Origin of the sequence: Methylobacterium symbioticum (assembly GCF_902141845.1) — a bacterium.
GTDB lineage: Bacteria > Pseudomonadota > Alphaproteobacteria > Rhizobiales > Beijerinckiaceae > Methylobacterium > Methylobacterium symbioticum.
Window position 1 is genome coordinate 1 of the sequence record NZ_CABFPH010000029.1, and the last position, 51,814, is coordinate 51,814.

Here is a 51,814-nt window from a genome sequence, read left to right on the forward strand (position 1 = left end):
TCCGGCGACCCTGATGCGTCTCCAGGCGATCGACCACACCGACCTCGCAGCAGCGTGGCGGATCGCGGAGCCGTGGCTCGCGCGGGCCTGCGCGCGGCCGGGCTGCGATCTCTCGGCACCCGAACTGCTCGACCTCTGCGCGACAGGCCGCGCCCTCCTCGTCGGCATCTTCGACGGTCCGGATTTGGTCGCTGCCGGCGTCTCGCAGGTCCGCCAGCACGGCGACGGTTCGCGCACCTGCTGGGTGCTCGCCGTCGGCGGGGCCGGCGCCCGCGCTTGGCGCCACACCCTTCGTCAGATCGAGGCCGGTGCCGCCGCGCGCGGGGCGCGCAGGGTCGAGTTCGTCGGCCGCCCCGGCTGGCGCCGCCTCCTGCCCGACTATGCGGCCGCGCCCTGCGAGGCCGGCATCCACTTCACCAAGGACCTGCTGAGATGAGCGGCGGCGCCACCAAGACGCAGACCACCAACTCGACCCAGACCTCGACGCCGTGGGATCCGGCGCAGCCCGCGCTCCAGCAGATCCTCGCTGGTGCCGGCGCGGCCTACACCGCGAACAACCTCGCCCCGGTCTATTCAGGCCAGCGCGTCGCCGGGCTCGGCTCCGACACGCTCGCCGGCCTCGGCCAGATGAAGAGCGGCGCGGCGGCCGGCGCCGGCACGGCCGCATCCGGCAACGATTGGCTGAACGGCCTCCTCCAGAGCGGCGGGGCCACCGCGGCGACGCAGGGCGCGACCGCGGGCCTCGCCGGCATCAACCCGAACGTCGATACGTCGGGCGTCGCGACCTCGGCCGCGCGCCTGTCCGACCCGAACAGCCTCGCGCGCTCGACCGGCTCCGCCCTGGCGGGAGGCGCCTACAACACCGACACGTCCGGCCTCGCCGGTCTCGCGGGCGATCTCGCCTCGGGCGGCACCCAGACCCAGCGCTCGCTCCAGGATGTCGCCGACGGGAAGTATCTCGGCGGGGCGAACCCCTACCTCGACGACATCATCGGCCGCTCCGCCAACGACGCGGCCTCAAAGGTCTCGCAGCAGTTCGCGGCCTCGGGCCGGTACGGCTCCGGCCGGTTCTCCGGCGCGGTCGCGGACGCCGTCGCGGGCGTCGGCACGCAGGCGCGCTACACCGATTACGAGAACGAGCGCGGGCGCCAGGCCAGCGCGGCCGCGGCGATCGACGCGGCGCGGAACGCGAATGCCTCGACCACGGCCGGCCTCTTCTCGACTCTGTCGGGGATAAACCAGGGCAACGCGGGTCTCGCCACCACGGGCGCGAACCTGTCGCTCACGGCGGATCAGGCCGGCCTCGCGGGCGAGAGCGCGCTGGCGGCCCTGCGCGGCAACAACACCGATCGTGCGCTCGGGCAGGCCGGCGCGCTGCTCTCGGCGGCGCAGGGCGACCGCGCTGCCGGCCTTGCTGGAATCGCGGCTCTGCCGACGACACAGGCGGCCCTCCAGCAGCCCGGCCAGACCCTCGCCCAGGTCGGCGCCATCCAGGATGCGGCGCGGCAGGACGAGATCAACGCCGACATGCAGACGTATGACGAGCGCGCGAACGCGGCCTGGAAGCAACTCGGGAACTATGCCGGCCTCGCCACCGCGATCGGCGGCATGGGCGGCACCACCACGGGCACGCAGGTCCAGAAGGTCCCGCAGGCCGGTCTCCTGCAGCAGATCCTCGGCACGGCGCTGGTCGGCTCGAACATCGCGAGCCAAGCGGCGGGCTCGGGTGGGTGGGCCGCCCTTCTCTCCGATGAGCGCGCGAAGGAGAACATCGAGGAGGTTGGCGCGCTCCATGATGGCCAGCCGATCTATCGCTACAATTACAAGGGCGATCCCCGCACGCAGATTGGCCTCATTGCGCAGGAGGTGGCGGGGGTCGATCCGGATGCCGTCGCTGTCATGCCCGGTCTCGGCATGCTCGGCGTCGATTACGGCCGCGCGACGGATCGCGCCGCAGGACTGGCTCGCTTCCCGGAGATGACACGATGAGCGTCGGTTCCCCGTTCGGCTTCGGGCCGCTCCCGCAGGTCTCGCCTGAGGATCTCGCCGCCCTGCTGCGTCGGGCGCCACTTGGGCCGGCCCAGTCTTTCACCGGCACGTCCGGTGCCGGCCCCGCGGTTGCGATGGACGAGGCCCAGACGCAGCAGCTTGAGCGCGGGATGGGCATGGTCCCCGACGTCACGAGCGCGCCAGCGCCTCAGACCGTACCCATGCCCCCGCGCCGCCCCTTCGGTTTCGGCGCGCTCCCCTTGCCGGGCCAGGGCGACGCGGCCGCCGATGTGCCGGCGACAGGCGCCGTGCCGGCGGCGGGGCAGATGCCGTCGGCGGCTGCCCCAGCTTCGGCCCCGCAATCCGCCCCGGCCTTGGCCGAGCCCTCGCTCGGCGACCGCATCGGCTCTGGCCTGGACAAGTTCCAGAAGAACGGCGGCTTCGACATGCTCGGCTCCATCGGCATGGGCCTGCTGTCCTCGCCGACCTGGGGCGGCGGTCTGGCCGCAGGCATGAAGAACTACCAGGATTCGAGCGACAAGCGGGCGGCTTCGAACCTCGCGCAAGCCGAGTATGGACTGAAGGTCAGGAAGCTTGCTCAGGAGGAGCAGGGCCAGAACGCAACGGCCGCCTTCATCAAGAGCAAGATCCCGGGCATCCCGGATGCTCAGGCGCTTGCCCTGGCCGGCAACGGTTCGTTCGTGACCGAACTCTCGAAGGGCATCTTGCCGCCGCAGGAATTGTATCGGCAGTACACCGATACGGATGGCAACCGCTGGAACCGTAACGAGCGCACCGGGCAGGAGACGATCGCGCTGAAGGCGGACGAGGACAAGACGGTCGCTCCGGTTTCGGAGGAGGATCGGGTCCGCCTCGGCTTGCCAGCCGGCTCCTACCAGAAGGATGCGAACGGCAAGATCAGCCCCATCAACCCGACCGGGACCACCATCAACATGGGGGGCGAGAAGGCCTACGACGCCGAGGTCGGGAAGACCTATGCGAAACAGTTCACGGACATCCAGACGGCCGGCCGGAACGCGACCAACAAGATGAATTCGCTCGCGCTGATCGAGCAGCAGATGACCGCGCCCGGCTTCTACTCCGGCTATGGCGGCGAGCAGGTGAAGCGCTTCAATCAGCTCCTCGGCGCCATCGGCATCAAGGACGCGAAGACCGCCTCGCCGGCCGAGGTGGTGGACGCCCTCTCAAACCAGGTCGTGCTCGACCAGCTCAGCGGCTCGCTCGGGGCCGGCATCTCGGACAGCGACCGGAAATCAATCGCGCTCATCGGTCCAGGGATCGCCAAGACGCCTGAGGGCAACCGGCAGCTTATCGGCATCTACCGGTCAATCGCGCAGCGTGAGCAGCAGATCGCTCAGATGGCTCGCGATTATGCCAAGGCGAACGGCGGTCGCATCGACGCCGGGTTCGACGATCAGGTGGCGCGGTTCGCAAACGAGAACCCGCTGTTCCCGGCTGCGCAGGGCGGCGCAACCGCGAAATCCGATGGCGTGGCGGGGCCGACCGGTGCGGGGAATGTCGCCGCCCCGCGCACCCAGGCCGATTTCGATGCCCTGCCGAAGGGCGCCATGTACATCGACCCGGCCGACGGCCGCCGCTACCGGAAGAACTGAGCCATGGCTGGTCCCCGTTTCAGCGGCACCCTTGTCGAGGACGAGCCGGCAGCCCCGCGCGCCGGCCCGCGCTTCTCCGGCACGCTCGTCGAGGATGATCTGCCCGCCGCCGGGCTGCCCGGAGACGGCTCGGCCGCGATCGGGCGCGGGATTATCAACGGCATCCCCGTAGCCGGCCCCTACCTGCTCGGCGGCCTGAACCGGGTTGCCGCGGGTATCCGCTCGCTGAAAAACGACACGAAGTTCTCCGACGAGTTGCGCACCGTCGAGCGCTTCGGTGAGGCGACCGAGAAGGCCAACCCGATCGCCTCTACGGTGGGCGAGGTCGGCGGCGGCATCGCCGGCACCGTGCCCCTGGTAGCCGCGGCGCCGGTGGCGTTCGGCGCGGGCGCGGGTAGTCTTGCGGCGCGCTCTCTTGCCTCAGGCCTTTCCGGATCGGCGCTCGGTGGTGCCGATTCGGCGGCTCGGAACGGCGGTGACGCGAACTCCATCGCCACTGGCGCGGCCATCGGCGGTGTGCTCGGTGGAGCCGGTCCGGGCGTCGGCCGCCTCGTCGGCAAGGGCGTTGCCGCGCTTCGCGGTGGCGAGCCCGGCGCGCCGCTCGTGCGCGAGGCCCTGGCCGGGCTGAGCGATTCCGAACTCGCCTCGGCCCAGTTCATCCGGGATCAGGCCCGTGCGCTGCCGGGCGGCGGCGTCGATCTCCCGCTCGACGAAGTCGTGAACGCTGCGACGGGCGGCAAGGGCGCTCGCCTCTCGCAGCTCGCCCGCGTGGCGGCCAATTCCGGCGGCGAGGGCGGTCAGCGCGCGGCCGAGGTCTATGCCGGCCGGCCGGCCTCGGTCGACAACGTGGCACGCGCCGCCTTCGAGCAGGTCGCGCCGCAGAACCCGAACCCGTCGCGGATCGGCCCCGCCATCCAGGAAGCCGCTCAGGCCGGTGTAACGCAGACGCCGGAAGGGATCGCGTTGTCCCGGGCGCGCACCGCGACCGGCCCGCGCATCACGCCGGAGCAGGCCGGGCAGGCCATCCAGACGGATCTCCGCGGCGTCCGCGATCTCCGCGAGGCCGCTCGCTCCTCGCGCGCCAACGTCGATTATCGGCTTGCCCGTGAGGCCCCGGAGAACGTCGGCATCGAGCGGATGGTGACCGTCGAGCGTCCCGGCGAACCGATCATCACCTATCCGGAGGGCCGGCCCCAATTCCTGCCCGATGCTCCGCGTCCGCTGGAGAAGCCGGCCTTCGATCCGATCCAAGGCGACGCCGGCGGCGAGAGCCTCGCCCGCTTCGTCGCCCGGAACGGCGGCATCGACCTCAGCGGCGATGCGCGCGCGGCCGACCTCCAGCGCTTCAATATCCCCGGGCTGGGCACCGTGGCGCGCCCCGGCGGCAAGTCCATCGACAATTTCTGGCGCGAGTTCCTCGTCGACCATGGCTATCTGAAGCCCGATGCCGACGGCGGCGCCGCGCGCGACGTCACGAACGAGCTGCTGCGCCTGCTCCAGAACGAGCAGCGCGCCGGCCAGGCGGGTGCGCGCTTCCCGATCTATTCCGAGCGCACCGCCGGGCGCACGGCCTCCTCGCAGGCCGACGAGTTCCAGAACGCCCTCCAGACCTGGAGCGGTCGTTTCGACGAGGACCTGACCCGGGCCGGAATCGACCCGGCCTCGGTGCATCCGGAGATCCGGTCGCGCGTCATGGGCGCGCTGATGCGCGGCGAGGAGGGCGACCCCCTGGCCGCCTTCGAGCGCACCGTGGGCGCGATGCGCGAGCCGCCGGCGCCCTACGTGAAGAGCACGGTGATCGAGGAGCAGATCCCCGACGTGCGGTTCGGGCAGGTAGACCCTCGTCCGGCTCTTGCAGCGATCGACCGGCAGGCGAGCACGGCGAAGGGCGATGTCGCCTCGACGCTCGGCTCGATCCGCAGGATGCTGTTCCGCGGCGGCGACACGGATATGAGCGTCGAGGGCATGTTGCATGCCCGTGAGCGCATCGACCGGCACATCGCCGAGGCGGTGGAGATCGGTGACGCCACGAAGGTTCGGGATCTCGAGACCGTGCGCACTGCCCTCGACGGGCAGCTTAAGCGGGTCCCCGAGGTCGCGGTGGCGGACGCGAATTTCGCCCGTAACTCGGTGCCCCTGGAGCCCTTCGCGGGTAACAATCCACTTGGCCGCATCGTGCGTCGCGACGAGCTCACCGGCCGCATGGCGATGCCCGCCGAGCAGGTCCCGGGCACCCTGTCGGGCCCGACCGCGCTCCGCGAAGCCCTGGCGAATGGCGGTCCCGCGACCCGCGAGTCCGTCGAGCGGCATCTCACCACGCAGCTTGTCGAGCGTGCCACCGGGGCCGACGGCAACCTGTCGGCCGACGCGCTGCGCATGGCGATGCGGGAGCATGCCGACGTGCTCGACCAGATCCCGGCTGTGCGGGATCGCCTCTCGAACCTGGTGGTCGCCCGCGAGGGGATGAGCCGGGTCGAGGCCTCGCCGCTCGGGCGGCTTGCCGAGAGCCCGGATGTGTCGAAGGCGATCCGCACCGTCTTCGCCGCGAACCCGGCCCCGGGCAGCCAGGCGGAGGTCGCGGGCGCGATGGCCGCGCTCGCGAGGAATCGCCCGAGCGCCGCTCGCGATCTCGCGCGGATCTATCTGGAATCCGTCTTCAACGAAGCAACCCAGCAGGTGAAGGGTATCGCGTCGCAGTATGGTGGCGCCGGTTTCGCCTCCGCGGTGCGCGGCAACCCCCAGCAGCGCCACAACCTTGAGGCGGTGGTGCGCGCCCTGCCCGACGGCGACACGCTGTGGGGCGGCCTCGACCGGCTCCTGACGACGCTGGAGGCGACCGGCTATCGGCCACAGAAGGGCTCGGACACGGCGTTCAACACGGCGATCCGTGAGCAGCTCAAGAGCGGCACTCCCGTGCGGCAGGCCGTGGCGGATGTCGCTTCCGGCACCGCGGCGGGAGCGAGCGTCGGCGGCGTCACGGGCGCGGCCGGCGGCGCGCTGGTCGGCCTGCGACGTGGGGTCAGCGACGCGCTGGTTCAGGCCCGCGTGATGGGCAACACCGATGCGTTGGCCCGGCTGATCTTCGATCCGAAGGCTGTGCCGGATCTGCGCGCGCTCGCGCGCTCGCCAGCCGGGAGCCCGAACGCCGAGCTCTTCACCTCGCGGCTGCTATCGCTGGCGTATCCGGCCACGCCAGCGCGCGAAGGCAGCCGCAATTGAACCGCGATAGACAAACACCGCGAGCGGGATCCACAAGCCCACCATCACACCGAGCACAAACTGGGGGCTGAGTGTGGCACTCAGCCAGCCGATTATGGGCGGGACCACCCGGTGCAGCACCCAGCCCAATCCCGCCATGGCGAGGGTGAAGAGGACCCAGCATAGGAAGCGCTCGAAGCGGGTTGGCATGGCGGCAACGTAGCACGACCACCGCCATGCGCCATCGGCCTACCAGCGTGGGTTGCGCGTGCCGGTCTGGCCGGAATACGGGTTGTAGTTCCCGCGCGTGCCGTAATTATCGTACTGAGTATTGTTCGGATTGGTCGAATAGTGCGGTTGAACGTAGGTGCCGTGGCTGTTCGTATAGCCGGAGTTGTAGTGACTGCTTGAGTTCGAACCGTACCCGTAGCCACCGTACTGCGCTGAAGCACCAGCGACCGATCCGAGCAGCAGCGCGATTGATAAAGCCGTCCGCATGACGTTCCCCCTGCGCTTGAATGCGCGGCAAGGACAGTCATTCAAGCCCACGGTTGAGTCGAGGCGGCAATCTCGCTGATCGCGCAATAACCTTAAGTGTTGCGATCTCGCCTCACCGTGCCGTTACGACGTGCCCTTCTCGACTCGCCGCCCGGCGGGGCGGTCACGCCTCCGCGGACGCGCGCAACCGCTCCTTCGCTGCCGCCGCCAGGAAGCCAGACCGGGTCTCGCCAGCGGCGCGCGCCGCGCGATCAATACGCTTGAGGATGCCCTCCTCCAGGGTGATGTTGACCCGGACCGACTTGCCGGGAAGGTCGACCTCGAGGAGCCAGAGCATCGCGCCGGGTCGGGCGACCTCCTCGCGGAACTCGGGATCCTCATGCAGGCGCCCGGGCGTGCGAACCGCGGGGATGGGCTCGCCGTCCTCGACCATGCCGCTGACGTGGAAGGCCAGCATCTCGGCGGCCTTCGGGATCAAGGCGTCGAGGCTGTCGGCCACCGTCGTCGCGCCTGGAAAATCGGGGAAGGACGCGCCGAACGCGCCGTTCTCCTCATGGATCAGCATGACCACCTGCGCCATCGGGCCCTCCTTGGCTTGCGCGTTCGGCGATCCGGCGGGGCTCACCAAGCCCAGCCGGCCTGCCGGTAGATGCTCCGGAGCGTCCCGGTCGGGATCTCGCGGGCGCCCGTGTCGATCGTGACGCGTCCCGGCTTCGTCGGGTGCCGGTACTGGACGTGATCGCCGGGGCCCTTTCGAGCGACCGTCCAACCATCGGCCGCGAGTGCCTTGAGGACATCGCGGGTCCGAGTGCTGTGGTCGATCCGAGACATGGGCCACTCCGTTGATGTGTATTGATACACACGACTGAGGGCTTCGTCAAGCTCAAATGTGTATCGATACACACCGGTGGCGGCACCCTTGACCCGACGGGCGAAACCGTCGAAACCACCACCGTCCCGAGGCGTGCGCGCCGGGATCAGCAAGGCCGTCCTCCGGGGCGGCCTTTCGCGTTTCAGGATCCCCGCACATGGCCGAGAAGACCGTCTTCCAGCGACTGGAGGACCTGGAGCAGCGCGTGGCCGAACTCCAGCGCCGGCTCGGCGTCCCTGTTCATCCGCAGTTCGTGGATCACGGCGGGATTGGATGCTGGCCGATGGGCCCGCACACGCACGGCCCCCGTGATGAGCACGGGCTCCCATCTTGCGGCACGACCGGCTGCTGCTCTGGCAACTGCCGCTTCCGCTGAGGACGGACCATGGCCGATGATCCCCGCGTCGCCGCGCTGATCGCCTCGGCGCAGCGGATCGGCGCCGACCCGCTCGATTACGCGACCGTCATGTCCTACGAGACCGGCGGCACGCTCGATCCGAGCACCCGGGGCGGCGCCGGCAACCGGCATATCGGCCTGATCCAGTTCGGCCCGGCCGAGCAGCGGGCCTATGGCGCAAGCCAGGATCAGACCTTCGAGCAGCAGCTCGGCGCCGTCGAGCGCTACCTTGTCGACCGCGGCTTCAAGCCCGGGATGGGGCGGCTCGACCTCTACTCGACCATCAACGCGGGCAGTCCCGGGCGTTATGGCGCCAGCGATGCCGGCAACGGCGGGGCGCCGGGCTCGGTCGCCGACAAGGTTCGCGACCAGATGGGCGCGCACGAGCAGAAGGCCTCGGCCTTCCTCGGCGGCTCATTCACCCCGCGGATGCCGGCCGAGGCCGGCGGCACGGCGGGTGCGGGCGCCTTCGGGCTGTCCGGACCGGTCTCGGCCGGGGCCGCCTCCTCCGTCACCCCGGCCGCGGGCGCCACGATGCAGGCGCCGGCCGAGGCGGAGCGCGGGCCCGATGTCGCGGCGATCCTGAAGGCGCTGACCTCGACCGGTGCGGCCACGGCCGCGGCGGCTCCCCAGGCGGCCGCACCCGCCCCGATGCCGCTGCAGCCGGTCCAGCGCCGCGCGCAGCCCTTCGACGCCGCGGCCTATCTCGCCTCGCTTCAGCGCACCGCGCGCACCTGACTTTCTCGAACCTGTCGGCCGGTCCGTCCCGGCGCCTCCCGAGGCGCGCGGGCGCTTCCGGCTGCCCGTGAGGTCCCATGACCGGCCTGATCGACTTCAGTCCCGACGCGAGTTCGAACGACGTCGCGGCGGCTCCGATCTTCTTCGGAGAGGGCCAGCCCGCAGCGACGATCAACAACTCGGCGCGCGAGCTGATGGCGGCGCTTGCCCGGTGGCGCGACGACAATGTCGGCACGCTCACCGCCATCCGCGGTTCAGGTGACGTCTACGCGATCGCCACCAGCCAAGTGTTCAAGGTGGCGTCTGGCGATGTCGCTGGGACCAACACGACAGGGCACACGCTCAGCTTCGTGGTCAACGTGACGAACCAGGGGCCCGTGCGGCTCGCGCCAGACGGTTGCCCCGCCAAGTCGCTGCGGCGCCATCTCGCGCGGGAACTCGGGCCCGGAGACCTCATCCCGAACGTCGTCTACCGCGTCGCCTACATCCCATACCTCGACTTCTATGTGGTCGTTTCCCCGACCATCGAGCGACCCGGTCGCATCGCCATCCAGGCCGACATCAACGCGGATTCGGGCTGGGTGCCCTGCGATGGGCGGCAGGTCTCGCGGGTGAGCTATGCCGCCCTGTTCGCCGCGATCGGCTCCGCCTACGGGAACGGTGACGGCTCGACCACCTTCAACGTGCCGAACTTCAACGGTGGTCGTGCGCCCATGGGGCCGGGGCTGTCCGGCGCAGGTGGAATCAGCGGGACGCTCGGCTCGAGCGGCGGAAGCGAGACCGTCACTCTGACTGAAGCGCAGATCCCCCCGCACGGCCATGGCGGCAGCATCTCGGGCGCCGGCGGCCACGACCACGGCGGGACGGTGACAGCGGCGGGCCAGCACAGCCACGGCGGCGGCACCGGGGCTGCCGGCGGGCACGGCCACACTGGCTCGACGGCTGCGGCTGGCGGTCATGCCCATTCCGGCACGACCGCGAGCGGCGGCGGTCACATCCATCCGATCAAATTTGACCGCGCAGGGATCTATACGACCGGCGGCGGCGGTATTGCGGTCAGCAACATCTTCCCGAACGGTAGTAATTCCGGTGGTGTGACCGACGACAACGGGACCAATTCCGGCGCTCACCAGCACGCTCTGCAGATTGATGGCGTCGGCGATCACGCGCACGCCTTCACGACGGATGGCGTCGGCGATCATGCTCATAGCATCGTGGCGGATGGCTCCCATCAGCACAGCATCCCGGGCGTCGGCGACCACAGCCACGCCCTGACCATCAACCCGACCGGCGGCGGCGGCGCGCATTCGAACATGCCGCCGGGTCTCGTCGTGGCCTTCGTCATCAAGGCCTGACGGCCGCCTTCCCCCCTACAATCCGGAGAGCTGCCCGTGGGCGTCCTATCCTGGGCCCTCGACCGCTTCGCCAACGCGACGGCCGACCCGACCATCCCCGCTCAGGACGGCGCCTCCGCGCGCTCGTTCATGGACCTGCTGCGCGGCGTGATGGCCGGCAGTCGGGCTCTGGCCGACGATCAGGGCGGCGCGATCGTCACGGCCGGTACGGGCAATGCCTACGCGGTGTCGACCGCCTCCGGCGTCACGCAACTGCGGGCCGGGCTGAGCCTGCTCATCCAGATCGACCGGACCAACACCGATGCCGCGACCCTGAACGTCGATGGCACCGGACCGAAGCCCTGGCGCGACGGTGACGGGGTCGACTTCGCGAACGGCGCGCTCCCGCCGAAGCGGTTCGTCCGCGTCACCTGGGACGCGAGCCGCAACACCTGGATCAGCGACGTCCTCTCGCTGCTCGCCTTCGATTTCGCCTTCCGCGCCTGGATGGCGAGCCTGCCGACGGCGCCCGACGGCCTTGGACCCGGCAAGCCCTGGAAGCAGGGCGATGCGGTCAGCGGCTACGCCCTCAACATCACCGGGACGAACACCTGATGCGCGCCCTCGCTCGCCTCCTCGCGCTGGTCGCGATCCTCACGCCGGCCGCGGCCCTTGCGCTCGACCCGGCCAAGACGCCGCCGATCACCTCTCGCGAGGTGACCACGAACCGCGTCATCCTCCAGGGCTCGGGCTCGACCGGCGACGTGTCGGGTATGAGCGTGAGCCTTCGCGGCATTCAGCGCTCGCTGGCGGTGAAGCTCGGCGAACTGCCGACCATCCAGGACTTCGTCCAGGCCACCGATAACGGGGACTACGCGCCCGCCATCGAGCGCGCCGCTGCGGCCGGCGTGAAGGACATCCGTTTCCCCGGCACGCAATCGGAGTACCCGCTCAAGCGGACGTTCAATCTGCCGAACGGCGGCATCTACCTCCACTGCGATTCCAAGCGAAACGTCGTCCTGAAGCTCTACGGCAGCGACGTCTATCACGGCATCGTCGGTAACACCTCGACCATGTCCTACGGGTTCGGGGTCGAGAATTGCGGCTTTGCCCGCGACGCGGTCGCATCGTCGGGCGCGGTCCTGAAGCTCCAGAACCTGTTCTACTGGGACTTCAACGATGTCCGGATCTTCTCCGAGAACAAGATCTGGCGCGGCCTGGAGCTGTTCTCGGTCGGGCGCGGGATGGCGCGCGACGTCACGGTCGACGATGTCCGCGAGCGGGCGGTCTACGCGAGCGGCGGGACGGCCGGAGGCGGCGCGGTCGGCGGCCCGGTGGTCGATAACATCTTCGATTACTGGTACACGACCAACGTCAATACCGTTTCGCCCGATCCCGCCAACGACGGGGTGTTCTACTTCGAAGACAACTTCTCGGCGCAATGGATCTACAACGTCAAGGCGGCAATCTACAAAGGATACCTGATCTATTTCAAGGGCACGCTGGCGAACCGCAGCAACAATGGCCTGAACCTCGTCGTCAACCCGAACGCTGAGAGCACCTTCAGCCCGTCCGGCTTCCTGCGGATGGACAACGTCGTGTCGAGCCAGGTCGGCGGCGCCGGCGCCTGGATCTCGGCCTACGGCCTGCCGGCGATCCGCATCGGCCAGAACGCGCTCAACTCCATCGCCAAGGGCCTGCAGATCGGCATCTCGGGCCCCGTCGATGCGGTGCTCGACGGCGGCCAGTACACCACGACGCAAGACCTTGAGATCGCCGATTACCCGGTCGGCGGCGTCGCGCAGTCCATCGCGGCGGTTGCCCTGCAATCGACGGCGGTCGGCGCGAAGGTCGAGCGCATCTCGGCCAACGCCACCCTCAACGCGGTTCGCAACGAGGAGACGACGAACAACAAGGGCTTCGTCCTCCGCAACATCGATTACTACAACCTGCGCGGCGATGTGGTCCCGGGCTTCTACGGCGACGGGACGAACAGCATCCGGGATGTCGTCGCGCGCGGAGGACAGGGGCCGTCGAACTACTTTGTTGCGGCGGCAACGGTCACCTTGCCCTACGGCAAGCCGATGTACTTCTGCTATCAGAGCGGAACCATCGATAAGATGCTCGCCCCCGGCTACCTTGGCGAGGTCCGCACGATCCAGTTCCAGTCGGGCGGCACTGTGCGGGACATCAACCAGTCCGGTGTTGCTGGCGGCGCGGGCGGCTTCATCACGAAGTCGCGCGGCGCGACCACCTATGCGACCTCGGCCACGGCCAGCTTCAAGTGGTTCGCCGGGTACTGGAACGAGATGTAGAGCCGGCCCGGCCGCGCCTGATGCTGCCGTGCCGCCTCCGGGCGGCTCTTTCATGCCCGGAGGTGCCCGCGATGAAGCGCTCCGGCCTCGAGGCGCGGGTCACCCCGCTCCCCTGACGTGTCTCCCGTCCTGGCCGCCCTGTGCGGCCTTTTCCTTTTGTGCGGACCCTCCGACATGGCGCTCGACCTCGACCGCGCGAAGTTCTTCGACGCGGTGCGCCGGCAGCCGTTTGCCGGCCATCTGACCCAGCCGCAGGTCGCGGGCATGGAGGCGATCCTCGCCGCCTGCCCGCCCGACCTCGGCGTCGAGAAGACGGCCTATTGCCTGGCGACCACCTTCCACGAGACGGCCCGCACCATGCAGCCGATCGAGGAGTTCGGCCGCGGCAAGGGCAAGAAGTACGGACCGACCGGCTTCTGGGGACGCGGCTACGTGCAGCTCACCTGGGAGGCGAACTACGCCAAGGCGACGAAGCGCCTGCGCGCGCTCGGCATCCTCAAGGCGAGCGAGGACCTGGTGAAGACGCCAGCCCTCGCGATGCGGCCGGACGTGGCCGCCACGATCCTGTTCTACGGCATGGTCGAGGGCTGGTTCACGGGTAAGGCGCTCGCGGACTACTTCGGTCCCGGCCGTGCCGACCCGGTCGGGGCGCGGCGCATCATCAACGGGACGGACGCCGACAAGCTGATCGCGGGCTACCACGCGCAGTTCCGGGTGGCGCTCCTCGCCTCGGTGCGCATCCCCGATCCGGCGCCGCCGCCCAAGGCACCTGACCCGCTCGCGCCGATGACGGGCGCGAATCCCATCGGTGAAAAGCAACCGACGTTGCCTCTCACGAAGGCCCCTCCCGTGGAAACCAAGCCCGCCCCCTCCGGCGGGCTTTCTTCTGCGCCGAGCCCCGCTGCGGCCGCGCCCGGCTTCTGGGCCCGCGTGCACGCCCTCTTCTCCCGCCCGAAGGCCGCCTGATCATGCTCCCGCGCAACGCTCGCCGCCTGCACGCGTTCTGGCGCCGTCTCCAGGGCTGGCGCACCTTCATCTTCTTCACGCCGGCCTTCCTGCTGACGCTGCTCGACATGCTGCACGCGGTCGACTTCCGGCAGTTGCTCCTCGACATGGGCGCGCCCGAGGGCACCGCGAAGGCCATCGTCGCGCTCTGCTTCCTGATGGGCATCGTGCTCCGCGCCTACAGCACCACGCCGCCGATGCGGCGCCTCGAGCCGCCGGCCGAGGCGCCGCGCTGATGTGGGCCGTCCTCGCCAAGCTCGTGCTCGGCCTGCCGGGCGTGCTCGACGGCCTGTTCGGCTACCTGCAGAAGCGCTCCGACAACGGGGTGCTGACGAACGGGCAGAACGTCGCCGGGGACGTGACGGTCGCGCAGGCGCAGCTCGCCGCCTACGTCGAGGAGCGCAAGGCGCTCGCGGCCGAGCGCGCGGCGCAGCGGCTCTCGCCCTGGACGGCCTGGATGATCCCGACGGCCTTCGCGCTGTGCATGCTGCACTTCGGCGCGATCGTCTTGGACTCGACCTTCCTGTTCAACTGGCGCGTGGCGAAGCTGCCGGCGCCGTATGACCAGATGGAGTGGTGCATCGTCATGGCCGTGATCGGCGTGGCCGGCATCGCCCCAACCGTGCGCCGGATCTTCGGCAAGTAACCCCTCTCCCTCCCCCGGAGAGGGGGGAGGGTCGCGAAAGCTCGCCCCATGGACACCTCGTTCCTGTCGCCCGGCCCGATCACCTGGGCGCAGGTGATTGCGCTCGCCGTCTTCCTGTTCGGCCTCGGCAAGGGGGTCGACTGGCTGATCGGGAAGCTGCGCACCGGCACGCGCGAGGCGGTGTCCCCGCTGACGATCGACATGGCGGCGGCCAAGATCGAGATTGCGAACCTCAATGAGAAGCTGAACGCCTTCAAGATCGAGGTCGCGCGCACCTACGTGACGGGCGACGTGATCCATCGCCTTGAGCGCCGAATCGACGACATGGTCACATCGGTGCGCGACGAGATGAAGGAGACCCGGGACACGATGCTCAGGGCCTTCACGGGGCGCGGTCCCGGCTGACCCCGCGGCTTCACATCGCGACCTCGCCCGCGGGCGCCCCTGGCTCAGGCCGGGGGCGCCTTTCGTCGTTTCAGGCCTCGCCCCGCCGCGCCCCTGTCCAGTCCGGCCATGTCGTGATCCGGTTGCCGCGCGCGCCGCAGGCCGAGCATTGCAGCTTCAGCGCGACGTCCGGCACATAGGCATCGTCGGGGAGCCCTGCGAACGGGATCCGCGCTTCGTGCCCGCACTCGCATTCGGCGATGAGGCCGATGGCGCCGTTCGCCCGCGCGTTCGCGATCGTCGCCGGCTCGATCTCCCGGCCCTCGGTGTCATAGGCGCGCTTGGGGTTGCGGCGGTGGCGCGGGACGGGCTCGCCCTGGCCCTTGCCCCAATCGCCGGGTGGTCGGCTCACCCCTTCACCGGCCGCGCGAGCAGGATGGCTGTGCGCGCCATGGTGCGCCTGAACTTCTCGGGCCGGTCGGGATCGGCCAGGGCGGCGGCCGAGGGCTGGTGCGCCTTCACCGCGGCGGCGAGGTCGAGCAGGTAGCCGCCGCCGACCGGGTAGGGCCCGGTGTCCGGCTTGGCGAGGAGGGCGTCGACCGCGGCCTCCACCTCGTCGGTGGTGATCGCCTTCGCCTTCACGAGGTCGCCGGTGGTGGGGATCTGTTCAGGCATCGCAGGCCGCGAAAACGAGGGTTTTTGGAGAGTTTCCGGAGAGCCGCGCTCTCCAAAAACGCCAAGTCATTCGTAAGTGATTGAAAGCATTGGTGGGCGGTGAGGGACTCGAACCCCCGACCCTCTCCGTGTAAAGGAATGGTCCTCCCCTGCCCTCCTCTGCATCTCCCTGCGGGATCGACCCTTTCTTGCCCTTCCGTGCCCGTTCGTATCCGGAGTTTCCGGAGAATAACCGGAGGGATGTTCCCTCGGCGTTCACCGCCGCCGGCTGACGCTCTCGACCACGCTCATCAGGTGCTCGGGCGCATGGTGTCCGTAGACCTGCTCCACGACCTTCTCCGTGGTGCCCAGCGCCATCGCGACCTTGCTGAACGGGACGCCGTCCATCACGGCCCATGTCGCGAAGGTGTGCCGGAGGATGTGCGGCGTCACCTCCGGGCCGAGCCCGGCCGCCTTTCGCGCCGTCGTCCAGGCGCGCCGGAGACGGTCGATCGGCCGCCCCTCGAACTCGACGACGTGCGCGACGCTCTGCGGGCGCCACCGACGCATGTGCGCGCGCAGCCGCTTCGATAGCGGGACCGGCGTGCGCCGCTTAGCGCTTTCCCCTTCGCCTATGCCGCGCCGGTAGAGGATCCCGGAGCGGAGGTCGACGAAGCCGCCCTGCGTGGTCGCGAGCCACTTCAGCCGCAGGATCGCCTCGTGCCGGGTGCCGGTGTAGAGCCCGATCAGAATGAAGCGGGCGACGTGGCGCGACTTGTCGAATTCGGCGCGCATCTCTCCGTCCGGTCCCTTCACGCGTGGGCGGCGCCAGATCGGCCTACCCTTCGGGTCGTTGGCGACGTTGCGGAAGCCGAGCGAGACCCAGATCAGGTGCGCCGCCTCGGTGCGCGTCAGCCAGCGGTCGCGGCCCGGTGTCTTGTCCGGCAGGGTGACGACGACGGGATACAGGAGCTTGTGCTCCTTGTGTGCGTAGCCGAACGCGGCCGAGAGGACGCCAAGCTCGCGCCGGACGGTCTGCGAGCCGACGCGCGGCACGTCGTCAATGTTCTGGAATCGGTAGCCGGGTCCGACCTTGAAGCGGGCCTGTGGCTGCGACATCCGCCATTTCGCGTAGGCGCGACAGACCTGGGGCGTCGCGTGGGCGACCATCTTGCCGTCGAAGAACTCGGCGAGGTGTGGCAACGCGCTCCACACCACGTCCGGGCGCTCGGTCTGCTCGGCGCGCTCGTCGCCGTAGAGCGTCAGGACGTCCGTGATCGAGACGCGAGCGGGATCACCTTTGCCGAAGTCCGGACGGTGCTTTTGCGCGAGGTATTCTTGGAGCGCTCTTTCAGCCGCTTCACGGTCTCCAGCACCGCAGCCCGTCCCGAACTCAACCCCGCCGGTGTCGCGGATGACCCATCTTTGGTCGCGCGCTTTCCAGTAGAGGCGGGCACCTTTTGTTGGACGCGGCATTCCCTGAGCATCCGCTTGATGTCGCCGAGAGTCGTGTGATCCCGGCCGGCAAATCGATAGAGGGCCAACCGATCATGGCCCCCTGCCCTCCGCAAGGCCTTCACGGTCAGGCCGACCGCCACGCCATGAGCGGCAGCGGCCTCGACCGCCACGCCGAGGGGGAGCATGGTCTCGTCCGTGATTTCGGATCGGTCGGGGATCCGGGCGCTACGCATCGAGTCCTCCGCTGGCCGTGCCGGCCTTCCAGAGCACCGGCCGCGCGTCGTCTGGGATGCGCGAGCGGCCTCGCGCCATTGGGTGGATCGGGTGCCCGTCCTTCGACAGGCCGAAGCAGTGGATGTCGGGCCAGGGCGCCTCGCCCTCTTGGATCTGCTCAAGCACGTGGTCGACCCACATCGGGTCCCACGCGCCGGCTCCCCAGCACGCGACGACGAGCGCCGCAGCCTTGGCCTCGCGGACGAGCACGGATTCGGCACGCCAGAGCATGTCCCGCGCGTGGTAGTCCGGGCCGTTCTCCTCCCAGCGCGACCAGTCCCGGCACGGGCCCGGCGTCGAGGACCGGAACGGGTAGAGGTTCACCGCCGTGAACCCGCCGTAGCCCCACGCCCGGGCGAAATGCGTCCAGCGGCAGACGGTTGGATCGTCCTTCCGGTGGTCGGCCGTGCTCGGGTTGAGGCCGATGAAGCAGACGTGCCCGCCCTCGCTCGACCACGTCCGGGTCAGCGTCCAGCGGAAGGTCCCGCAGCGCGACAGGTCGGCGCCGCGCTGGATGGTGTCGGCGAAGGGCGTACCGAACAGGTCGGTCGCGGCGAGGTCAGAGATCGCCATCCTGCGCCCCCGTGGTTCTGGAAAGGGCAGAGCGGGCAGGCGGCTTGCCCGTCAGGACCAGTTCGACCCATTCGGACATGCCGATCTCGACGCCCAGCGCATCGGCTGCGGCTTCGGCAGCCTTGATCGCGCACGTGGTCGCACCATCAGGGCGGGTGAGGGTCATGTCCTGGCCAGCGATGTGGTCGAGCAGAGGCACAGCCGCAGCCAGCGCCTCCCGCAGCCTGGCGCACTCCTCCCGCTCGGCGGCGAGCTTATCGAGCATGACGCCGCGCTCTTCCTGCCACTGCTGCTCGCAGAAACGGTGCGTCTCCCTCCAGCCGGCGGCATCTTCCCGCGCGATGTCGCGCTCTTGCTCTGCGGCGGTGGCGCGGGTCTGCTCGGCCTTTATCCGATCTCGCAGGTACGGCAGCGTGCTGGCCTGCTCGCACCAGAGCTTCACAAGGTCGATGTCCTGCGGGCTGCCGCGGACCGAGCGGACCCCGCAGCCTGAGAAGCCTGACATCTCATCGGCCTCGCGCGCACGGACCTCAGCTTTGGCCAGTTGCTCGCGAAGGGCTGCGGCGTCGGCTTCGGCAGCCTCCCGTGCCTCGAGCCTGGCCCAGTCAGCCTTCATATCGGCTGGCAGGCTGTTCCATGCCGAACGAGCCGAGTGTACGAGATCCTTGGAGCTTTCGGCATGCGCTCGCTCTCCAGGCTCATAGGATCGTGGCGCCTCCTTCAGCGGGCGCACGACGGGAGCAGTGATGGCCTTCATGCTGCCCCCGCGACGTCGAGCGGCTCGGCGCGCAGCGCGTCGATGTTCGCCCGGTGGACGGTGAAGCTGATGGCGGCGACCCACGGGTTCGCGTCGGTCGATTCCGGGCTATGCAGCCGATCCCAGAGGGCCAGGAAGCCGGCCCGGTAGGACCCCTTCAAGTCGGGGTCCCATTCGCGCAGGACCTTGGTGGAGCTTGCGTATTGCGCTGCCCCCTCCGCGACCGCGTCCTCCTCGCTGATGTCCTGCAGCCGCTGGACGCGCACGTCGGTGACGATGAGCGTCAGGCGCGAGGCCCAGCGGGGCATGAAGCGGGGGCTGATCGTTCCGAGCTCGGTCCACGCCTCGGGCGTACCCGCGCAGTGCGTGTAGCGCTTCCGCTCGGCCGTGCGCGGCGCCTCATAGGAGGTCGGGACAATGTAGTCCTGATCGCGCATGCCGGGTGGATGGTAGAGGACGAAGCGGTCAGGGTTCAGGTACGGATCGAGGGCATCGTCCGCGTCGGCATCAATCCCGATGCGGAAGGCTTCCTTGACCCAAAGCCGGTCGCCGACCGCGTAGGGAACCTCCTGCAAGGTCACGACTCGCCCAAGCGTCACGCGAGGACGCCGGTCCCCTTCGACGTGCAGACAACCGACCTCGCAAAGCGTGCCAGCCTCATCGACGGCGAACGGGATCGGCTGCAGCTTCAGGATGCGCCGCGTCTGCGTCTTCCGGCCGGCGAGCAGGGCCTGGACCATGGGCGCGCTGAAGATGATCGGACGGTCGGCCATCAGAGCAGGGCTCCCTGTTCGGCCGCGACGACGATCAGCGGCGGGGTCGGCGGCGCCCAGGTCGCCTTCTCGGCGGCGATCTCGGCGTAGTTTCGGGGATGCTGGCGCTTAAGGTTCGGCATGCCCGGGCCGGCGATCCAGCCGTTGCCGCGTCGGCGCAGCCAGCCGTCCGGAGCCGTCCAGCGCGATGGGGACAGGCCGAGATGCTTGAAGTCCGAGCGCCCGACGGGCCGCTCCTCGAGGAGGATGGCGAGCTTGATCGCCTTCACCTTCCAGGCGGTCAGGGTGATCGGCGACGATGCGCCTGCTACGCAATCGGGTACGTAGTCCGGAAGGCGGCAGCGTTCCGCCGGCGCCCATTCGTGCCAGCTGCCCGCGCGATCGCCATATCGGTTCTCGACGGGCAGCTCCGGGCCGAAACTCCGCCGACCGATGTAATCCGGCTCGGCGAGCCAGAGGATCGTGATGCCGAGGGTATGGCAGATCGTGCTCATGCCCGCCGCGCCGGCCCCGGAGAAGGGGACCAGCACGGCGCGATAGTCCGGGCCGGTGTGGGCGCCGTAGTAGCCTTGCCACTCCGGGAGCGCTTGGGCGACGACGTGCGGGTTCAGCTTCAGCTTCGCCTCGATGCCGATCTGGGCACCGTCGGCGACGCGCACGAGCAGGATGTCGAAGCCCGCCGTCTCCGGGTACGCGGTCCAGGCGCCGTCCTTCGTGGCGAGCGCGATGAAGGCCTTGCAGAGGTCGGCCTCGGAAATGGAGGGCGGCTTAGGCACGAGCGCCTCCGTCCGGTGTGGTCGACGGGGCGTCGGGCGCGCGTCGGATCCAGGGCTCCGCTCGCGGCGCGGCCGGCCGGAGCTCGTTCTGGATGAAGCCTTTGTGGCGCAGCGTCAGGATCGTGGTGGCGACGTCCTCGCGCCCTAGCTTCTCGCCGAGGTCGTGGCGGAAGGGGACGAGCTTCGTCCACTCCTCCGGCACGAAGGCGAGGATCTCGGCCTCCTCCTCGGCGAGGACCGCGGGCACGTTGAGCGCCGCGATCGCGTCCTCGAGGCTGCCGGCTCGGCCGCCATCGACGCTCCATTCCCGAAGGCGCGAGACGCCGAGCCGCTTCGTCTCCTCGTCGCTGAGCGTCGGCCGGTCGATGGCCTGGAGGCGCGGGATCGTGGTGTGCTGCCAGATCGTGCCGCCGCCGCGCTTGCCGTAGTTCAGATGTCCGGCGTCGCGCAGGCCGCCAGCCATGATGGTTTCGCGGGTGATGGTGCTGGTCTCGGCCATGTCAGATCCCTCCCGCCATCTCGATCGCCTCGGCCTTGCAGCGCTCCCAGGTTCGCGCGCACAGCCGGTTCGCCGTGTTCCAGATCGTCAGGGGGCCGGGCTTGGTGATGACCCGCGAGTCGCCGAGGCGGCGCCAGATGCGCCGCCGCCGATGCTTGACCTGCCACCATCGTGCCTTCGTCGCGCGGGGGACGAGCCGCCAATGCCTCTGGCAGATCCATTCCGTGCTGGGATGGATGCGGGCGGTTGCCGCCGTGCAGCCGCAGAAGGGGACGATGCACCGGGTGCGCGCGCTCATAGGCCCAGCGCCTTCCGGAAATCGAGCTGCGCCTGCGCGTAGCCCTGCTGGAGCGCGTCGCGGACCAAGTCGGCCATCCGGTGGCCGATGATCTTCAGGATGTCGTCGTGCAGCGGCTCGGCCGGCCTGTAGAGGTGGCTCTTCCAGTGCAGCCGCGTGATCTCGGCCCCGACGATCGGCTCTCGGTTGACGTCGAGGGCGCCGTACGGCCGCCCGCGGATGACGATCACGCCATCCTCGATGGCGCTGTAGATCTCCCAGTCCCTGCGGACGAAGCAGAGGTTCCTGACGTCGAAGCTCACGGGCGAACCTCCGGCATGCCATTGTGCTCGACGCCGTCGAGGAGGCGGCCGGCGGCCTTCTTGCCGACGCGGGTGACTGCCACCTCGCCGGCAGCCTCGTCCGGCGCGCGATCGTCCGGGATGTCGAGGTCGCCGTCCGCGTCGAGGATCGCCCAGTCACGGCCGCGGGCCTCAGGGATCCATGCGCCGTGCTGCTTGAACAGGAACGGCACCCCGGCGACCGCGCAGGCGTCGCGGATCTGGCGGGCCCAGGCCGGATGCATGGGCCGGGCATTCGGGCCGCTCTCCCCGCCGACGATGATCCAGTCGAGGCGGGATCTGATCGGCTTCGTCAGGCGGACGGTGAAGTCTGGGTGCCCGTCCTCACCGGTGGCATGCATGATTGCCTGCCCGGTCAGCGCGCTCCACCTGTGCCGAGGGTCGCCTTCGCTGAAGGGCATCGCCTCGAAGTCGATCGGCCCGAGCAGCGGCTCGGCGCTGACGAAGCGCACCGCGGCCGGCGTCGCGAGCAGGTCCGGCACGCGCTCGTCGGCGCGGCGCTGGTCCTCGGCCGAGACGCCGAGCCAGACATTCGGGAGAACCGAGCGGTGCCACAGCTTCGGGTGCCAGATCGAATGATCCTTGGGCCCAGCCATGATCTGGCACATCCGTGCCGAACGCTTGGTGAGGACCTGGAAGGTGTGCTGCGGCGCGAGGGCCATGATCGCGAACACCTGCGCGATCCACTCCTCGGGCACCTTCTCGTGGAAGAGGTCGGACATGCTGTTCACGAACCACGTCGTCGGCTTCCGGCGGCGCAGCGGCGCGTCGAGGGCGCTCTCCACGAACGCCAGCCTGCCGGTCCAGCGCGGCTTCCCTCCCCGCATCTCGGCGATGCCCTCGTAGGGCTGGCCGGGCCCCGAGAACCGGGCGGCGATGCCCTCGGCGTAGCAGCCCCCGTGCGGACCTGGGCCGCCACATCCAGGCGAGACCCGCGTGCAACCGCGGATCGGGTTCCACGTCAGGCCCTGCGAGCCATCCGCGTTCTTCACCCACTCGATGCTGGTCTCGGCCATGGCTCTACTCGGCTGCTGCTGGGGTGAGCGGGAGGTCGAGCGAGGCCGCGATCGCGATGGGCTGAACCCAGATCGGTTCGCTCGACAGCATGAAGGTCTCGCCGGCCTGGGCGAGCAGCAGCGTCCGGGCGATCACGCCCATGACGGCCTCGGCGGCGGCGGGCGGGACCATGTTGCCGATCCGCTCGCGCCAGGCGCTGTCGGACTGGCCATCCATGACGAAGCCGGCGTCCTCGGGCCCGACGTAGCTCTGGAGCGCCGCAAGCTCGAAGGTGGTGAAGGGCCGGTGCCAGGTCCCGTCGAGGGCCTGGATCACGGCGACGAGGCGATCGTCCGGTGCCGGCAGGGCCTCGGCCTCGTCCCACATGACCGCCCGCGGGTCGGCGACTGACCAGGGGCCGTTGTTGTTCTTCGCGAAGCCCGGGATCGCGCCGGCCGGCTTCTCCCACGGCGTGACGCCGTAGTGGCCGCCGGTCCGGTAGACGTCGCGGGTCTCCGCATTCAGGCCCCGCGGACGCGGGTCGGCGACGCACAGCGCGCCGGAGCCGACCCGATCGGCGCCCGTCACCGTGCCGGCGGCCCCCTCGTAGGAGACCACCTTCAGCTTGTTGCGGTGCGCGGTGTCCGCCCACGTGCAGCGAGGATCAGCAACCGAGAACCGCCCAGTGGTCGCCTCGGCCTGGGCTGTGATCGCGCCGGCCGGCTCGTCGAAAGGCAGCACGCCGAGGGTCTGGTCCCGCCACGCGCGGGCCGGCCTCGGATCCGCGAGCGCGAACGCGCCCTGCCCCGTGGTCGAGGCGCCGATCACCGTGCCGGCGGCCTCCGCGTAGCCGGTGACGCGGTACTTCCCGGCTCCACCGAACCCGGCACCCGCACGCGGATCTGCAACCGCGAGGCCGCCGCCAGGTCCGCCGGGCCCGGCTACGGCTGGCGCGTGCGCACCCCACGGCACGATCCGGTAGACGTTATTGAAGCGCGGCTTCCCCTGAAGGCGCGGGTCGGCCACCGAAAACGTGCCCTGGCCGGGCGATTTCTGCCCGGTGACGACGCCCGAGGTCTGATCCCAGCGCCGGATGCCAAGCTGCTGGAAGGCGTGCTCGTAGCTCGGGCGCGGATCCGCCACCGCGAAGGTGCCGGTGGTGGGCGAGCCCCGCCCGGTCACCGTGCCGGCGGTCTCGTTCCAGGCGCGCACGCCGAGCACGCCGCGATGCCAACCCGCGTCCGGCTCGATCGCGTAGTCCTGCAGGATGCCGTCGGCGACGCGAAGGCGGTTGAGCGAGCGCCAGTCCGATCCGGCTTCCACGAAGGCGAGGCGGACCCACGTCTTCCACTGGAGCGCCGGCATCCGATGCATCGGGCCGGCGGCGGGATCGCCCGGCAGCGGCAACGCGTCGAGGACCTCGCCGACGCCGCGCAGGCGCCGCCGCGGCGGCTCGTACAGGAAGGGTGGGACCTTCTGGGCGTGGCGCGCCACCAGGAGGAAGCGCTTCCGGCTCTGGGCCAGCCCGCCGAGCACGCCGCAATCGTGCTGCGTCTCCGCGAAGACGTAGCCGTAGGCGGCGAGCAGCGCCCCGATCTGGTCGAGCAGCCAGCGCCCGCGCGTGGCGATCCGCGGCACGTTCTCGAACAGGATGAACTCGGGTGGATCGTCCTGCCACGCCTCCAGGGTGAGCCACACCGCGCGGAGGGTCAGCCCGTTGAGCGCCTGGTACTTCGCGCTGGTCGAGAGCTTGTCAGAGAGCAGGCCGGAGAAGCCCTTGCACGGCGTCGACATGAAAACGACGTTCGGGCGCTCGCCGCCGGCCGCGCGCTGGAAGTCCTGCGGCGTGGCCTCGCGCCAGCCGGCGGGCGGCACACGGCCGTGAAAGGCCGCGAACTGCTCGGCCGTGAACAGGTCGAGGATCGTCCCGGGCGCGCCCGCCACCCGGTTGAAGTCGGCGATGCCCGCCGGATCGACGTCGACGCCGCCGATGCAGCGCGGCTTCGCGACCACGTGCCCGACCCGGGCCTGCCCGCGGTTGAAGCCCTTGGCGCCTCCTCCGGCTCCGCCGCAGACGTGGAAATGCAGGATCTCTTGCTGGATCACAGGACTCGCTCGACGGCTGGTGGGATGGCTGGCGAGGCGGCGGTCAGACACCGCACATCCCCTCGCACTCGTTCAGGAAGAGGTCGGGCTGGCCGCGCTCGGCGGAGGAGCGCAGGTCGACCTCATCAAGAGGCCGCCGGCTCCGGTGCATGAACTGGTCGCCCTTGATCCCGCCTTGGCGGCGGATGGCCCGGTCGACGAGGATGGCGTCGGCCATCTCCTCGGGCTCGAGCGCCTGCCACTGCGCGTCGGAGTGGAAGGGGCAGCCGATGCAGGAGGACTTCGGGGCCGACCAGCCGAAGGATGCCAGCTTGGCGTGGCAGTCGCCTCGGTTCATCCGGCGCCGGATGAGCGGCCATTCGTTGTCGATGTACTGGACGCGCGAGGGCTTCATGCGGAAGGCCTCGTCGGTGGAGATGCCGATCCACATCTCCGTGCCGCCCTTTGGACGCCTGCCGCCGTGCAACTCGACGATCTTCCGGCGGATCGGCTCCAGCTTGTAGTGCGCGGTGCACTGGCGCCGGCCCATGCCGTCGGATCCGTCGGCGTTGCGAATGAACCAGGGCACTGCCGCGAAGCGCTGTGCCCGCGTGGATCCGCCCGCGATCGCATCGTCACGGAGGTTGCCGGCGCTGACGATGTGCACGGGGAACGGCAAGGCCTCCCGCAACCGATCCAGGTGCTCGTAGACCGCGCGCGGCTCCCAGCCCGTGTCCGCGAAGATGGCGCAGTCGGGCATCGGCCCGATCTCGCCGTGCGCGGCCATGAGGGCGAGCGTCGTCGACTGGACGCCGGCGCCGAGGGAGAGGACGCGCAGCCTGGGCCCCGCGCCCGGCGTGTGGCGGACGGGCGCGTTCATGCCGCCTCCGCCCGAGCTTCGTGCCGCGCCAGCGTCATCAGCCGGGCGCGGACGGAGTTCGACTGCCGGCCGAGCGCGCGGGCCATGTCGGCGATGCGCTTGCCCTCGGCCTCCATGGCGAGGAGCTTGGCATCGTCCTCGGCGGTGAAGCGGCGGATCTCGCGGCCGTTCCTGATCGCAACAGCCGGACCGAGGGCGCGGGCCGTGAGCGGTTGCGGCGAGGGCGGCTCAGCGCCGAGGGCGAGGCACTTCCAATAGACGGTGCTCTCAGAGCAACCGAACTTCCGCGCGATCCGACCGTAGGACATCCCGGTCTCGCGCAGGGCGGCGATCTGCTCGCACTGCTCGGGGGTGAGGCGGCGAGCAGGCATCAGCGCGCCGCCTCCGTCCGCCGCCGGATCTCGCTCCGGACCGTGAACAGGGTGTCCTCGTCCATGTCCTGACGGGCGCACCACATCAGGTAGTCGTAGGGAACCTCCGACCAGAGCGTGCCGCGGTGCTTACCGAAGCTGCAGCGCACCAGCAGGGCCGGTTGCGAGGAGATCAGCACCAGATCGTCGAGGGTCGTGTGCGCGAGCAGTTCGCGGAGCAGGAACGCCGTGACGTAGGCGTCGGGCCCGGCCCGGTGTGCGGGCTCGGCGCGGTCGCGGCGCAGGCCCTCGGGCTTCAGCCAGTAGCGCAGCGCACCATTGCTGTGGGACGGGGCGTCCGGCCACACGCGCAGGGCCGCCTTGTAGGTGCAGATCCAGTGCACCTCCCCGGTTACCTCAGGCGTCAGCCACTGGCGCTCGAACCTGGCATTGTGGGCGACCAGGACCACGCGCGGCGCGAGGTCCCGCTCCTCGTCGAAGAAGACGGCTCGGGCCGCATCCTCGAAGCTCGGGGCGCCAATCACGTCGGCGTCCGTGATGTGGTGGACGGCCGAGGTTTCGGGCGGGATCGGGGAGCCGGGATCGATCAGGAGGTGGCCCGGCACGCCGACGTGCCAGCCCTCCTCGTCCCGGACGAGATCACAGAACCCGATCTCGCACACGCCCGCGGGCGGCTCGAAGCCGCAGGTTTCTAGATCGACGACGCGGAGCATCATGGCTCAAGCCTCGCCGTCGATGGAGTCGTACCCGGCCTTCCAGGCCGAGAGACGATCCGGGTTCTCCCGGATGGCCGCGATCACGCACCGCTTCTGCCCGGCCTGGCGGTCGGCGACGCCCCGCTTGAAGTCGGGGTCGTTCGGGTCGATCTCCGGCTCGACCTGCTCCGCCTCCTCGACTTCAACCTTAGCTGGCTGCTGCGCCTGCTTGACGGCCTCGGCGATCCGCTGGCGCGTCGACTCCATCGCGCTCTCGATCCGGTTGCGCTGAGCGCGCGAGAGCCGGTCGCTCTCCTCCAGCGGCTCGACCAGGGCAGCGCACTCCTCCAGGTCCTGCTCGGTCTGAGCGTGCTGAGCATCCTGCTCGAACTGGGCGACGCAGGCCTCGGCCTCCTCGTCGGCGCTGGGCTCGGCCTTCTGCGGCTCGGGCGCGGCCTCCGACTTCGAAGGCTGGGCATGGGCGATGCGCGGCGGCCCGCTGGGGCGCGCTGCCGAGGTGGGGGGCGCACCGATCACAGTCTGCACGGCAGGGCGCGCGGGGGTGATGTCCCGGGCGGCGCCCGCTGAGACGTCCTCGACCTCCTCGACCGATTGGATGCCGAGCATCACCTCGGGGGCGTAGAGCCGGATCAGCATCGCGGCCGAGCGCCAGCGCAGCATGTGCTCCGGCATCGACTGGTACTTCGCGTTCTTGAGCCAGCCGTCGGCCTTCGCCATCGCCATGGAGACGGCGACCGACACGACCTCGCCGCTGTCGGCGAGCTTCGCCGAGGCGGTGACGGCCAGGGCCTCTGCCTTGCCCTCGGCCGCCCAGGTGATGCGCGAAGCGAACACGCCGGACTTGTTGGCCCGGGCGATCATGTACTGGGTCTGCCAGCATGGCTTGCCCGACACGATGGCGAGGTTCTGCATCACCGTGAGCGGGTCCTCGCCCATGCGGTCGGCGATGTTCAGGGCGATCAGGCAGTTGGCGAGCTTGCCCTGGAAGTGGGGGGGGACGAGGGCCGAGTCCGAGAACACCTTGGCGACGCGCTGGGCGTGCTCGAACTTGTCGGGGGAGCCGAAGATGCCGACCGCCTGGACGATCTGAGGCGGACGGTGCTCGGCGATGGCGGGAAGCTGGGCGCGCGCGTTCATTCGGTCCTCCTCAGGCGGCTTTTTCGGTGGTGACGATGCGGCAGCCCGGCAGGGTGCCGCCGGAGCTGGCGACCCGGTTCGCGAGCTTCTGGACGAGGTCGCGCAGGTCGGGGTTCTCGCGCAGCGCCATCAGCGCGGCGTCGAAGTCCTCGATGAGAGCGGTGCGGACGATGCGAAGGCTGGTCTTCCGTCCGGCCGTCCCGGCCGAGGCATTGGTCGTGGGCCGGAGCGCCTCGCCGGCCTGCGCCGCGGCCGCGCGGGCCTCGGCCTCCTGGCGGCGCTTCTCGACCAGGAACGGCGTCTGCGCGTCCTTCAGCCGGGCCTTGAGCGCGGCAGCGGCATCCTGGACGGGGCGCCAGCGGGCATCGACCGCCTTGGCTGCGGTCTCGTGCGGCACCTTCTCGGTACGGCGACCATCCTGGGCGCGCTTCTCCATGTCGGCGAAGCGCAAGGCCCAGTTTGCGGCCCGATCGGCGCTGGCCTGATCGGAGATCGGGGTTTTGGCGAGCCACGCCTCCACCTCGGCCCGTTCGCCTTCCAGTTCGATCCTGAGCGCCTCCAGCGGGTCGCTCGGCATGTTCGCGTAATCGTCTGCGCGCTCCGGCGGCATGTCAGGCCAGGGCACGTCATTCTCGACGACGGCGAAGTAGACCTCCTCCGGGATCGGGTCGCGCCAGCAGAACGCGATGACGCGGTCGCAGAATTCGGCCTCGCCCTCGGCAAGGCACTGCGGCTCGCCGGAGCGACCGACCTTGGCCCAGCGCGTACCGTCAGCCTCAGGCCACACCGCGACCGGGTCGAGGCTGCCGTCACGGCGGCGCAGGCGGAAGAAGCCGCACGGCGCATGCCCGAGGTTGAGTTCGCGGACCTGTCCGGCGAGCGCCGCGCGGTACCACGTGAAGGGGTCGGCTGGGCCGGTGCCGGCGTTGGCGATCATCTCCATGGCGTTCACTCCGCAGCGGTGGAGAGGGGGCGGGTCTGGGCCATGAAGCGGCCGGTCTCCGTGCGGACGGCGGCCTCGTGGCCCCGGTCGTAGCGGTCGGCGATCGCCGCCTCGGTGAGGCGCTCAAGCTCGGACCGGATCGTCGCGAAGCCGGCGTCGGTTGCGGTGAGCGCGATGCCGGTGCCGGAGAGGACGCGGGCGACGGCGACTCCGAGGGCGAGGCCGTCGCGGATGGCGGCCGGGCGGTAGCCGTGATCGAAGAGGCGCCGGGCGATCACCTCGGCGTCGGTGCGAGGCTTCATGAGCGCCTCCATGTCGGCGGGGAGGACGGCGCGGACCGTCACGAGGGTGGCAGGGCAGAATTCGGGGAGGATCACGCCTCGACCCCGTGGTGCTTGCGGCGGAGGTGGCCGACCGCAGCCTCGTAGCGGCGGGCGGCCTCGCGCAGGTTCGACGCGGAGCGCTCCAGGCGGTCGAGGTCGATGCTGTCGCCGGCGCCGAGCGAGGTGGCCCGCTCGAGGTAGCCGGCGGCCGAGCAGGCCGCGTCGATGGCGAGGTAGAAGGCGTCGCTCGACGCGTGGAGCTGACCGGCGGCGATCGAACGCTCGATCGTGCACGGCTGCTCCTGCGGGGCCGGAGCGGGCTTCGGCGGGAAGGCGACGAGGTGCCCGTGGCGGGCGCGGATCGGGTGCATCAGAGGCTCCGGCTCAGGCCGAGGTCAGCCGCCGTCGGGCGGTGCTCGTCGTCGGGATCGCGGGGAGCCCGCGCGGAGAGCGCGCAGGCGGCGAGGTGCTGGCCGGGCGAGATGCGCGGCAGGGTCCGGCGGGCCGGCTTCGGTGCGGCCGCGCGGCGGGCGCGGAGATCTGCGAGGGCGGTGGCCCACTGCGCGGCGGTGGGCATCAGGCGCGGGCCTCGGCCTGGGCGGCGCGGCGGCCGACGATGCGGCTCACGACCCCGGCGACGCCGTCCTGAAGCTCCGCGGTCTCGGCCGCGCTGAGGGGCGGGCCAGCCGGGGCGTCCTCGCCGAAGAACCAGGCGATCGGTTTGCCCGTCATCTCCGCGATGACCGGCAGGCACGTGGCGCTGATGCGGTTCGAGCCCTTCTCGTACTTCTGCCACTGGGCAGCGGAGAACCCGAGGGCATCGCCCATCTGGCGCTGGGTCAGGTTCGCGACGCGGCGTGCCTCGGAGAGGCGGCGTCCGAGCGCGACGTCGGCGGAGGTGGGCTTGAGGCCGGCCATGATCAGCGCCCCCAGCCGTAGCGGGCCTGACCGGCGAAGAAGGCGAGGCCCGCGAGGGTGAACGGACCGACGATGGTGAGGGCAGCGAGGAGGGACATCGGCGCCTCACGCAGCGAGCGTGGCGACGACGCGGGTGCCGAGCTTGCGCACGGCGATCTCGCGGGCCTTGGCCTTCGGGACGAAGGCGCCCTTGGAGCGCTTCACCTCGACGCCGAGAAAGACGTGGTCGAGTTCGGGGCGGCCCGCGTCGCGAACCTGGAAGAACTGGTTCGCGAGGGTCTCAACGACGTGGGTGTAGGTGGGCTGCTGGGGCACTGGGCGGCTCCATCGGGGCCGGCGCGCCGCTGGGCGGGGCGTCGGGGAGGCGATGGAGCAATTTAGCCAAATGGCAAAATCCGCGTCAAGCGTTTTTTGCCATATGGCAAGATCGTGCGTCGGTTATGCCGCGACCGGCTCTAGGTCCTCCTGCCTCACGCTGACCAGCGTGGCGACCGGAGTTTCGCATTGGCCGCAGCTGAAATTTTGTCGCTGAAGCCAAGCACTTTCCAACAGCTCCTCGACGGTGCAGGGCGCATCCTCAAGGTCCGGCGACTCGATCGTTCGGAGGGTGGTGTGGTGGCAGTTGTGGCAGCGAAGCCGCATCGTGAAACGTGCACGGACCGTCGAAACCTCAGCGAACATCCAGGCGCTCCTCTGGCTCGGATGTTCGCAGAATGTTCTCATCTTGGGTCGGCCGTCGAGGGGATTCCTGGGAAGTTGTGAGGAGGCTGTGGATCGCTGGGGATAGATCCGGAAAAGCGAAGCTACGTCCGTGGCCTACCGGTCCTACGGACGCGCATTGACACGTCGCGGACCAGGCCGATTACCGAGAGCGAGTTCCACTGATCGGCGCCTGGGTCATTCAGGATCTTGATCGGCTTGTGCTTCGTATTCGTGGATCTCGGGCAGAACCACACTTCGTCTTCGTGGAGTTCGATCTCCTTCACGGACCACTCTCGCAGGTGGCCGCCTTCGCGAAGACGTTCAAGGACGACGATCATGCCCTCTAAAAAGGGCAATCCGGTCTGCTCGAAGTCGATGCAGACCACCCGTGAGCCATCCGGGATCGGCGGATCGGCAGCGTTCATGCTGTCGCCCTCGACCAGAAGTGCAAAGCGCCGGGCTTTGGGAAACTCATCGTCCTCCGGCTCAAACACGTACTCTGGCTCCGCGTCGCTAAATTCGACCACCTCACGGAATACCCCCGCCGCAGTGCGGCCGGCGATGGGAACCGGCAACAGGCCGCCGTGAGGCTGGGGAGTGAACTTCTCGACCGCCTCGGCCCCGCCCTCGATCAGATCCTCGATCCGGCAGTCGAGCGCTCGAGCAAGGTTCTCCAGGTCGACGAGCTTCGGCTGCCTGCCGCCGGTCTCGAAGCGCTGAATTTGAGAGGTGGACAGATCGACGAGGTTAGCCAGCTGCTCCAGAGAGAGCTTCTTCTCTTTTCGCCGACGTTTTAGCTCGGGCATCGCCATACGGCGAACGTCCGTGACGCAGGCATGCTTCGCCAGAGCCATTTGGCAAATCACGCTTGACTTTTCTTGCCATATGGCAAAACCATGAGGCATGGACCTCGCCACCTATCTCTCCGAGCGCCAGATCCGCCCCGCGGCGTTCGCCGCTGAGATCGGCGTCCCACCTTCAACCATCACGCGGATCCTGCGTGGTGAGCGCGATCCACGCGGCGCGACGATTCGGAAGATCGTCGAGGGCACGCAGGGCAAGGTCACCGCCGGCGATCTGATCGCTGGGGCGACACAGCAGCCTTCCGCCCCCGAGGCCGCGTGATGCTCGCGCGTCCCTCCCGCCTCGAGGCGCTCGACGCCGCAGCCGATGTGCTGCTCCTGCCGGCGATCACCGCCGTGAGCCTGTGGCACGCGATCGGTTACGGGAGCGCCCTCTTCGCGCTCAACGCGATCCTGACCGGCTGCGTCTTCGCGTGGACCGTCAACCTCGGCTTCCGCGACGAGAGCGCGACCGACCTGCACGCCTTCGTCGGCCTCCCGCCGCTGGTCCACCTCGACGACGAGGAGGCCTGACATGCCGCGGCTCGCCCTCATCTTCCCGGTCCTCCTGGCCCTGCTCGGCATCGGCGCCTTCGCGTTCGCCGCGCACCTGCGCACCCTCGCCGCGCGCGGCGAGCTGCAGGTCCTGCACCTCGGAGGCGAGCGGTGAGCGCCGTCGGCTTCCTTGGGATGGTCCTGGCGGTGTGCCTGCTCTTCGGGGCGTTCTGCGCGATCACGCGTGGGGGCGCCCTCATCGCGGCCCTCGCGTCCTTGCCCGTCGGCCTGTGCGTGATCGTCGCCGGCCTTGTGTGGGTGCTCCGGTGAGCGCGCCCGCCTCCTTCTCACCGCGTGCCCCCTCCGCCTGCCAGCGTCAGGGCCTCGGCCCGGCAGCGGTCTCAGCCCTCTCGGACCGCTCGATGATCGACGCCCGCCTGCATCTCCTCGACCTCGCTGGCGCGTGCCGGCTTGCCTCTGCCGACGCGCTGCTGCGGGCCCGCATCTTCGAGCGGGAGACGGCGGACCTCGGCGACCGCCTCTACGTCTCGCGCATTGCTGCGGACATGGCCGCGCTCGGCTCGCGGCTGGCGCAGGCGGCGCAGCGCTTCGAGGAAGAGGCGCACGATCTGGAGCTTCAGGCTTGGCGCGCGCATCGCGCGGCGGGCGGGGTGACCCTCCTGAAGCAGGCAGACGGCGCCGGGCGTGTCGTCGTTGGCTACCCGCAGCGTGACGCCGCGAAGCCGGTACGGCTCGTGCAGCGGGCCGTGCAGCGTGTGCGCCACCTCTTCGGGTGGGCGGCCTGAAATGTCGTCGTTCGCGATCATAGCGGCTTCGCCCGCGTCGGTCCGCGAAGACAATAGAGCGGGCCGTGTCGCGCGGACGTTACTGCGCGCCTCAAGCCTGTGCATATCCAACTCCTCTCGCGCCGGGCATCACCGGCCGAGCGCCGGCCCGTATTCGCTTCACCGTCGTTCTGACCGGGCCGGCGTCCCCTGTTTCACCCATCGCACCGGTCGAGCCCGTGGGGTTCCCGGATGCGAGCGCGCCGGCCGGCCCCTGACTCGGACCCCGGCCGGCGCGTCCCTTCCCTTCCGCGCGTCCGCCCTCTGCCGCCAAGCCTTCGGCGGTCGCGCTGCTGTGTGCCCTGCGTACCCCTGCAACCTCCCTCTGCATATCGGGCTCCTCGTCCAGTGGTTTGAAATAACCACGGACGGATTTGCTCATGTGCAAAAGGTCTTTGCGGATTTCGCAAATGTCTGACGCCGACGTCGCTCGCGGCCAGTTCTTCGCTGACGATCTCATCCGCTGGGAAAGCCGCGGTCCCGGAGACACCGCCAATGCCATGCGCCGGCTCGCCCAGCGCTCGGCTGTGCCCTTCGCGAAGCTCTGGGCCCTCCGATACCGGCCGCCCAAGGCGATCGCCTCTCACGTCCTCGCCCGTCTCGCAGCCGCCCACGCCGCCGAGGTCGAGCGGCAACTCAGGAAGCTCGCCCATGACGCTGAGATCACCGCGCGCATCGCCGGCCCTTCGCACCCTGCTGTGGTCGCGGCTGAAGCTGTCCTGCGCGCGAGCGGGCGCGGCGCTGAAGGCGCGGATGCGGACGTGGCGGCGGCGGCTGCTCAGCCGGCTTCTGCCCGTCCGCCGCTGGTGAAGTGCCATCGCGACCTGCCGCTGTGGCGGGCGCTGGAAGAGGGAGAGTGACGATGGTTGATGGGACCGATCTGGCGCGGGCGCACGCCTCTGCCGACGAGACCAAGCTGGAAACCGAGCTGCAGGCGAAGGGGCTGACCGCGCCGCGGCTGACCCCCGACCTCATCGACGCCTGCATCGTCTCGGAGGCGTACCACGTCTTTCCAGGCACGACGCTGACCGTCTGCGCGCTCACCCTGCGCAACGGCTTCATCGTGACCGGCACCAGCGCGGCGGCGAGCCCCGAGAACTTCGATCGCAGCATCGGCGAGCAGATCGCCCGCAAGAACGCGCGGGAGCAGATCTGGGCCTTCGAGGGCTACCTACTGCGCGAGCGGCTATCGGCAGCCCAGGCGGAGGCGCGCGGCCAGGACGACGCGGTGCGGGTCGCCTGACCATGGCCTTCACCCTCAACCCCTTTCCGGCGCTGCGGACGTTCATCGCCCTTGAGGTAGCGCACGTGCGCGCCGCGCTCCGGGCCATGCTGACCGGCGCCGAGGACGGCATCCGGTCCGAGGTCGCGCGCGCCGAGAGCAGCGTGAAGGCCTACGTCGAGGGTGCTGTCGGCGAGGCCGAGGCCCGCATTCGCAAGGAACTGGCGGGGCTCGAGGACCGCATCGTCGCCCGCCTCACCGGGCCGTCCGCCCCCGCCGCGCCGATCCTGCCCGACTCGCCCGTCGAGGAGCGCCGCGTCCCGCGCAGCACGTGGGAGCCCGGCGCAGGCGGTGATGCCGCGCCGTCGGCCGCCGACCCGCTCGGCCGCCGCCCGCATCCCTGATCCCGAAACGAGAACCGCCCGGCCTGCGCGAACAGGACCGGGCGGAAGGTCTCACCAGCTTGGAACACGGACATGGAAGCCACAGACCTGTTCATCCGGCAAGAGCCCGCTCCGCTGATTGTTGATCCGGAGAACGCTGCTCGGTCCGTTTCTGTCCTGCGTGCGGGCCCTGCCCGCGTCATCCTGGGCGTCGATCCCGGTGCTTCTGGCGCAATCGCTATCTACCGGCCCGATCGCCCATCGGAGATCGAGGTCCACGATGCACCCGTCGTCGACAAGCAGCTCGACATTCCGGAACTGGCCCGCCTGATCCGCTCGTCCGGCGCCACCGAGGCGATCGTGGAGCGGGTCTCGGCGATGCCGAAGCAGGGCGTCTCCTCGACCTTCAAATTCGGGATGGCCTACGGGGCCGTGCTAGCTGCCGTTTCGGTCCTGGGACTGCCGCTGCGCCAGGAGACCCCGGGGCGCTGGAAGAAGCATTTCCGGCTCAGCTCCGACAAGGAGAAGGCGCGCGCCCTCGCGATTCACACGTGGCCGGGTTCTCCCGACTTCCGGCTGGTGAAGCACCACGGCCGCGCCGAGGCCGCTCTACTCGCGCTCTTCGCTGCGGAGGTGGTGCGGTGATCGGGTTCGCATCGTCGAAGCTCGGCATGACGAAGGAGCGCGTCGCGTTCTGGCTCGCCGCCGGATGCGGTCTCGTGCTGTCCGAGGGCGTGTGGCGCCTGGAGGGGCCGACGCGCCTTGCCGGCCCGGGCCCCGCGCCGGCACCGGTGCCGGAGAAGGTCGCCCGCGAGGCGATCGCTGGCGGCGCGCGCGTCGTCCTACCCGCGGACGATCTGTTCGGGAGGGCGGCATGATCCCGGCCGGATCGACCGCTGTCATGGCGTCGCGCCGCGAGCCGCCGGACAGCCTCGACTTCTTTCCGACCCCGCCGTGGGCGACGCGGGCCTTGCTGCGCCACGTGCTGCCGCCGGTCCTGGAGGGCTTCAAGATCTGTTCGGCCTGGGACCCAGCCTGCGGCGAAGGCCACATGGCCGAGGTGCTGCGCGAAGAGGTCTCCATCGTCCACGCCTCCGATATCTTCGACTATGGACGCGGCTATCCCGTCGCCGATTTCCTCGACCCGGCAACCCAGTTGGTGCCGTCCGTTGACCTGATCGCGACCAATCCGCCGTTCAACGTGGCTGTTGAGTTCGCGGAACGCGCCCTCGGCGAGGCCGCCGTCGTCGCGCTCCTCCTGCGCACGGCATGGATCGAGGGCGAGGAGCGCTACCTGCGCCTGTTCCGGGACCGTCCTCCTACGGCGTTCGCTCCCTTCGTCGAGCGCGTCGCCATGCTGCGCGGTCGCTGGGAGCCGAACGCATCGACGGCGACCTCCTACGCTTGGTTCGTTTGGGTGTCCGATGCCGCACCACGCGCACCGATCTGGATCCCGCCGAACTGCAAACGCTCGCTGACCCGTTCCGATGATGCTCGCCGGTTCGGGTTCCGGGCCGCAGCGCCTCTCCTCACGTCTGTGGAGTAGCGCCATGGCTCAGCCTTCCCGCGAATGGATCGCCGAACAGGAGCGCGCCGAGCGCGAACTCGTCGACCGCTTCGCTGACCTCGACGCCGTGATCATGCGCGTCGAGGGCTACGCCTTGCGCGCTGCAGAGAGTGCCCGTGCTCTCTCGGCTATGCCGAACTGCGACGGCACGCTTCGCCTGCGCGAGGCCAATGACCTGCGGCAGGTTCTGGCGATCGCGAAGCACCACCAGTCCAACCTCGATCGGGTGCACCTGCTCGAGGAACCCAATCGGAGGCCGAAGCCTACGCAGCGTGCAGGAGGTCGGCCATGACGTGGTCGCCTCAACAGGAGCAGGCGCTCCGCGCCATCGCCGACTGGCACCGCGATTCCGCGGATCAGGTCTTCTACCTCGCCGGGTACGCAGGCACGGGAAAGACCACGATCGCGAAGGCTGCGGCGGCCGACTGCAAAGGCTCGGCCCTGTTCGCAGCCTTCACGGGCAAGGCCGCGCTCGTGCTCCAGTCGAAGGGCTGTGTCGGCGCATCGACCATCCACTCGCTGATCTACAAGGCCTTCGAGGAAGAGGAGCGTGATCCGGTCACCGGCGCCGTGGTGCGGGTGACGTGGCGCTATGGGCTCAACCCCCTCTCCGAGGTGTCGGCTGCCGGTCTGGTGGTGATCGACGAGTGCTCGATGGTCGGGGATCGCCTCGGCCAGGACCTCGTCTCGTACGGCACGAAGATCCTGGTGCTCGGCGACCCGGCGCAGCTGCCGCCCGTGCGCGGCGAGGGCTTCTTCACTCGTGTCGCGCCCGATTTCATGCTGACGGAAATCCACCGGCAGGCTGCGGACAATCCCATCATCCGCATGTCTATGGACGTGCGCGAGGGGCGACGGCTCAGCCTGGGCGCCCATGGGGACAGCCGCGTCATTGACCTGCGCGACCTCGGCCAGCGCGCCGTTCTCGCCGCCGATCAGGTACTCGTCGGCCGCAACCAGACCCGGCGCGCGGTGAACGCGAAGATCCGACGGCTGAAGGGCTTGGATCCCGACGGGCCGGAGATCGGCGATCGCCTCGTCTGCCTGAAGAACAACAAGGAGCGGGCACTCCTGAACGGCGGCCTCTGGACGGTCGCGGAGATCGAACGGGCTGGCGGCGACTGGCTGCCGATGCTGATCGAATCGTGCGACGTCCGTGGGCTCAGCGCCGAGGTGAAGGTGCATCGCGCCTTCTTCACCGGACGCGTCGAGGACATCCCTTGGGACGTCCGGAAGCAGAGCGACGAGTTCACGTACGGATACGCGCTCACTGTCCACAAGGCGCAGGGATCGCAGTGGGACAACGTCCTGCTGATCGACGAAAGCTCGACCTTCCGCCAGGACCGAGCCCGGCACCTCTACACCGGCCTGACGCGGGCCGCCGAGCGCATCACGGTGGCGGCATGATCGCGCGTCGTCACCTTGATCCCGAGCGGGCGCACTGGCGCGGACGCGAGCTGCGCGACGTTGACTTCGACGCCCTGCGTCGGGCGGGCGTGCCCGGCGCGACCGTGAACTGGGTGCGCGGCGACTTCGAGCCTCTCCTGCGCACGCTCATCGTGTTTCGGCGGGGCGCCCGGTTCGACTATGCGGTCGATATTCGGGATGCCGATGCCAAGCGCCTCGCCGCCTACACGATCCTCGCGCGGGATCCCGATGGCGCGCCGCTCGATGTCGTCGCGTGGCACCCGCGGTCCGCGCGCGTGGCTACGTGGCTCGGAACCACCGGGCTCCTCGGTCTGGACCATCCCTGCGGGGCGACGGCGCAGGATCCTCTCATCGTCTTCCCCGAACCGGCCTCTTGGCTTGCCTCGGGGCGTGCCGGTGTCGTGGTGGTGAACGAGCGCCTCGCTCGCCCCGAACTGCTTGCGGCCGGGTCGATCCAAGCCGCCAACGTCGCCCATGGCGAAGCTCTGGAGACGATGCTGAGCAAGGTGCGGTTGCCCCGCATCGTCGTGCCGGCCTTCGCGCATGAGAGGGCCGCGGCATGACAGCAGTGGTCGATCTCCATAAGGCGCGCCGGAAGGCGAAGCGTACCGAAGTCGAACTCGATGCCGGCGGCTACAGCCACGAGCTGATGAACGGCGAGTTTGCCTTCCTGCTCGTCGGCTCGAAGGCCGTCGTGATCCGGGAAAATCCGGAGGCGCCGACGGAGCAGCGCGTTCGCTTCCTGACGCTCGACGCTTTCCGGCAATGGTCGCTCAACCGCTTCACCGAAATGCGGGATCCGGATGGAGAGGTGAAGACCGTCACCTGGGCGAAGCGCTGGCTCGGAAGCCTCGACCGGCGCCAGTACGACGGCGTCGAGTTCCATCCCGACAGCAACCCCGACCCAGCCGAGGCCGGGGGCACGTCCGGGTACTTCAACCTCTGGCGCGGGTGGTCCTGCTATCCGAAGCGTGGAGGCTCCTACAGCGTTTTCCGAGACCACCTCCTCACCAACGTGTGCGGCGGCGACGAGGCTCTGTTTCGCTGGGTGTTCGCCTTCTTCGCGCACATGGTCCAGCGCCCGCGTGAGCGGCTCGGCGTGGCCCTCGTGTTCCGCGGTGGCCAGGGCTCGGGCAAGACGAAGATCGGCGAGGTATTCGGGAGCCTGATCCCGGATCACTACTTCCTCGTCGACAGCGCCCGCTACCTGACCGGCACCTTCAACGCGCACATGGCCTCATGCCTGCTCCTGCAGGCCGACGAGGCCGTCTGGGGCGGCGACAAGCAGGCGGAGGGGCGGCTCAAGGGCCTCATCACCTCCGCCGAGCAGATGATCGAATCGAAGGGCATCGATCCGATCCGGCTGCGGAACTACGTCCGGGTGATCATGACCTCGAACGAGGATTGGGTCGTGCCGGCCGGCAAGGACGAGCGGCGCTACTGCGTCCTCGACGTGGGCCAGGGCGTCGCTCAGAACACGTCCTACTTCGCCGAGCTCGACGAGCAACTCGACGCTGGTGGCCGCGAGGCCCTGCTGGCGGACCTGCTCGCCTTCGACCTCTCCTCGGTCGACCTGCGCCACATCCCGCGCACGGCCGCCCTGCTCGAACAGAAGATCCTCTCGCTGGATCCGGTGGATGCTTGGTGGCTCGACAGGCTGATGGCCGGCGCGCCGACGCGGAAATACGCCGAGTGGCCAGAGGAGCTCTGGGTCGACCTCATCCGAGACGATTACTTCGATGCCTCCGAGCGCCGAGGGATCAAGCGGAAGAGCGCAGAGACCGTGCTCGGCGCGCGCCTGAGGAAGCTCGTGCCAAGGCTCCTCCGCGTGCGGCGCTACTGGGAGACACCGGACGGGCAGAAGCGGGTCTGGTGCTACGCGCTGCCCCCTCTGAAGGAATGCCGCGCGGCGTTCGAGAAGGCCGTCGGACAGCCCATAGCCTGGGACGATGAGGACGATACGCCAGCCGAGGAGGACCTAAGTGCCTGAAAGTGTCCCACCTGTCCTACCTCTATTTCGAGGTAGGACACCCCTAAACCACTGATATTCAAGCAAGTGTCCTACCTGTCCTACCTGTCCTACCTTCGCGCGCGCGTATGAAAAACCAGTTCTGATCTGGTCCGACGCATCTGTTCCAAAAATTACTCTGACTTCTCAAAAAGGTAGGACAGGTAGGACAGCTAGGACAATATAAACAATATCAATGACTTACGGCTGTCCCACCTTCGAAACGAGGTGGGACAGGTAGGACACAACCGGAGCTTCTCATGTCCGACCACGTTTTCACCGCCGCCGGCCTCGTCGCCGCCTACGTCACCCACAACCACGTCGCGGCGGCCGATCTGCCGGCGCTGCTCGGCACCGTGCACCGCGCGCTCGCCGGTCTCGGCCTGCCGGCGGTCGAGCCCCAACCGGAGGTCGAGAAGCCCAGCCCGGCGGAGATCCGGCGATCGATCACCGACGACTATCTGACCAGCTTCATCGACGGGGGCCGCTACAAGACGCTGCGCCGGCACCTCCGCAATCACGGCCTGACGCCTGAGGGCTACCGCGCGAGGTACGGGCTGCCCCCGGACTATCCGATGACATCGCCCGGCTACTCGGCCCGGCGCTCCGAGCTGGCGAAGGCGATCGGCCTGGGCCAGCCCGTGCGGCAGGCGGCGGAGTGAGGGCGATGGCCCGGGTGCTCGCGGCCGTCGCGCTCATTCTCGTGGTGGCCGTGGGCGTCGCCTGGGACTGGTCCGAATGCCGAGGTGCCGGCCACGGTGTCCTCTACTGCCTGCACATCCGCTACCGATAGGGAGCCGCTCGCCCGGTGCTGATGGCGAACCCGTTGCGTATCGAGGGGCCCGACCCGCCGGGCATGACGTGTGCCGATGTCGAGCGCTGGCTCGTGGCCGCGTTCATGGCCTTCACGGTCGCCCCCGTGTTCAGCCTGCGAGCGAACCGCCTCCAGGCCACGGACCAGGACGCCGCGCCCGGCACCTTCGATTGGATCACCTTCTCGGCGGATGTCCTCGGCCGGTCCAGCGTCGAGCGCCTCGCCCTCCTCACCTGGGCGAGGTCGAAGTCCCGGCGGCGGATCCGGCGTCATCGCGGCCTGCGCGCGCTGAAGGAGGTCCCGGGCGGCACCGTGACCGACTTCTGCGAGGAGGCCGGGTGGAAGCGCCGCACCTTCGACCGACGGCGGAAGCGGGCGTGCCGGCGGTTGGCGGATGCCTGGAACGAGCGGCGGCAGGCGGAGCGCCAAGAACTCAACTGGAGAAATCAATGAAGATCTACCGGCACGCCGCCACCGTGAAGGCGGCACGCATCCTCGGCATCACGGACGGTCGTGAAGGCGCGCCATTCTACCCTGACCTTGAAGGCGACGAGACAGAGGAGATGAGCTACCGAGCGTGGGCGGCATGCGCTCGCGACGTGCTTGCCGGCAATCTGCCGGGTTACCTCGTCATCCATCCAAACGGTCTGGATGGCTACGTTCCAAAGGCCGAGTTTGAGGCTAATTTCACGATCGCCGAATAGGCGGATCGCACCATCTGCCCATCACGCTTGCGTGTGTCCAAAAAGTTAACGGACCAAGGCAGGACCGGGCTCGGCGATAGATCGAGCCGGTTCTCGCAGGTGCACCGTGACCGCGTCCGCCTCTTCGACCACCTCGATTCCCGCGATCTCCGCCCAGCGCAAGACGTTCGCCGGCCCCGTCCGTGAACGCGACCCGCGCGGCGATCGCTACGACCACCGCGCCGCCTTCGATCCCCGCACCAACCTCTCGCGCGCGGCCCGCAAGGGCGCCGTCGAGGTCGCCACCGTCGCCGTCGCCGACCCGCACGAGCCCGGCAAGCGCGTCCTCGCCGCCGTGAACCGCCGGGTCGACGTGCTGGAGATGGAGCGCAGCCACGGCCGCCTGACCGTCTCGCAATACGAGGTCGGCCGCCAGGTCCAGGCGATCCTCGAGCGCTCCACCGGCGCCCGCCTCGGCTCGGCCGGCTGGGACAGCGCCGGCAGCCGCGACCAGACCATCGCGCACGAGCTCGCCATCATCTACGCGGTCGACGACGCCCGCCTCGTCGCCAAGATGAAGGCCAAGGTCGTTCGCGCCGTCGGCTCGCCCGGCGCCCGCTTCCTCGCCGAGGTCCTCACCGGCCGCTCGACCTTCGCGCAGTTCGCGGCCGATCGGGGCAAGGCCGGCGAGCGCGGCACCGCCTACGTCGCCGAGCACTTCCGGATCCTGCTGGAATACCTCGACGAGGATTTCGCGGCCGAGGGCGTGAAGACCCTGTGCGAGCGCTTCTTCCAGGGCGAGCGCACCGGGGAGGAGACCGACGAGAAGGGCCGCGTCGTCCCGACCGGGCACGGGCACGCCTGGGGCGGCGAGGAATCGCGCTACGCCCCGCACATGAACCGGGATGCCCTCATGCTCCGCGGCCGGACGGCGAAGGTGCGGGACCGGGTCGGGGCGCGGCATCGGTTGACCACAGAGGATTGACCCGACGGGCGAAACCCGGCATTTCCATACCGTCGCACGACGCGCGCCCGGAGCCTCACCGCTGCCGGGCGTTTTGCGTTCCAGCGTTGGAGTGTAGCTCAGTCGGTAGAGCGCCGCCCTCATAAGGCGGGACCGTCGCCGGTTCGAACCCGGCCACTCCGACCATCCTCGCCCCGCATCGTCCGTCGCGCTACCTTGTCAGGAGCGGACCGGTGCGGGGCACCACGCCATGATCGCAGGCCAATGAGCGCACACCAGATCGCCACCGCGATCGAGGAGGAGGCCCGCGCCTTCTCGCGCTCGCGCATGACGGGCCGCCAGGATGCCGACCTCGAGGCGAAGGACGCGCACTGCCAGCGCGTCATCGCGCTCGTCGCGAAGCTCCGTCGGCAGATCGGCATCCCGGAGAGCCTGACCCTGATCCCCGGCAACCGCTACTTCGGCGACCGCAAGGTGGTCGTGGCCGAGCGTCGGCCGAGCCGGAAGCGGGCGGTCCGCGCGGCTTAACTGTTTAGATCGTATGGGATTTCTGCCATACTGAGGCGGCCCGAAGTGGTGCTGGTCACACCGCTCCGAGCCTAACCCTCATCATGGTGGTGCCCATGGCAAAGGCTGATAATTCCGTATCACGAACCGCTCTCACGCATGCACGACTGCGAGAGCTTCTTCGGTACGAGCCGGACACCGGCAATCTGATCTGGCGCGTTCGCCGCTCGAAGGGCGGTAGCGGCGCCCAGGTGGGTGATACCGCCGGCTACACCGCGGAGGACGGGTACGTTCGGGTGAGCGTCGATAACCGACGCTACCTCGCGCATCGGCTTGCATGGTTCTGGATGATCGGGGCTTGGCCCGTCGGGACAATCGATCACCGGAACAGGAAGAAGGCGGACAACCGCTGGGACAACCTGCGGGAGGCAACGTACTCGCAGAACGGCGTGAACCGGCATCGCACCCGGAAGCACCATCTGCCGCGTGGCGTGTACCCCGCAGACGGGACCGGTCGGTTCAATGCCAAAATCGGCATCCGCGGAAAGGTGCTCTGCCTCGGTTCATTCGATACTCCGGAGCAGGCCCACGCCGCCTACCTCACCGCGGCAACCTCGAAATACGGGGCGTTTCTGCCCGACGAGGTGAGCAAGATCCGCCCAAAGTAGGTTCCTGTAATCTTCTTTGTCGGAAGCGATCTGGTCCCTTGGATCAAGACCCGATCAACGAATTAAAGCCCTGAAAAACGGACGCAATCGACCGGATTGCATCCGTTGGATCAAGACGCGATCAAATGCCTGAAACTCTGCCGGTGCCGGTCGCACCGGCGGACATCGTTCCGGTCGCCCTCGACCGGGCGAAGGCCTATGCGGCCGAGGCCCGCGCTGACCGGACCCGGAAGGCCTACAGCTCGGCCTTCGGCTGCTTCACCACCTGGTGCCGCGGCGTCGCGGCCTGCCCCCTTGAGGCCGAGCCGGCGACGGTGGCGGCCTACGTCGCCCATCTCGCGGACACCGGCCGGAAGGCGGCGACGATCAACCTGCACGTCGCGGCGATCGCCGCGGTGCACCGCGCCGCCGGCTTGGACAACCCGACCGCGGCCGAGGCGGTGCGCGCCACCGTCCGCGGCATCCGGCGGACGATCGGCACCCGGCAGGCCCGAAAGGCGCCCGCCACCGCCGAGACCGTGAAGAAGATGGTCCGGAAGGTGCCGGACGGCCTCGCTGGGCAGCGCGACCGCGCGCTGATCCTGCTGGGATTCGCCGCGGCCCTGCGCCGGTCCGAGCTCGTTGCCCTCGACGTGGCCGACCTGGAGCGGGCGCCCGACGGCATCGTGCTCCACATCCGGCGCTCGAAGACGGACCAAGACGGCGCCGGCCAAGAAATCGCGGTGCCCCGCGGCTCGAAGCTGAAACCCTGCGAGGCGCTCGACGCCTGGCTCGCGGCGGCCCGCATCACCTCGGGCCCGGTCTTCCGGCCGGTGAACAAGGGCGGCGCGGTCTCGGCCGAGCGCCTCACCGACCGATCGGTGGCCGACATCGTGAAGCGCTACGCCGAGGCGGCCGGGCTCGATGCCACGCTGTTCTCGGGCCATTCTCTGCGCGCCGGCTTCGTTACCTCGGCGCTCGCCGCCGGGGCCGACGTCCTGAAGGTCATGCACGTCACCCGGCACACACAGGTGACGACGCTCCAGAAATACGATCGGCGCGCGCGCGCCTTCGACGATCACGCCGGCCGGAAATTCCTATGAACCGCGAGACCCACACCGCGTCCGACGCCGAGCGCGCGCTGCGCGCGATGCAGCGCGACCCGGCCGCCGTCGGCTACGGGGCGCACCTGCGCCGCAAGGGTATCATCGGCATGCCGGCCGCGACGCCGCTGCCCGTCTCCACACCGGGCGCCGAGACTGCCGACGCTGAGCGCGATCTGCGCCGCGCGATGGCGCAGCGCTTCCGCCTGTGAGCCCCGCCACCACGGCCCGGCTCCTCGCCGGGCTCGATGTCCGCCGCGGCCGCCCGACGGCAGCCCAGTGGGTCGAGGCGCTCGCCGTCCTCGCCACCGCCAAGCGCCGGCCCGGCCACTGGCTCGAGGTCGCGTTCACGCCGGGCGGCGCCGCCCAGATCACCGAACAGCCGCTGCCGGAGCTGCGCACCGCATGATCGCGAACCTGATCCGCCGATTCCTCGACCGCCTGCGCGCGCCCCTGCCGGCCGCTCCGCTCGCGCCCGTGATCCGCACCGGTCGCGTCCTCTCGCAGGGATGTGGACGCTGATGCCCCGCCTCTGCGCCTTCCTGCTGCTCGCGGGTGTCGCCCTCGCAGCGCTGCCGCGCCGCCGTCCCGCCGCCGCCTTCGTCTTCCCGCTCTCGCCCACGGTGCACTGATGCGCACGGTCCTCCTCGTCGGGGTCGTGGGCTGCGTCGCCGCCGCCTGCCTCGGCCATGCCGTCACCGCCGCCGAATGCCGGACGCCGCCGCTGGATACCCGCGGCAACGTCGCGAGCGCGGTTCTGGTCTGCCTGCCGCCCGCGCCCGGCTTCGTCGCCGGCGCGCTCGCATGCCCGGTCGGCATCGAAGGGCCGGACTGCACGGCAGAGAACGCCACCGACGTCGTGCATATGCCCGTCGCGCACGAGACCGAGTGCGGCCACGTCGGGCAGGTCCTCGCGACCAGCCTGAGCCTCGCGCCAGGCCAGCGCCACAAGATCACCTGCGAGCGGCGGAAGGGCTGATGCTGACCCGCCCGCGGCCTCCGGAGCGCCTGCTCGGCCAGGACGGCGCGGACACCGCAATTCCGTTCGAGCCGGCCCCCGACCTGGAGGCCTGGGCCCGCGCCACCTTCATTGACGAGGACGCCGTGCTCCTGAACGAGGAGCACGCCCACCTCCGCGAGGCGACCCTCGGCTTCCTCTGGACGTCCGTGTCGAACGCGCGCGGCGGCAACAGCGTCGTCGGGCAGGCCGAAATCCCATCCATCCAAGGCGGGAAATGGGCCCGCGCCCGGTTCTTCCAGCAGGTCGAGGGATGGTTCGGGATCGTCCCTGACTTCCTGATCACGCTCGACGCGGGCTTCGCGGACCAGGCCGACGACGCCACGTTCTGCTCGCTCGTCGAGCATGAACTCTACCACTGCGCCCAGGCGAAGGACCGCTGGGGCGCGCCGCGCTTCTCGAAGGCGACGGGCCTGCCGATCTTCACGATGCGGGGCCACGACGTCGAAGAGTTCGTCGGCATCGTCGCTCGCTACGGCGTCGGCGCCGCGGCAGGCCAGACGGCCGCCCTGGTCGAGGCCGCGGGCCGCGCGCCGATCGTGTGCTCGGCGGACATCGCGGGCGTCTGCGGCACCTGTAACCGCCGCGGCTGAGATTGACCCAGCGTTGACGGATTCGCGACCGTGACCACGCTCTCGGATGAGGTGAAAACCTTCATCGTCCAACAGCTTGCCTGCTTCGATGCGCCCTCGGCGGTGGTGTCGGCGGTCAAGGACGAATTCGGCGTCTCCGTCACGCGGCAGGCGGTCGAGGCCTACGACCCGAACAAGGTCCAGGGACAACGGCTGTCGGAGGAGCTGAAGCTGCTCTTCACCGCGACCCGCGAGCGCTTCCTGAACGATCAGGCTGCGATCGGCGTGTCGCACCGGATGGTGCGGCTCCGACGCATCGAGCGCATGGCGAACAAGGCCGAGGCGCAGGGCAACATGGGCTTGGCCGCGAACCTCCTGGAGCAGGCTGCTCGGGAGTGCGGCGACGCCTTCACCAACAAGCGGCAGAACGAGGTCAGCGGGAAGGATGGCCAGCCCCTCCTCGCCGGCGGAATCGCCGTCACCTTCATCGACGGTCCCGGCCGTCCAAGCTGAGTTCCCCCGGAAGCTCGCCTTCCTGTTCCAGCCCAAGCGCTACAAGATCGCGAAGGGTGGGCGCGGTGGCGGGAAATCCTGGGCCTTCGCCCGGGCGCTCCTGATCCTCGGCGCGCAGCGCAAGCTCCGCATCCTGTGCGCCCGCGAGTTCCAGAATTCGACCGCGGATAGCGTGCACGCGCTGCTCAAGGACCAGGCCGAGAAGCTCGGGCTGGGCAGCTTCTACGAGGTGCAGCAGACCAGGATCATCGGGGCGAACGGGACCGAGTTCAGCTTCGAGGGGCTCCGGCACAACGTCACGAAGATCAAGTCTTACGAGGGCGTCGATATCTGCTGGGTCGAGGAAGCCCGCACCGTCTCGAAGTCCAGTTGGGACACGCTGGTCCCGACCATTCGTAAGCCGGGCTCGGAAATCTGGATCAGCTTCAATCCGGAGTTGGCCGAAGACGAGACGTACAAGCGGTTCATCACGCATCCGCCGACGAATTCGGAAGTCGCGACCATCAATTGGTACGACAACCCGTGGTTTCCGGCGGAGCTGCAGCAGGAAGCGAAGGACCTCAAGGCGCGCGATCCGGTCGGCTACGAGACCGTCTGGGAGGGGATCTGCAAGCAGGTCCTCGACGGCGCGATCTACTCGAACGAGATCCTGGCGGCGACGAAGGCAGGCCGGTTCACAAAGGTTCCGCACGACCCGTCGAAGCCGGTCCACACCTTCTGGGACCTCGGGCGCGCCGACCGGACCTCCATCTGGTTCGCGCAGATCGTCGGCTTTGAGTTCCGGCTGATCGACTTCTACGAGAGCCGCGGCCACGCGCTGAGCCACTACCTGGAGGTCCTGGCGGAACGCGCGAAGGAGCAGGAGGACGGTTCGCCGGGCTACACGTACGGCGAGCACTGGCTCCCGCACGATGCGCAGAACGAGCTGCTCGCCTCCGAGCGCACCATTGAGCAGCAGATGTGGGCGGCCGGGCATACGGTCCGGATCACGCCGCGCCTCTCGGTCGCCGCCGGCATTGACGCCGCGCGCCAGGTCTTCGAGCGCTGCTGGTTCGACGAGACCCGCTGCGCCGACGGCCTGCAGGCGCTGCGGAACTACCAGTACGACGTCGACCCGGACACGCAGCAGTTCTCGAAGGCCCCGCTGCACAACTGGGCGAGCCACGCGGCCGACGCCTTCCGCTACTTCGCCGTCGGCATCGCCGAGCCGCGCGAAGAGGACCTGCCGGACGACGGCCCCAACGACCGCTACGCGCGCCGCCGGCGCCGCGAGCGCGACGACGACGCATCAGGATCGGCATGGGCGCAATGACGGACGACGACGCGCGCGCCGAGACCGAGCGCACGCCCGAGGAGATGGCCGCGCTCGATCGCGAGGCGCTCTTCCGCAAGCTGCGCGGCTGGTATCGCGTCGATCGCGACGCCTCCTCGAAGTGGCGGCAGGATGCGCGCGAGGACTACGATTTCGTCGCCGGCCGCCAGTGGTCGCCGGAGGATGAGGCCCTGCTGCGCGAGCAGAAGCGCCCGCCCGTGACGTTCAACCGCCTCCTGCCCGTCATCAAGGCCGTGGCTGGCTCCGAGGTGAATGCCCGCCAGGACATCCAGTTCTTGCCCCGCGAGGTCGGCGACGCCGCGGTGAACGAGCTCCTCACCGAGGCCAGCCGCTACCTCGCGAACGAGGCGGAGGCCGAGGACGAGGAATCGGACGCCTTCGTCGACTGCGCGATCGTCGGCATGGGCTGGATCGAGATGCGGCTCGACTATGAGGTCGACCCGAACGGCGCCTACGTCGAGGACCGCGTCGACCCGCTGGAGATGATCGCGGATTCGGCGGCTCGGAAGCGCAATCTGCAGGACGCCCGCCGCCTGTTCCGGGCGAAGACCATGGATCTGTCGGAGGCCGAGGGCCTGTTCCCCGATGCCGATCCGTCCGACTTGGACGCGGCCTGGGCCGAGGACCGCGAGGGCGACGAGCAGCACCGCCAGATCCAGCCCGGCGAGCACCGCATGGACCGCCCGGCGGGTGACCAGTCGGGCTCGAAGCGCGTCACCATCGTCGAGGCCCAGTGGTGGGAGCGCCGCCGCGTCGCCGTGGTGTTCGATCCGGCAACGGGCCAGCCGACCGAGATGGAGCCGGCGAAGGCCGCCGTGCTCGCGCGCCGGGCCGAGATGATCGGCATGCCGGTGCAGATCTTCCATCAGGTGAAGCGGGTCTACCGCCGCGCCTTCCTTGGCGCCGTGCTGCTCGAGGAAGGGCCCGCCCCGGCCGGCGACCGCTTCTCCTACGCCTGCCTGACCGGCGACCGCGACCACAACAAGGGGACGTGGTTCGGCATCGTGCGGGCCATGAAGGACCCGCAGCGCTACGCCAACAAGTGGCTGAGCCAGACCCTCGACATGCTGAACCGCCAGACGAAGGGCGGCTATCTCCTCGAGGCCGGCGCGGTGAAGAACCAAGCCGAGTTCGAGCGCTCGATGGCGAAGCCCGGCGGAAACACCCTCGTGCAGGACGGGGCCCTGACCAGCGGGCGCATCAAGGAAAAGGGCCTGCCTCAGATCCCGGCGGGCCATTACGCCCTGATGGAGTTCGCCCTGCAGTCGATCCGGGACACCTCGGGCGTGAACCTGGAGCTGCTCGGCCAGCGCCAGACCGAACAGGCCGGCGTTCTAGAATATCAGCGCAAACAGGCGGCCATGACGATCCTGGCCACGCTGTTCGACGCGCTGCGCCGGGCCCGCAAGCACATCGGCCGCGTGCGCCTCTTCTTCATCCAGTCGTACCTCTCGGACGGGCGCCTGATCCGCATCGTCGGCGAACAGGGCGCCAAGGTCGTGCCGCTGGTCCGCGACCAGACGATCGGCGACTTCGACGTGGTGATCGACGACGCCCCGGCCTCGCCGAACCAGAAGGAGGTCGTATGGGCGACCTTCACCAGCGTCCTGCCGATCATCAAGGATATGATCACGCCGCAGGTCCTGCTCGAGATCCTGCCGTACAGCCCGTTCCCGGCGTCCTTCGTCGCCAAGATGCGCGACCTCCTCGCCCAGGCCGGGGACAGCCCCGAGCAGCAGCAGCAGAAGCAGATCGCGATGCAGACGGCCCTCGCGAAGATCGAGGACCTCGCGGCCGGCGCCGACCTGAAGAAGGCCAAGGCCGAGCAGGCGCGCGGCCAGGCCGCCAACGACCAGATCGACGGATTCGCGCAGGTGGCGGCGCTCGCCGCGCCTCCGCCCGCACAGGCCGGCTTCGCCGCCTAACCCGAGAGCACAGCATGACAGTCGAGAAGAGCGCGGTCCGCGAGGGCACGCGGTGGGATTTCTGCGGCCAGGTCGTTGTCGTCGACGAGGTCACCCCGCGGTCGGTCATCCACCGGGAAGAGCACGGCTTCGGAGATGCGAAGGTCACGTTGATCGAGCAGTTCCTGAGCCGTGCGTCCGATCCAGGCGTCGCGATGCATGCACGCCTGCTCGACGGTCTGCGTCACGCCAGCCACGACCTTCCGACCAAGGGCCCGACTGGGCAGCTTTTGGAGTTGCTGCGCGACGCCGTCTTCTATCAGCTTGAGCGGATGCCGCCTGGGATTCCGGTCTATCGGGCGCCAGAGCCCGTGAACCCCGAGGCCAAGGCGGCCCCCGCTCTCGACAAGGCCGAGGCGCCGCGCGCCGAGCCGGGCGATCTGGTGTGCGATTACGCCGTCGAGATACCCGCGATGGAGCCCCTCCCCGAGGACGAGCCGCGCTTCGGCAAGAAGCGCCGCTTCTCCGGCCTCTGAGCCGCCTGACCACTTCCGCACGGCCGGCGCGTCAGACCGGCCTTCGTCCCATCACGTCACGAGGATACCCATGAACGACTTCGCTTCCGGCGACAGCGGCGACACCTTCACGGCCGAAGAGCAGGCCGCCTTTGACGCCTACGAGCGCGGCGATGATGCCAGCGCTGGCTCGCTGGAGCTGACCGCTGGCAGCGCCGAGCCCCTGGCCGGCGGCGCTGCCGCTCCGGAGCCTGCCGCTGCCGCTGGCGCCCCGGCTGGCGAGGCTGCTGCGCCCGGCGAGGTCGTGGATCCCGAGGACGAGTCCGGGTCGGCCGACGAGAACAAGGGCAAGTTCGTCCGCCATGGCGCGTTCCACCAGGAGCGTGAGCGCCGCAAGGCGGTCGAGAAGGAGCTGACCGAGCTCCGCGAGAAGTTCACCCGCGGCGACGAGCGCATGCGCCTTCTGACCGAGGCCATGCAGCGGCAGGCCGCGCCTGCGGCGCCCGCCGCCGCAGCCCAGGTCGCCCAGCCGACCGAGCCGCCGAAGCGGATCGACCCGAACGAGGACATCTTCGGCGCCTACCGGCAGCTTCAGGAGGACTTCGAGGCGCTGCGGACTGGCCAGACCCAGCAGAGCGAGACGCTGAAGCGTCAGGAGGAGGCCCGTCAGGAGGAGGCCGCGCGCGAGCAAACCCTGACCGCCTACCGCGCGGACATCCAGAACACCGTCCAGTCCGACCCGACCTTCGTGGGCGCCTACCGTCACCTGATCGACGGCCGCGTGAGCGAGATGAAGCTCCTCGGCTACTCGGATGCCGACGCGATCAAGGCGGTGAACGACGAGGAGTTCAGCCTCGTCCAGTCCGCGCTCTCCCGCGGGCAGTCGCCGGCCTCCCTGGTGCTGCAGCTCGCCAAGAGCCGCGGCTTCGTGGCGAAGGCGCCCGAGCCGGCTCCCGCGCCGACGCCCGCCGAGACCCCGGCCGAGAAGGCCGCGCGCACCGCTGCCGGCCAGGCCGGCCCGGGTCGCTCCCTGTCGGCCGCGGGCGGCGCCCCGGCCGGTGAGATCACGGCTGCGATGCTGGCGGAGATGAGCGAGGCCGACTTCGAGAAACTCGTCGCCTCGAACCCCCAGCGCGTCCGCGCCCTGATGGGTGGCTGACGCGTCCTGCATCCCCTCCCGCCGAGAATCGAACACAGGCACGGCTATGAAGCTCCTGCGAACCCTGGCGCTCGTCGCGCTCCTGCCCCTCGTGTCCTCGGCGGCGCTCGCCCGCCCGCCGATGGAGACCAATCAGCTCGTCGATGACGGCGGCGTTCCGATCGGGACCGCGGCGAGCCCCATGTTCGTCGCAAGCGGTGGCTCTGGTGTCGTTGTCACGCAGGGGCCGGCCGCGACTGATACCAGCGCCAACCGCTGGCCGGTCCTCGCCTACCAGGGCGGGACGTGGACCTTCGGTCTCTCGGGCCCAATCCCGGCGGGCTCGAATGTCATCGGTGCCGTGACCCAGTCGGGCACATGGAATTTCGGTCTCTCGGGTGCAATCCCGACTGGTTCCAATGTGATCGGCGCCGTGACGCAGTCGGGCGGACCGTGGACGGTCCAGGGTGTGGCCAATGGCGTTCCGGTCACGAACACGGTTCGCACCAACGGCATCAATCGATCCGGCACGATCGGCACGACGGCCGTGGAGCTGATCGGCCCCAACGGCAACCGGCAGGGCTGGAAGATCAAGAACGACTCGACCGGCGACGTCTGGATCAACTTCGACACCACCGCGACCGCGACGGCCGGCAGCGGCAACATCAAGGTCCCAGCCGGCGGCTATCTCGCCTCGGAGCCCGGCTTCGTGGAGACCGGCACGCTGTCGATCATCGGATCCGCGGCCGGGCTCGCGATCACAGTTCGAGAGTACTGACGCGACGCAAGCCGGAGTTGGCCATGCCGTATCAGGTCGATCCCTCTGCGGTC

At 69.6% G+C, this 51,814-nt stretch carries 73 protein-coding genes and 1 tRNA gene (1 of these 74 cut by a window edge); 47 read left to right on the forward strand and 27 right to left on the reverse strand.

Translation table 11 applies throughout. The features are described from left to right. The 4 genes from MET9862_RS11870 to MET9862_RS11885 all read left to right on the forward strand — a co-directional run. Positions 1-436, forward strand: a 436-nt coding sequence (locus MET9862_RS11870; protein ID WP_210248102.1) for a hypothetical protein, incomplete at its 5' end; no start/stop codon positions are given. Then, positions 433-1,989, forward strand: a complete 1,557-nt coding sequence (locus tag MET9862_RS11875; RefSeq protein WP_185156834.1) for a tail fiber domain-containing protein — start codon at positions 433-435, stop codon at positions 1,987-1,989. The genes MET9862_RS11870 and MET9862_RS11875, both read left to right, overlap by 4 nt. 134 nt (positions 1,990-2,123) lie before the next feature. Then, on the forward strand, positions 2,124-3,623 hold the full coding sequence (locus MET9862_RS11880; RefSeq protein ID WP_142583168.1) for a hypothetical protein: 1,500 nt from the start codon (positions 2,124-2,126) through the stop codon (positions 3,621-3,623). A 3-nt stretch (positions 3,624-3,626) separates the two neighbouring features. Beyond that, the gene (locus tag MET9862_RS11885; protein ID WP_142583169.1) at positions 3,627-6,842 is read left to right on the forward strand and encodes a hypothetical protein; all 3,216 of its coding nucleotides are present in this window, start codon (positions 3,627-3,629) and stop codon (positions 6,840-6,842) included. A 228-nt stretch (positions 6,843-7,070) separates the two neighbouring features. Here the strand turns inward: MET9862_RS11885 and MET9862_RS11890 are convergent, their stop codons facing one another. The 3 genes from MET9862_RS11890 to MET9862_RS11900 all read right to left on the reverse strand — a co-directional run bounded on the left by MET9862_RS11890 (position 7,071) and on the right by MET9862_RS11900 (position 8,150). Beyond that, entirely contained in the window at positions 7,071-7,319 is a 249-nt protein-coding gene (locus tag MET9862_RS11890; protein ID WP_142583170.1) for a hypothetical protein, read from the reverse strand. A gap of 163 nt (positions 7,320-7,482) precedes the next feature. Further along, the gene (locus tag MET9862_RS11895; protein WP_142583171.1) at positions 7,483-7,899 is read right to left on the reverse strand and encodes a type II toxin-antitoxin system HicB family antitoxin; all 417 of its coding nucleotides are present in this window, start codon (positions 7,897-7,899) and stop codon (positions 7,483-7,485) included. Between the two features lie 41 nt (positions 7,900-7,940). Continuing rightward, complete coding sequence (locus tag MET9862_RS11900) at positions 7,941-8,150, reverse strand: type II toxin-antitoxin system HicA family toxin (RefSeq protein ID WP_142583172.1); 210 nt, start codon at positions 8,148-8,150, stop codon at positions 7,941-7,943. Between the two features lie 425 nt (positions 8,151-8,575). Here MET9862_RS11900 and MET9862_RS11905 point away from each other — a divergent pair, with 425 nt between their 5' ends. From MET9862_RS11905 to MET9862_RS11940, 8 genes are all read left to right on the forward strand, one after another. Then, on the forward strand, positions 8,576-9,325 hold the full coding sequence (locus tag MET9862_RS11905; RefSeq protein WP_142583173.1) for a hypothetical protein: 750 nt from the start codon (positions 8,576-8,578) through the stop codon (positions 9,323-9,325). A gap of 77 nt (positions 9,326-9,402) precedes the next feature. Continuing rightward, the gene (locus MET9862_RS11910) at positions 9,403-10,680 is read left to right on the forward strand and encodes a phage tail protein (protein ID WP_142583174.1); all 1,278 of its coding nucleotides are present in this window, start codon (positions 9,403-9,405) and stop codon (positions 10,678-10,680) included. Between the two features lie 36 nt (positions 10,681-10,716). After that, positions 10,717-11,274 carry a hypothetical protein gene (locus MET9862_RS11915; protein WP_142583175.1) on the forward strand — a complete coding sequence of 186 codons (558 nt, stop codon included), beginning with the start codon at positions 10,717-10,719 and terminating at the stop codon, positions 11,272-11,274. After that, positions 11,274-12,974 carry a hypothetical protein gene (locus tag MET9862_RS11920; protein WP_142583176.1) on the forward strand — a complete coding sequence of 567 codons (1,701 nt, stop codon included), beginning with the start codon at positions 11,274-11,276 and terminating at the stop codon, positions 12,972-12,974. The genes MET9862_RS11915 and MET9862_RS11920 overlap by 1 nt, the downstream gene beginning before the upstream one ends. A gap of 174 nt (positions 12,975-13,148) precedes the next feature. Then, a complete protein-coding gene (locus MET9862_RS11925; protein WP_142583177.1) occupies positions 13,149-13,940 on the forward strand; it encodes a hypothetical protein in 792 nt (263 codons plus the stop codon). Positions 13,941-13,942: 2 nt separating this feature from the next. After that, positions 13,943-14,215: a hypothetical protein gene (locus tag MET9862_RS11930; protein ID WP_142583178.1), complete on the forward strand. Its 273-nt coding sequence runs from the start codon at positions 13,943-13,945 to the stop codon at positions 14,213-14,215. Continuing rightward, complete coding sequence (locus MET9862_RS11935) at positions 14,215-14,625, forward strand: hypothetical protein (RefSeq protein WP_142583179.1); 411 nt, start codon at positions 14,215-14,217, stop codon at positions 14,623-14,625. The genes MET9862_RS11930 and MET9862_RS11935 overlap by 1 nt, the downstream gene beginning before the upstream one ends. Before the next feature lie 48 nt (positions 14,626-14,673). Further along, positions 14,674-15,030 carry a hypothetical protein gene (locus MET9862_RS11940; RefSeq protein ID WP_142583180.1) on the forward strand — a complete coding sequence of 119 codons (357 nt, stop codon included), beginning with the start codon at positions 14,674-14,676 and terminating at the stop codon, positions 15,028-15,030. Positions 15,031-15,100: 70 nt separating this feature from the next. On the opposite strand, the gene MET9862_RS11945 is transcribed toward MET9862_RS11940, so the two are convergent. From MET9862_RS11945 to MET9862_RS12055, 24 genes are all read right to left on the reverse strand, one after another. Next, complete coding sequence (locus MET9862_RS11945; protein WP_142583181.1) at positions 15,101-15,421, reverse strand: hypothetical protein; 321 nt, start codon at positions 15,419-15,421, stop codon at positions 15,101-15,103. Next, positions 15,418-15,684 carry a hypothetical protein gene (locus MET9862_RS11950; protein WP_142583182.1) on the reverse strand — a complete coding sequence of 89 codons (267 nt, stop codon included), beginning with the start codon at positions 15,682-15,684 and terminating at the stop codon, positions 15,418-15,420. Before MET9862_RS11950 ends, MET9862_RS11945 begins: the two co-directional genes overlap by 4 nt. 255 nt (positions 15,685-15,939) lie before the next feature. Next, the gene (locus tag MET9862_RS11955) at positions 15,940-16,866 is read right to left on the reverse strand and encodes a tyrosine-type recombinase/integrase (RefSeq protein WP_244612688.1); all 927 of its coding nucleotides are present in this window, start codon (positions 16,864-16,866) and stop codon (positions 15,940-15,942) included. 59 nt (positions 16,867-16,925) lie between these two features. Then, the gene (locus MET9862_RS30070) at positions 16,926-17,354 is read right to left on the reverse strand and encodes a hypothetical protein (RefSeq protein WP_244612689.1); all 429 of its coding nucleotides are present in this window, start codon (positions 17,352-17,354) and stop codon (positions 16,926-16,928) included. Next, positions 17,347-17,967, reverse strand: coding sequence for a DUF1643 domain-containing protein (locus MET9862_RS11960; RefSeq protein ID WP_142583184.1), 621 nt, complete (start codon positions 17,965-17,967; stop codon positions 17,347-17,349). The genes MET9862_RS30070 and MET9862_RS11960 overlap by 8 nt, the downstream gene beginning before the upstream one ends. After that, positions 17,954-18,724: a hypothetical protein gene (locus MET9862_RS11965; RefSeq protein WP_142583185.1), complete on the reverse strand. Its 771-nt coding sequence runs from the start codon at positions 18,722-18,724 to the stop codon at positions 17,954-17,956. Before MET9862_RS11965 ends, MET9862_RS11960 begins: the two co-directional genes overlap by 14 nt. Next, entirely contained in the window at positions 18,721-19,497 is a 777-nt protein-coding gene (locus MET9862_RS11970; protein WP_142583186.1) for a hypothetical protein, read from the reverse strand. The genes MET9862_RS11965 and MET9862_RS11970 overlap by 4 nt, the downstream gene beginning before the upstream one ends. After that, positions 19,497-20,273 carry a hypothetical protein gene (locus tag MET9862_RS11975; RefSeq protein ID WP_142583187.1) on the reverse strand — a complete coding sequence of 259 codons (777 nt, stop codon included), beginning with the start codon at positions 20,271-20,273 and terminating at the stop codon, positions 19,497-19,499. The genes MET9862_RS11970 and MET9862_RS11975 overlap by 1 nt, the downstream gene beginning before the upstream one ends. Next, complete coding sequence (locus tag MET9862_RS11980; RefSeq protein WP_142583188.1) at positions 20,266-20,772, reverse strand: hypothetical protein; 507 nt, start codon at positions 20,770-20,772, stop codon at positions 20,266-20,268. Before MET9862_RS11980 ends, MET9862_RS11975 begins: the two co-directional genes overlap by 8 nt. A gap of 1 nt (position 20,773) precedes the next feature. Next, entirely contained in the window at positions 20,774-21,070 is a 297-nt protein-coding gene (locus MET9862_RS11985; protein ID WP_142583189.1) for a hypothetical protein, read from the reverse strand. Further along, complete coding sequence (locus MET9862_RS11990; protein WP_142583190.1) at positions 21,067-21,372, reverse strand: hypothetical protein; 306 nt, start codon at positions 21,370-21,372, stop codon at positions 21,067-21,069. Before MET9862_RS11990 ends, MET9862_RS11985 begins: the two co-directional genes overlap by 4 nt. After that, positions 21,369-22,427 carry a phage Gp37/Gp68 family protein gene (locus tag MET9862_RS11995; protein ID WP_142583191.1) on the reverse strand — a complete coding sequence of 353 codons (1,059 nt, stop codon included), beginning with the start codon at positions 22,425-22,427 and terminating at the stop codon, positions 21,369-21,371. The genes MET9862_RS11990 and MET9862_RS11995 overlap by 4 nt, the downstream gene beginning before the upstream one ends. Positions 22,428-22,431: 4 nt before the next feature. Continuing rightward, complete coding sequence (locus tag MET9862_RS12000) at positions 22,432-24,513, reverse strand: DNA cytosine methyltransferase (RefSeq protein ID WP_142583192.1); 2,082 nt, start codon at positions 24,511-24,513, stop codon at positions 22,432-22,434. A 43-nt stretch (positions 24,514-24,556) separates the two neighbouring features. Then, complete coding sequence (locus tag MET9862_RS12005) at positions 24,557-25,372, reverse strand: adenine nucleotide alpha hydrolase family protein (protein ID WP_142583193.1); 816 nt, start codon at positions 25,370-25,372, stop codon at positions 24,557-24,559. After that, on the reverse strand, positions 25,369-25,743 hold the full coding sequence (locus tag MET9862_RS12010; RefSeq protein ID WP_142583194.1) for a helix-turn-helix domain-containing protein: 375 nt from the start codon (positions 25,741-25,743) through the stop codon (positions 25,369-25,371). The genes MET9862_RS12005 and MET9862_RS12010 overlap by 4 nt, the downstream gene beginning before the upstream one ends. Then, a complete protein-coding gene (locus tag MET9862_RS12015) occupies positions 25,743-26,459 on the reverse strand; it encodes an exonuclease domain-containing protein (RefSeq protein ID WP_142583195.1) in 717 nt (238 codons plus the stop codon). The genes MET9862_RS12010 and MET9862_RS12015 overlap by 1 nt, the downstream gene beginning before the upstream one ends. A 3-nt stretch (positions 26,460-26,462) precedes the next feature. After that, positions 26,463-27,596, reverse strand: coding sequence for a dihydrolipoyllysine-residue succinyltransferase component of 2-oxoglutarate dehydrogenase complex (locus tag MET9862_RS12020; RefSeq protein ID WP_244612690.1), 1,134 nt, complete (start codon positions 27,594-27,596; stop codon positions 26,463-26,465). Between the two features lie 10 nt (positions 27,597-27,606). After that, positions 27,607-28,539 (reverse strand): hypothetical protein, encoded by a 933-nt coding sequence (locus MET9862_RS12025; protein WP_142583196.1) that lies wholly within the window; start codon positions 28,537-28,539, stop codon positions 27,607-27,609. Positions 28,540-28,544: 5 nt separating this feature from the next. Further along, a complete protein-coding gene (locus MET9862_RS12030; protein ID WP_142583197.1) occupies positions 28,545-28,841 on the reverse strand; it encodes a hypothetical protein in 297 nt (98 codons plus the stop codon). A gap of 71 nt (positions 28,842-28,912) precedes the next feature. Further along, entirely contained in the window at positions 28,913-29,233 is a 321-nt protein-coding gene (locus MET9862_RS12035; protein ID WP_142583198.1) for a hypothetical protein, read from the reverse strand. After that, complete coding sequence (locus tag MET9862_RS12040) at positions 29,233-29,439, reverse strand: hypothetical protein (RefSeq protein WP_142583199.1); 207 nt, start codon at positions 29,437-29,439, stop codon at positions 29,233-29,235. Before MET9862_RS12040 ends, MET9862_RS12035 begins: the two co-directional genes overlap by 1 nt. Further along, on the reverse strand, positions 29,439-29,780 hold the full coding sequence (locus tag MET9862_RS12045) for a helix-turn-helix domain-containing protein (protein ID WP_142583200.1): 342 nt from the start codon (positions 29,778-29,780) through the stop codon (positions 29,439-29,441). Before MET9862_RS12045 ends, MET9862_RS12040 begins: the two co-directional genes overlap by 1 nt. 105 nt (positions 29,781-29,885) lie before the next feature. Further along, positions 29,886-30,095 (reverse strand): hypothetical protein, encoded by a 210-nt coding sequence (locus MET9862_RS12050; RefSeq protein ID WP_142583201.1) that lies wholly within the window; start codon positions 30,093-30,095, stop codon positions 29,886-29,888. A 488-nt stretch (positions 30,096-30,583) separates the two neighbouring features. Next, on the reverse strand, positions 30,584-31,294 hold the full coding sequence (locus tag MET9862_RS12055; protein WP_185156835.1) for a helix-turn-helix domain-containing protein: 711 nt from the start codon (positions 31,292-31,294) through the stop codon (positions 30,584-30,586). A gap of 91 nt (positions 31,295-31,385) precedes the next feature. Here MET9862_RS12055 and MET9862_RS12060 point away from each other — a divergent pair, with 91 nt between their 5' ends. From MET9862_RS12060 to MET9862_RS12215, 35 genes are all read left to right on the forward strand, one after another. After that, positions 31,386-31,607 carry a helix-turn-helix domain-containing protein gene (locus MET9862_RS12060; protein ID WP_142583203.1) on the forward strand — a complete coding sequence of 74 codons (222 nt, stop codon included), beginning with the start codon at positions 31,386-31,388 and terminating at the stop codon, positions 31,605-31,607. After that, entirely contained in the window at positions 31,607-31,858 is a 252-nt protein-coding gene (locus MET9862_RS12065; protein WP_142583204.1) for a hypothetical protein, read from the forward strand. Before MET9862_RS12060 ends, MET9862_RS12065 begins: the two co-directional genes overlap by 1 nt. Before the next feature lies 1 nt (position 31,859). Further along, a complete protein-coding gene (locus tag MET9862_RS30445; protein WP_280178963.1) occupies positions 31,860-31,994 on the forward strand; it encodes a hypothetical protein in 135 nt (44 codons plus the stop codon). Next, entirely contained in the window at positions 31,991-32,149 is a 159-nt protein-coding gene (locus tag MET9862_RS29325; RefSeq protein WP_185156836.1) for a hypothetical protein, read from the forward strand. Before MET9862_RS30445 ends, MET9862_RS29325 begins: the two co-directional genes overlap by 4 nt. A 92-nt stretch (positions 32,150-32,241) precedes the next feature. Beyond that, on the forward strand, positions 32,242-32,625 hold the full coding sequence (locus tag MET9862_RS12070) for a hypothetical protein (RefSeq protein WP_142583205.1): 384 nt from the start codon (positions 32,242-32,244) through the stop codon (positions 32,623-32,625). Positions 32,626-33,074: 449 nt separating this feature from the next. Beyond that, positions 33,075-33,524, forward strand: a complete 450-nt coding sequence (locus tag MET9862_RS12075) for a hypothetical protein (protein WP_185156837.1) — start codon at positions 33,075-33,077, stop codon at positions 33,522-33,524. Positions 33,525-33,526: 2 nt separating this feature from the next. Then, positions 33,527-33,907 carry a Gp49 family protein gene (locus MET9862_RS12080; protein ID WP_142583206.1) on the forward strand — a complete coding sequence of 127 codons (381 nt, stop codon included), beginning with the start codon at positions 33,527-33,529 and terminating at the stop codon, positions 33,905-33,907. Positions 33,908-33,909: 2 nt separating this feature from the next. Next, entirely contained in the window at positions 33,910-34,290 is a 381-nt protein-coding gene (locus MET9862_RS12085) for a hypothetical protein (RefSeq protein ID WP_142583207.1), read from the forward strand. A gap of 72 nt (positions 34,291-34,362) precedes the next feature. Then, positions 34,363-34,914: a RuvC family protein gene (locus MET9862_RS12090; RefSeq protein ID WP_185156838.1), complete on the forward strand. Its 552-nt coding sequence runs from the start codon at positions 34,363-34,365 to the stop codon at positions 34,912-34,914. Beyond that, positions 34,911-35,147 carry a hypothetical protein gene (locus tag MET9862_RS12095; protein WP_142583208.1) on the forward strand — a complete coding sequence of 79 codons (237 nt, stop codon included), beginning with the start codon at positions 34,911-34,913 and terminating at the stop codon, positions 35,145-35,147. Before MET9862_RS12090 ends, MET9862_RS12095 begins: the two co-directional genes overlap by 4 nt. Then, positions 35,144-35,815, forward strand: coding sequence for a DNA methyltransferase family protein (locus MET9862_RS12100; RefSeq protein ID WP_142583209.1), 672 nt, complete (start codon positions 35,144-35,146; stop codon positions 35,813-35,815). Before MET9862_RS12095 ends, MET9862_RS12100 begins: the two co-directional genes overlap by 4 nt. 4 nt (positions 35,816-35,819) lie before the next feature. Then, a complete protein-coding gene (locus MET9862_RS12105) occupies positions 35,820-36,128 on the forward strand; it encodes a hypothetical protein (RefSeq protein WP_142583210.1) in 309 nt (102 codons plus the stop codon). Further along, the gene (locus MET9862_RS12110) at positions 36,125-37,243 is read left to right on the forward strand and encodes an ATP-dependent DNA helicase (protein ID WP_142583211.1); all 1,119 of its coding nucleotides are present in this window, start codon (positions 36,125-36,127) and stop codon (positions 37,241-37,243) included. Before MET9862_RS12105 ends, MET9862_RS12110 begins: the two co-directional genes overlap by 4 nt. Further along, entirely contained in the window at positions 37,240-37,827 is a 588-nt protein-coding gene (locus MET9862_RS12115; RefSeq protein WP_142583212.1) for a hypothetical protein, read from the forward strand. The genes MET9862_RS12110 and MET9862_RS12115 overlap by 4 nt, the downstream gene beginning before the upstream one ends. Beyond that, complete coding sequence (locus tag MET9862_RS12120; RefSeq protein ID WP_142583213.1) at positions 37,824-39,254, forward strand: primase-helicase family protein; 1,431 nt, start codon at positions 37,824-37,826, stop codon at positions 39,252-39,254. The genes MET9862_RS12115 and MET9862_RS12120 overlap by 4 nt, the downstream gene beginning before the upstream one ends. Positions 39,255-39,532: 278 nt before the next feature. Further along, positions 39,533-39,934: a Ros/MucR family transcriptional regulator gene (locus tag MET9862_RS12125; protein ID WP_142583214.1), complete on the forward strand. Its 402-nt coding sequence runs from the start codon at positions 39,533-39,535 to the stop codon at positions 39,932-39,934. Further along, positions 39,931-40,065, forward strand: coding sequence for a hypothetical protein (locus MET9862_RS30450; RefSeq protein WP_280178964.1), 135 nt, complete (start codon positions 39,931-39,933; stop codon positions 40,063-40,065). The genes MET9862_RS12125 and MET9862_RS30450 overlap by 4 nt, the downstream gene beginning before the upstream one ends. A 21-nt stretch (positions 40,066-40,086) precedes the next feature. Continuing rightward, positions 40,087-40,539: a hypothetical protein gene (locus tag MET9862_RS12130; RefSeq protein ID WP_142583237.1), complete on the forward strand. Its 453-nt coding sequence runs from the start codon at positions 40,087-40,089 to the stop codon at positions 40,537-40,539. Beyond that, positions 40,536-40,790, forward strand: a complete 255-nt coding sequence (locus tag MET9862_RS12135; RefSeq protein ID WP_142583215.1) for a hypothetical protein — start codon at positions 40,536-40,538, stop codon at positions 40,788-40,790. The genes MET9862_RS12130 and MET9862_RS12135 overlap by 4 nt, the downstream gene beginning before the upstream one ends. A gap of 106 nt (positions 40,791-40,896) precedes the next feature. Beyond that, positions 40,897-41,754, forward strand: coding sequence for a hypothetical protein (locus MET9862_RS12140; protein WP_142583216.1), 858 nt, complete (start codon positions 40,897-40,899; stop codon positions 41,752-41,754). Positions 41,755-41,841: 87 nt separating this feature from the next. Then, positions 41,842-41,919, forward strand: a tRNA-Met gene (locus MET9862_RS12145). Positions 41,920-41,997: 78 nt separating this feature from the next. Next, positions 41,998-42,261, forward strand: a complete 264-nt coding sequence (locus MET9862_RS12150; RefSeq protein ID WP_142583217.1) for a hypothetical protein — start codon at positions 41,998-42,000, stop codon at positions 42,259-42,261. A 95-nt stretch (positions 42,262-42,356) separates the two neighbouring features. Beyond that, complete coding sequence (locus tag MET9862_RS12155) at positions 42,357-42,908, forward strand: HNH endonuclease signature motif containing protein (RefSeq protein WP_185156839.1); 552 nt, start codon at positions 42,357-42,359, stop codon at positions 42,906-42,908. A 125-nt stretch (positions 42,909-43,033) separates the two neighbouring features. Next, positions 43,034-43,990: a site-specific integrase gene (locus tag MET9862_RS12160; RefSeq protein ID WP_142583219.1), complete on the forward strand. Its 957-nt coding sequence runs from the start codon at positions 43,034-43,036 to the stop codon at positions 43,988-43,990. Further along, on the forward strand, positions 43,987-44,202 hold the full coding sequence (locus MET9862_RS12165; RefSeq protein WP_142583220.1) for a hypothetical protein: 216 nt from the start codon (positions 43,987-43,989) through the stop codon (positions 44,200-44,202). The genes MET9862_RS12160 and MET9862_RS12165 overlap by 4 nt, the downstream gene beginning before the upstream one ends. After that, positions 44,199-44,399, forward strand: coding sequence for a hypothetical protein (locus MET9862_RS12170; RefSeq protein WP_142583221.1), 201 nt, complete (start codon positions 44,199-44,201; stop codon positions 44,397-44,399). Before MET9862_RS12165 ends, MET9862_RS12170 begins: the two co-directional genes overlap by 4 nt. A 222-nt stretch (positions 44,400-44,621) precedes the next feature. Then, a complete protein-coding gene (locus MET9862_RS12175; RefSeq protein WP_142583222.1) occupies positions 44,622-44,969 on the forward strand; it encodes a hypothetical protein in 348 nt (115 codons plus the stop codon). Next, positions 44,969-45,601, forward strand: coding sequence for a putative metallopeptidase (locus tag MET9862_RS12180; protein ID WP_244612691.1), 633 nt, complete (start codon positions 44,969-44,971; stop codon positions 45,599-45,601). Before MET9862_RS12175 ends, MET9862_RS12180 begins: the two co-directional genes overlap by 1 nt. 30 nt (positions 45,602-45,631) lie before the next feature. Then, positions 45,632-46,093 (forward strand): DUF2280 domain-containing protein, encoded by a 462-nt coding sequence (locus MET9862_RS12185; RefSeq protein ID WP_142583223.1) that lies wholly within the window; start codon positions 45,632-45,634, stop codon positions 46,091-46,093. Then, positions 46,026-47,405 (forward strand): PBSX family phage terminase large subunit, encoded by a 1,380-nt coding sequence (locus MET9862_RS12190; RefSeq protein WP_142583224.1) that lies wholly within the window; start codon positions 46,026-46,028, stop codon positions 47,403-47,405. The genes MET9862_RS12185 and MET9862_RS12190 overlap by 68 nt, the downstream gene beginning before the upstream one ends. Next, positions 47,402-49,351 carry a portal protein gene (locus MET9862_RS12195; RefSeq protein WP_244612692.1) on the forward strand — a complete coding sequence of 650 codons (1,950 nt, stop codon included), beginning with the start codon at positions 47,402-47,404 and terminating at the stop codon, positions 49,349-49,351. The genes MET9862_RS12190 and MET9862_RS12195 overlap by 4 nt, the downstream gene beginning before the upstream one ends. 14 nt (positions 49,352-49,365) lie before the next feature. After that, complete coding sequence (locus tag MET9862_RS12200; protein ID WP_142583225.1) at positions 49,366-49,866, forward strand: hypothetical protein; 501 nt, start codon at positions 49,366-49,368, stop codon at positions 49,864-49,866. 70 nt (positions 49,867-49,936) lie between these two features. After that, a complete protein-coding gene (locus MET9862_RS12205) occupies positions 49,937-51,004 on the forward strand; it encodes a hypothetical protein (RefSeq protein WP_142583226.1) in 1,068 nt (355 codons plus the stop codon). Between the two features lie 121 nt (positions 51,005-51,125). Next, positions 51,126-51,761, forward strand: a complete 636-nt coding sequence (locus MET9862_RS12210) for a hypothetical protein (RefSeq protein WP_142583227.1) — start codon at positions 51,126-51,128, stop codon at positions 51,759-51,761. A 23-nt stretch (positions 51,762-51,784) separates the two neighbouring features. Next, positions 51,785-51,814, forward strand: partial view of a hypothetical protein gene (locus tag MET9862_RS12215; RefSeq protein ID WP_142583228.1) — the beginning only. The gene runs 462 nt beyond the window's last position; only the first 30 of its 492 coding nucleotides appear in the window; the start codon lies at positions 51,785-51,787; its stop codon lies off the right edge, out of view.

Excerpts from the sequence above, each read along its gene's own strand:
- MET9862_RS11875 (WP_185156834.1), top strand. The coding sequence starts at position 433 with ATGAGCGGCGGCGCCACCAAGACGCAGACCACCAACTCGACCCAGACC.
- MET9862_RS11880 (WP_142583168.1), top strand. The coding sequence starts at position 2,124 with ATGGACGAGGCCCAGACGCAGCAGCTTGAGCGCGGGATGGGCATGGTC.
- MET9862_RS11885 (WP_142583169.1), top strand. The coding sequence starts at position 3,627 with ATGGCTGGTCCCCGTTTCAGCGGCACCCTTGTCGAGGACGAGCCGGCA.
- MET9862_RS11890 (WP_142583170.1), bottom strand. The coding sequence starts at position 7,319 with ATGCGGACGGCTTTATCAATCGCGCTGCTGCTCGGATCGGTCGCTGGT.
- MET9862_RS11895 (WP_142583171.1), bottom strand. The coding sequence starts at position 7,899 with ATGGCGCAGGTGGTCATGCTGATCCATGAGGAGAACGGCGCGTTCGGC.
- MET9862_RS11900 (WP_142583172.1), bottom strand. The coding sequence starts at position 8,150 with ATGTCTCGGATCGACCACAGCACTCGGACCCGCGATGTCCTCAAGGCA.
- MET9862_RS11905 (WP_142583173.1), top strand. The coding sequence starts at position 8,576 with ATGGCCGATGATCCCCGCGTCGCCGCGCTGATCGCCTCGGCGCAGCGG.
- MET9862_RS11910 (WP_142583174.1), top strand. The coding sequence starts at position 9,403 with ATGACCGGCCTGATCGACTTCAGTCCCGACGCGAGTTCGAACGACGTC.
- MET9862_RS11920 (WP_142583176.1), top strand. The coding sequence starts at position 11,274 with ATGCGCGCCCTCGCTCGCCTCCTCGCGCTGGTCGCGATCCTCACGCCG.
- MET9862_RS11925 (WP_142583177.1), top strand. The coding sequence starts at position 13,149 with ATGGCGCTCGACCTCGACCGCGCGAAGTTCTTCGACGCGGTGCGCCGG.
- MET9862_RS11930 (WP_142583178.1), top strand. The coding sequence starts at position 13,943 with ATGCTCCCGCGCAACGCTCGCCGCCTGCACGCGTTCTGGCGCCGTCTC.
- MET9862_RS11935 (WP_142583179.1), top strand. The coding sequence starts at position 14,215 with ATGTGGGCCGTCCTCGCCAAGCTCGTGCTCGGCCTGCCGGGCGTGCTC.
- MET9862_RS11940 (WP_142583180.1), top strand. The coding sequence starts at position 14,674 with ATGGACACCTCGTTCCTGTCGCCCGGCCCGATCACCTGGGCGCAGGTG.
- MET9862_RS11950 (WP_142583182.1), bottom strand. The coding sequence starts at position 15,684 with ATGCCTGAACAGATCCCCACCACCGGCGACCTCGTGAAGGCGAAGGCG.
- MET9862_RS30070 (WP_244612689.1), bottom strand. The coding sequence starts at position 17,354 with ATGCGTAGCGCCCGGATCCCCGACCGATCCGAAATCACGGACGAGACC.
- MET9862_RS11960 (WP_142583184.1), bottom strand. The coding sequence starts at position 17,967 with ATGGCGATCTCTGACCTCGCCGCGACCGACCTGTTCGGTACGCCCTTC.
- MET9862_RS11965 (WP_142583185.1), bottom strand. The coding sequence starts at position 18,724 with ATGAAGGCCATCACTGCTCCCGTCGTGCGCCCGCTGAAGGAGGCGCCA.
- MET9862_RS11970 (WP_142583186.1), bottom strand. The coding sequence starts at position 19,497 with ATGGCCGACCGTCCGATCATCTTCAGCGCGCCCATGGTCCAGGCCCTG.
- MET9862_RS11980 (WP_142583188.1), bottom strand. The coding sequence starts at position 20,772 with ATGGCCGAGACCAGCACCATCACCCGCGAAACCATCATGGCTGGCGGC.
- MET9862_RS11985 (WP_142583189.1), bottom strand. The coding sequence starts at position 21,070 with ATGAGCGCGCGCACCCGGTGCATCGTCCCCTTCTGCGGCTGCACGGCG.
- MET9862_RS11995 (WP_142583191.1), bottom strand. The coding sequence starts at position 22,427 with ATGGCCGAGACCAGCATCGAGTGGGTGAAGAACGCGGATGGCTCGCAG.
- MET9862_RS12005 (WP_142583193.1), bottom strand. The coding sequence starts at position 25,372 with ATGAACGCGCCCGTCCGCCACACGCCGGGCGCGGGGCCCAGGCTGCGC.
- MET9862_RS12010 (WP_142583194.1), bottom strand. The coding sequence starts at position 25,743 with ATGCCTGCTCGCCGCCTCACCCCCGAGCAGTGCGAGCAGATCGCCGCC.
- MET9862_RS12015 (WP_142583195.1), bottom strand. The coding sequence starts at position 26,459 with ATGATGCTCCGCGTCGTCGATCTAGAAACCTGCGGCTTCGAGCCGCCC.
- MET9862_RS12020 (WP_244612690.1), bottom strand. The coding sequence starts at position 27,596 with ATGAACGCGCGCGCCCAGCTTCCCGCCATCGCCGAGCACCGTCCGCCT.
- MET9862_RS12025 (WP_142583196.1), bottom strand. The coding sequence starts at position 28,539 with ATGGAGATGATCGCCAACGCCGGCACCGGCCCAGCCGACCCCTTCACG.
- MET9862_RS12030 (WP_142583197.1), bottom strand. The coding sequence starts at position 28,841 with ATGAAGCCTCGCACCGACGCCGAGGTGATCGCCCGGCGCCTCTTCGAT.
- MET9862_RS12035 (WP_142583198.1), bottom strand. The coding sequence starts at position 29,233 with ATGCACCCGATCCGCGCCCGCCACGGGCACCTCGTCGCCTTCCCGCCG.
- MET9862_RS12040 (WP_142583199.1), bottom strand. The coding sequence starts at position 29,439 with ATGCCCACCGCCGCGCAGTGGGCCACCGCCCTCGCAGATCTCCGCGCC.
- MET9862_RS12045 (WP_142583200.1), bottom strand. The coding sequence starts at position 29,780 with ATGGCCGGCCTCAAGCCCACCTCCGCCGACGTCGCGCTCGGACGCCGC.
- MET9862_RS12055 (WP_185156835.1), bottom strand. The coding sequence starts at position 31,294 with ATGGCGATGCCCGAGCTAAAACGTCGGCGAAAAGAGAAGAAGCTCTCT.
- MET9862_RS12060 (WP_142583203.1), top strand. The coding sequence starts at position 31,386 with ATGGACCTCGCCACCTATCTCTCCGAGCGCCAGATCCGCCCCGCGGCG.
- MET9862_RS12065 (WP_142583204.1), top strand. The coding sequence starts at position 31,607 with ATGCTCGCGCGTCCCTCCCGCCTCGAGGCGCTCGACGCCGCAGCCGAT.
- MET9862_RS30445 (WP_280178963.1), top strand. The coding sequence starts at position 31,860 with ATGCCGCGGCTCGCCCTCATCTTCCCGGTCCTCCTGGCCCTGCTCGGC.
- MET9862_RS12070 (WP_142583205.1), top strand. The coding sequence starts at position 32,242 with ATGATCGACGCCCGCCTGCATCTCCTCGACCTCGCTGGCGCGTGCCGG.
- MET9862_RS12075 (WP_185156837.1), top strand. The coding sequence starts at position 33,075 with ATGTCTGACGCCGACGTCGCTCGCGGCCAGTTCTTCGCTGACGATCTC.
- MET9862_RS12080 (WP_142583206.1), top strand. The coding sequence starts at position 33,527 with ATGGTTGATGGGACCGATCTGGCGCGGGCGCACGCCTCTGCCGACGAG.
- MET9862_RS12085 (WP_142583207.1), top strand. The coding sequence starts at position 33,910 with ATGGCCTTCACCCTCAACCCCTTTCCGGCGCTGCGGACGTTCATCGCC.
- MET9862_RS12090 (WP_185156838.1), top strand. The coding sequence starts at position 34,363 with ATGGAAGCCACAGACCTGTTCATCCGGCAAGAGCCCGCTCCGCTGATT.
- MET9862_RS12100 (WP_142583209.1), top strand. The coding sequence starts at position 35,144 with ATGATCCCGGCCGGATCGACCGCTGTCATGGCGTCGCGCCGCGAGCCG.
- MET9862_RS12105 (WP_142583210.1), top strand. The coding sequence starts at position 35,820 with ATGGCTCAGCCTTCCCGCGAATGGATCGCCGAACAGGAGCGCGCCGAG.
- MET9862_RS12110 (WP_142583211.1), top strand. The coding sequence starts at position 36,125 with ATGACGTGGTCGCCTCAACAGGAGCAGGCGCTCCGCGCCATCGCCGAC.
- MET9862_RS12115 (WP_142583212.1), top strand. The coding sequence starts at position 37,240 with ATGATCGCGCGTCGTCACCTTGATCCCGAGCGGGCGCACTGGCGCGGA.
- MET9862_RS12120 (WP_142583213.1), top strand. The coding sequence starts at position 37,824 with ATGACAGCAGTGGTCGATCTCCATAAGGCGCGCCGGAAGGCGAAGCGT.
- MET9862_RS12125 (WP_142583214.1), top strand. The coding sequence starts at position 39,533 with ATGTCCGACCACGTTTTCACCGCCGCCGGCCTCGTCGCCGCCTACGTC.
- MET9862_RS12130 (WP_142583237.1), top strand. The coding sequence starts at position 40,087 with ATGGCGAACCCGTTGCGTATCGAGGGGCCCGACCCGCCGGGCATGACG.
- MET9862_RS12135 (WP_142583215.1), top strand. The coding sequence starts at position 40,536 with ATGAAGATCTACCGGCACGCCGCCACCGTGAAGGCGGCACGCATCCTC.
- MET9862_RS12150 (WP_142583217.1), top strand. The coding sequence starts at position 41,998 with ATGAGCGCACACCAGATCGCCACCGCGATCGAGGAGGAGGCCCGCGCC.
- MET9862_RS12155 (WP_185156839.1), top strand. The coding sequence starts at position 42,357 with ATGGCAAAGGCTGATAATTCCGTATCACGAACCGCTCTCACGCATGCA.
- MET9862_RS12160 (WP_142583219.1), top strand. The coding sequence starts at position 43,034 with ATGCCTGAAACTCTGCCGGTGCCGGTCGCACCGGCGGACATCGTTCCG.
- MET9862_RS12165 (WP_142583220.1), top strand. The coding sequence starts at position 43,987 with ATGAACCGCGAGACCCACACCGCGTCCGACGCCGAGCGCGCGCTGCGC.
- MET9862_RS12175 (WP_142583222.1), top strand. The coding sequence starts at position 44,622 with ATGCGCACGGTCCTCCTCGTCGGGGTCGTGGGCTGCGTCGCCGCCGCC.
- MET9862_RS12180 (WP_244612691.1), top strand. The coding sequence starts at position 44,969 with ATGCTGACCCGCCCGCGGCCTCCGGAGCGCCTGCTCGGCCAGGACGGC.
- MET9862_RS12190 (WP_142583224.1), top strand. The coding sequence starts at position 46,026 with ATGGCCAGCCCCTCCTCGCCGGCGGAATCGCCGTCACCTTCATCGACG.
- MET9862_RS12195 (WP_244612692.1), top strand. The coding sequence starts at position 47,402 with ATGACGGACGACGACGCGCGCGCCGAGACCGAGCGCACGCCCGAGGAG.
- MET9862_RS12200 (WP_142583225.1), top strand. The coding sequence starts at position 49,366 with ATGACAGTCGAGAAGAGCGCGGTCCGCGAGGGCACGCGGTGGGATTTC.
- MET9862_RS12205 (WP_142583226.1), top strand. The coding sequence starts at position 49,937 with ATGAACGACTTCGCTTCCGGCGACAGCGGCGACACCTTCACGGCCGAA.
- MET9862_RS12210 (WP_142583227.1), top strand. The coding sequence starts at position 51,126 with ATGGAGACCAATCAGCTCGTCGATGACGGCGGCGTTCCGATCGGGACC.